General features: G+C 67.0%; 51 protein-coding genes. 24 read left to right on the plus strand and 27 right to left on the minus strand.

Annotated features, from left to right (window positions below):
- Positions 1 to 1,358: 1,358 nt before the first annotated feature.
- The 7 genes from tenA to V3328_RS00035 form a co-directional block, all read right to left on the minus strand.
- Complete coding sequence (tenA, locus tag V3328_RS00005; protein WP_340327578.1) at positions 1,359 to 2,033, minus strand: thiaminase II; 675 nt, start codon at positions 2,031 to 2,033, stop codon at positions 1,359 to 1,361.
- Positions 2,034 to 2,058: 25 nt separating this feature from the next.
- The gene (locus tag V3328_RS00010) at positions 2,059 to 2,475 is read right to left on the minus strand and encodes a F0F1 ATP synthase subunit epsilon (RefSeq protein WP_340327580.1); all 417 of its coding nucleotides are present in this window, start codon (positions 2,473 to 2,475) and stop codon (positions 2,059 to 2,061) included.
- Between the two features lie 27 nt (positions 2,476 to 2,502).
- On the minus strand, positions 2,503 to 3,948 hold the full coding sequence (atpD, locus tag V3328_RS00015; RefSeq protein WP_340327581.1) for a F0F1 ATP synthase subunit beta: 1,446 nt from the start codon (positions 3,946 to 3,948) through the stop codon (positions 2,503 to 2,505).
- Positions 3,949 to 3,975: 27 nt separating this feature from the next.
- Positions 3,976 to 4,860 (minus strand): F0F1 ATP synthase subunit gamma, encoded by an 885-nt coding sequence (locus tag V3328_RS00020; RefSeq protein WP_340327582.1) that lies wholly within the window; start codon positions 4,858 to 4,860, stop codon positions 3,976 to 3,978.
- Between the two features lie 37 nt (positions 4,861 to 4,897).
- Positions 4,898 to 6,430: a F0F1 ATP synthase subunit alpha gene (gene atpA / locus V3328_RS00025; RefSeq protein ID WP_340327583.1), complete on the minus strand. Its 1,533-nt coding sequence runs from the start codon at positions 6,428 to 6,430 to the stop codon at positions 4,898 to 4,900.
- Positions 6,430 to 6,990, minus strand: coding sequence for a F0F1 ATP synthase subunit delta (locus V3328_RS00030; RefSeq protein ID WP_340327584.1), 561 nt, complete (start codon positions 6,988 to 6,990; stop codon positions 6,430 to 6,432). Before V3328_RS00030 ends, atpA begins: the two co-directional genes overlap by 1 nt.
- 346 nt (positions 6,991 to 7,336) lie before the next feature.
- Positions 7,337 to 9,493, minus strand: coding sequence for a primosomal protein N' (locus tag V3328_RS00035; protein ID WP_340327585.1), 2,157 nt, complete (start codon positions 9,491 to 9,493; stop codon positions 7,337 to 7,339).
- Positions 9,494 to 9,722: 229 nt separating this feature from the next.
- Here V3328_RS00035 and fsa point away from each other — a divergent pair, with 229 nt between their 5' ends.
- From fsa to V3328_RS00075, 8 genes are all read left to right on the plus strand, one after another.
- Positions 9,723 to 10,376, plus strand: coding sequence for a fructose-6-phosphate aldolase (fsa, locus tag V3328_RS00040; protein ID WP_340327586.1), 654 nt, complete (start codon positions 9,723 to 9,725; stop codon positions 10,374 to 10,376).
- Positions 10,377 to 10,469: 93 nt separating this feature from the next.
- Complete coding sequence (locus V3328_RS00045) at positions 10,470 to 11,045, plus strand: DUF2239 family protein (protein ID WP_340327587.1); 576 nt, start codon at positions 10,470 to 10,472, stop codon at positions 11,043 to 11,045.
- Positions 11,046 to 11,055: 10 nt separating this feature from the next.
- On the plus strand, positions 11,056 to 11,355 hold the full coding sequence (locus V3328_RS00050; RefSeq protein WP_340327588.1) for an antibiotic biosynthesis monooxygenase family protein: 300 nt from the start codon (positions 11,056 to 11,058) through the stop codon (positions 11,353 to 11,355).
- 64 nt (positions 11,356 to 11,419) lie between these two features.
- Entirely contained in the window at positions 11,420 to 12,445 is a 1,026-nt protein-coding gene (locus V3328_RS00055) for a tyrosine recombinase XerC (protein ID WP_340327589.1), read from the plus strand.
- A gap of 132 nt (positions 12,446 to 12,577) precedes the next feature.
- A complete protein-coding gene (locus V3328_RS00060) occupies positions 12,578 to 12,748 on the plus strand; it encodes a hypothetical protein (protein WP_340327590.1) in 171 nt (56 codons plus the stop codon).
- 301 nt (positions 12,749 to 13,049) lie between these two features.
- Positions 13,050 to 13,883: a chorismate mutase gene (locus tag V3328_RS00065; protein WP_340327591.1), complete on the plus strand. Its 834-nt coding sequence runs from the start codon at positions 13,050 to 13,052 to the stop codon at positions 13,881 to 13,883.
- A 23-nt stretch (positions 13,884 to 13,906) separates the two neighbouring features.
- Positions 13,907 to 15,013 (plus strand): histidinol-phosphate transaminase, encoded by a 1,107-nt coding sequence (gene hisC, locus V3328_RS00070; RefSeq protein ID WP_340327592.1) that lies wholly within the window; start codon positions 13,907 to 13,909, stop codon positions 15,011 to 15,013.
- 11 nt (positions 15,014 to 15,024) lie between these two features.
- Positions 15,025 to 15,969, plus strand: coding sequence for a prephenate/arogenate dehydrogenase family protein (locus V3328_RS00075; protein WP_340327593.1), 945 nt, complete (start codon positions 15,025 to 15,027; stop codon positions 15,967 to 15,969).
- A 16-nt stretch (positions 15,970 to 15,985) separates the two neighbouring features.
- Here the strand turns inward: V3328_RS00075 and V3328_RS00080 are convergent, their stop codons facing one another.
- Complete coding sequence (locus V3328_RS00080; protein ID WP_340327594.1) at positions 15,986 to 17,545, minus strand: NAD(P)H-dependent oxidoreductase; 1,560 nt, start codon at positions 17,543 to 17,545, stop codon at positions 15,986 to 15,988.
- A 103-nt stretch (positions 17,546 to 17,648) separates the two neighbouring features.
- A complete protein-coding gene (locus V3328_RS00085) occupies positions 17,649 to 18,731 on the minus strand; it encodes a DUF2125 domain-containing protein (RefSeq protein WP_340327595.1) in 1,083 nt (360 codons plus the stop codon).
- 163 nt (positions 18,732 to 18,894) lie between these two features.
- On the opposite strand from V3328_RS00085, the gene V3328_RS00090 reads away from it, so the two are divergent.
- The gene (locus tag V3328_RS00090) at positions 18,895 to 19,440 is read left to right on the plus strand and encodes a gamma-glutamylcyclotransferase (protein WP_340327596.1); all 546 of its coding nucleotides are present in this window, start codon (positions 18,895 to 18,897) and stop codon (positions 19,438 to 19,440) included.
- A 5-nt stretch (positions 19,441 to 19,445) separates the two neighbouring features.
- Here the strand turns inward: V3328_RS00090 and V3328_RS00095 are convergent, their stop codons facing one another.
- Both V3328_RS00095 and V3328_RS00100 read right to left on the minus strand, forming a co-directional pair.
- Positions 19,446 to 19,904 carry a hypothetical protein gene (locus tag V3328_RS00095; protein WP_340327597.1) on the minus strand — a complete coding sequence of 153 codons (459 nt, stop codon included), beginning with the start codon at positions 19,902 to 19,904 and terminating at the stop codon, positions 19,446 to 19,448.
- 117 nt (positions 19,905 to 20,021) lie between these two features.
- A complete protein-coding gene (locus V3328_RS00100; protein ID WP_340327598.1) occupies positions 20,022 to 20,591 on the minus strand; it encodes a peroxidase-related enzyme in 570 nt (189 codons plus the stop codon).
- A gap of 133 nt (positions 20,592 to 20,724) precedes the next feature.
- Here V3328_RS00100 and V3328_RS00105 point away from each other — a divergent pair, with 133 nt between their 5' ends.
- Both V3328_RS00105 and V3328_RS00110 read left to right on the plus strand, forming a co-directional pair.
- A complete protein-coding gene (locus V3328_RS00105; protein WP_340327599.1) occupies positions 20,725 to 21,330 on the plus strand; it encodes a hypothetical protein in 606 nt (201 codons plus the stop codon).
- A 115-nt stretch (positions 21,331 to 21,445) separates the two neighbouring features.
- The gene (locus tag V3328_RS00110) at positions 21,446 to 26,299 is read left to right on the plus strand and encodes an NAD-glutamate dehydrogenase (RefSeq protein ID WP_340327600.1); all 4,854 of its coding nucleotides are present in this window, start codon (positions 21,446 to 21,448) and stop codon (positions 26,297 to 26,299) included.
- Between the two features lie 102 nt (positions 26,300 to 26,401).
- Here V3328_RS00110 and V3328_RS00115 read toward each other — a convergent pair whose 3' ends face one another.
- From V3328_RS00115 to V3328_RS00135, 5 genes are all read right to left on the minus strand, one after another.
- Positions 26,402 to 26,644 (minus strand): hypothetical protein, encoded by a 243-nt coding sequence (locus V3328_RS00115; RefSeq protein ID WP_340327601.1) that lies wholly within the window; start codon positions 26,642 to 26,644, stop codon positions 26,402 to 26,404.
- 236 nt (positions 26,645 to 26,880) lie between these two features.
- On the minus strand, positions 26,881 to 28,116 hold the full coding sequence (locus V3328_RS00120; RefSeq protein ID WP_340327602.1) for a CaiB/BaiF CoA transferase family protein: 1,236 nt from the start codon (positions 28,114 to 28,116) through the stop codon (positions 26,881 to 26,883).
- Between the two features lie 70 nt (positions 28,117 to 28,186).
- Positions 28,187 to 28,720, minus strand: a complete 534-nt coding sequence (locus V3328_RS00125) for an O-acetyl-ADP-ribose deacetylase (protein WP_340327603.1) — start codon at positions 28,718 to 28,720, stop codon at positions 28,187 to 28,189.
- A 50-nt stretch (positions 28,721 to 28,770) separates the two neighbouring features.
- A complete protein-coding gene (locus V3328_RS00130) occupies positions 28,771 to 30,000 on the minus strand; it encodes a patatin-like phospholipase family protein (protein ID WP_340327604.1) in 1,230 nt (409 codons plus the stop codon).
- A 6-nt stretch (positions 30,001 to 30,006) separates the two neighbouring features.
- The gene (locus V3328_RS00135; protein ID WP_340327605.1) at positions 30,007 to 30,810 is read right to left on the minus strand and encodes a 3-hydroxybutyrate dehydrogenase; all 804 of its coding nucleotides are present in this window, start codon (positions 30,808 to 30,810) and stop codon (positions 30,007 to 30,009) included.
- 184 nt (positions 30,811 to 30,994) lie between these two features.
- Between V3328_RS00135 and V3328_RS00140 the strand changes: the two genes are divergently transcribed.
- Positions 30,995 to 31,492, plus strand: coding sequence for a Fur family transcriptional regulator (locus tag V3328_RS00140; protein ID WP_340327606.1), 498 nt, complete (start codon positions 30,995 to 30,997; stop codon positions 31,490 to 31,492).
- A 29-nt stretch (positions 31,493 to 31,521) separates the two neighbouring features.
- Complete coding sequence (gene ispG, locus V3328_RS00145) at positions 31,522 to 32,817, plus strand: flavodoxin-dependent (E)-4-hydroxy-3-methylbut-2-enyl-diphosphate synthase (RefSeq protein ID WP_340327607.1); 1,296 nt, start codon at positions 31,522 to 31,524, stop codon at positions 32,815 to 32,817.
- 12 nt (positions 32,818 to 32,829) lie between these two features.
- Here the strand turns inward: ispG and V3328_RS00150 are convergent, their stop codons facing one another.
- The gene (locus V3328_RS00150) at positions 32,830 to 33,750 is read right to left on the minus strand and encodes a polyprenyl synthetase family protein (protein ID WP_340327608.1); all 921 of its coding nucleotides are present in this window, start codon (positions 33,748 to 33,750) and stop codon (positions 32,830 to 32,832) included.
- 163 nt (positions 33,751 to 33,913) lie between these two features.
- On the opposite strand from V3328_RS00150, the gene mtgA reads away from it, so the two are divergent.
- From mtgA to V3328_RS00175, 5 genes are all read left to right on the plus strand, one after another.
- The gene (gene mtgA, locus V3328_RS00155) at positions 33,914 to 34,657 is read left to right on the plus strand and encodes a monofunctional biosynthetic peptidoglycan transglycosylase (RefSeq protein ID WP_340327609.1); all 744 of its coding nucleotides are present in this window, start codon (positions 33,914 to 33,916) and stop codon (positions 34,655 to 34,657) included.
- A gap of 187 nt (positions 34,658 to 34,844) precedes the next feature.
- Positions 34,845 to 35,030, plus strand: a complete 186-nt coding sequence (gene rpmF, locus V3328_RS00160; RefSeq protein ID WP_340327610.1) for a 50S ribosomal protein L32 — start codon at positions 34,845 to 34,847, stop codon at positions 35,028 to 35,030.
- A gap of 171 nt (positions 35,031 to 35,201) precedes the next feature.
- On the plus strand, positions 35,202 to 35,606 hold the full coding sequence (locus tag V3328_RS00165; RefSeq protein WP_340327611.1) for a hypothetical protein: 405 nt from the start codon (positions 35,202 to 35,204) through the stop codon (positions 35,604 to 35,606).
- A 33-nt stretch (positions 35,607 to 35,639) separates the two neighbouring features.
- Positions 35,640 to 37,232 carry a gamma-glutamyltransferase family protein gene (locus V3328_RS00170; RefSeq protein WP_340327612.1) on the plus strand — a complete coding sequence of 531 codons (1,593 nt, stop codon included), beginning with the start codon at positions 35,640 to 35,642 and terminating at the stop codon, positions 37,230 to 37,232.
- A gap of 276 nt (positions 37,233 to 37,508) precedes the next feature.
- Positions 37,509 to 39,173: an EAL domain-containing protein gene (locus V3328_RS00175; protein WP_340327613.1), complete on the plus strand. Its 1,665-nt coding sequence runs from the start codon at positions 37,509 to 37,511 to the stop codon at positions 39,171 to 39,173.
- A 3-nt stretch (positions 39,174 to 39,176) separates the two neighbouring features.
- On the opposite strand, the gene phaR is transcribed toward V3328_RS00175, so the two are convergent.
- Entirely contained in the window at positions 39,177 to 39,761 is a 585-nt protein-coding gene (gene phaR / locus V3328_RS00180) for a polyhydroxyalkanoate synthesis repressor PhaR (protein WP_340327614.1), read from the minus strand.
- Positions 39,762 to 40,072: 311 nt separating this feature from the next.
- Here phaR and V3328_RS00185 point away from each other — a divergent pair, with 311 nt between their 5' ends.
- The 4 genes from V3328_RS00185 to V3328_RS00200 all read left to right on the plus strand — a co-directional run bounded on the left by V3328_RS00185 (position 40,073) and on the right by V3328_RS00200 (position 43,877).
- Positions 40,073 to 41,248, plus strand: coding sequence for an acetyl-CoA C-acetyltransferase (locus V3328_RS00185; RefSeq protein ID WP_340327615.1), 1,176 nt, complete (start codon positions 40,073 to 40,075; stop codon positions 41,246 to 41,248).
- 91 nt (positions 41,249 to 41,339) lie between these two features.
- Positions 41,340 to 42,062 (plus strand): beta-ketoacyl-ACP reductase, encoded by a 723-nt coding sequence (gene phbB, locus V3328_RS00190; protein ID WP_340327616.1) that lies wholly within the window; start codon positions 41,340 to 41,342, stop codon positions 42,060 to 42,062.
- An 82-nt stretch (positions 42,063 to 42,144) separates the two neighbouring features.
- On the plus strand, positions 42,145 to 43,068 hold the full coding sequence (gene yddG / locus V3328_RS00195; protein ID WP_340327617.1) for an aromatic amino acid exporter YddG: 924 nt from the start codon (positions 42,145 to 42,147) through the stop codon (positions 43,066 to 43,068).
- 143 nt (positions 43,069 to 43,211) lie between these two features.
- Positions 43,212 to 43,877 carry a carbonic anhydrase gene (locus V3328_RS00200; protein ID WP_340327618.1) on the plus strand — a complete coding sequence of 222 codons (666 nt, stop codon included), beginning with the start codon at positions 43,212 to 43,214 and terminating at the stop codon, positions 43,875 to 43,877.
- On the opposite strand, the gene V3328_RS00205 is transcribed toward V3328_RS00200, so the two are convergent.
- Together V3328_RS00205 and gloB are read right to left on the minus strand one after the other, a co-directional pair.
- Positions 43,874 to 44,326 (minus strand): cupin domain-containing protein, encoded by a 453-nt coding sequence (locus tag V3328_RS00205; protein WP_340327619.1) that lies wholly within the window; start codon positions 44,324 to 44,326, stop codon positions 43,874 to 43,876. The genes V3328_RS00200 and V3328_RS00205 overlap by 4 nt on opposite strands.
- An 11-nt stretch (positions 44,327 to 44,337) precedes the next feature.
- The gene (gene gloB / locus V3328_RS00210) at positions 44,338 to 45,108 is read right to left on the minus strand and encodes a hydroxyacylglutathione hydrolase (protein WP_340327620.1); all 771 of its coding nucleotides are present in this window, start codon (positions 45,106 to 45,108) and stop codon (positions 44,338 to 44,340) included.
- Positions 45,109 to 45,264: 156 nt separating this feature from the next.
- Here gloB and V3328_RS00215 point away from each other — a divergent pair, with 156 nt between their 5' ends.
- Together V3328_RS00215 and V3328_RS00220 are read left to right on the plus strand one after the other, a co-directional pair.
- Entirely contained in the window at positions 45,265 to 46,038 is a 774-nt protein-coding gene (locus tag V3328_RS00215) for a methyltransferase domain-containing protein (RefSeq protein WP_340327621.1), read from the plus strand.
- A gap of 122 nt (positions 46,039 to 46,160) precedes the next feature.
- Positions 46,161 to 47,129 (plus strand): DMT family transporter, encoded by a 969-nt coding sequence (locus V3328_RS00220; protein ID WP_340327622.1) that lies wholly within the window; start codon positions 46,161 to 46,163, stop codon positions 47,127 to 47,129.
- Between the two features lie 22 nt (positions 47,130 to 47,151).
- On the opposite strand, the gene lpdA is transcribed toward V3328_RS00220, so the two are convergent.
- The 7 genes from lpdA to mdh all read right to left on the minus strand — a co-directional run bounded on the left by lpdA (position 47,152) and on the right by mdh (position 56,749).
- Complete coding sequence (gene lpdA / locus V3328_RS00225; protein ID WP_340327623.1) at positions 47,152 to 48,555, minus strand: dihydrolipoyl dehydrogenase; 1,404 nt, start codon at positions 48,553 to 48,555, stop codon at positions 47,152 to 47,154.
- A 97-nt stretch (positions 48,556 to 48,652) separates the two neighbouring features.
- A complete protein-coding gene (locus V3328_RS00230) occupies positions 48,653 to 49,267 on the minus strand; it encodes a LysE family translocator (RefSeq protein WP_340327624.1) in 615 nt (204 codons plus the stop codon).
- Between the two features lie 19 nt (positions 49,268 to 49,286).
- Entirely contained in the window at positions 49,287 to 50,561 is a 1,275-nt protein-coding gene (gene odhB, locus V3328_RS00235; protein WP_340327625.1) for a 2-oxoglutarate dehydrogenase complex dihydrolipoyllysine-residue succinyltransferase, read from the minus strand.
- 41 nt (positions 50,562 to 50,602) lie between these two features.
- The gene (locus V3328_RS00240; RefSeq protein WP_340327626.1) at positions 50,603 to 53,554 is read right to left on the minus strand and encodes a 2-oxoglutarate dehydrogenase E1 component; all 2,952 of its coding nucleotides are present in this window, start codon (positions 53,552 to 53,554) and stop codon (positions 50,603 to 50,605) included.
- Positions 53,555 to 53,654: 100 nt separating this feature from the next.
- Positions 53,655 to 54,566: a succinate--CoA ligase subunit alpha gene (gene sucD, locus V3328_RS00245; protein ID WP_340327627.1), complete on the minus strand. Its 912-nt coding sequence runs from the start codon at positions 54,564 to 54,566 to the stop codon at positions 53,655 to 53,657.
- Positions 54,566 to 55,765, minus strand: coding sequence for an ADP-forming succinate--CoA ligase subunit beta (gene sucC / locus V3328_RS00250; protein WP_340327628.1), 1,200 nt, complete (start codon positions 55,763 to 55,765; stop codon positions 54,566 to 54,568). The genes sucD and sucC overlap by 1 nt, the downstream gene beginning before the upstream one ends.
- Positions 55,766 to 55,777: 12 nt before the next feature.
- Entirely contained in the window at positions 55,778 to 56,749 is a 972-nt protein-coding gene (gene mdh / locus V3328_RS00255) for a malate dehydrogenase (protein ID WP_340327629.1), read from the minus strand.
- Between the last annotated feature and the right edge of the window lie 89 nt (positions 56,750 to 56,838).

Below are 56,838 nucleotides of genomic sequence, written 5' to 3' on the forward strand. Positions count from 1 at the left end.
CCCTCACCCGCTCGCTGCGCTCGCGACCTCTCCCCGCCGGGGAGAGGTGGCCGCAGACGCTTTGCCAGGGTTACCGGCCAATATCGACGCGAGGCGGCGTGCTCATCCCGTCCGCCCGATGTTTTCGCAATGCGGCGTGCGCGCCCCGATGCCCCCCTCCCCTTGATGGGGAGGGGTCGGGGTGGGGTGGGGCGGCTTGCTCCGAGTCCGCGTGCCGGCGCCCGGTCGACGGCCACACACGCCCACCTCTCCCATGGGGAGAGGTGGCCGCAGATGCTTTGCCAGGACTACCGGGGCCCACTATCGCCGCGAGGCGCGGTGCTCATCCCGTTCGCGCGATGTTGTCGGAATGCGGTGTACGCGCCCCGATGCCCCCCTCCCCTTGATGGGGAGGGGTCGGGGGTGGGGTGGGGCGGCTTGCTCCGAGTCCGCGTGCCGACACCAGGTCGGCGGCCGCGCACGCCCGCCCCTCCCGCCGGGGAGAGGTGGCCGCAGACGCTTCTGCAATGGGGGAGGCAGCGATCGAGTCCGGCGGACGTGCTCCAGGCGGAATCCGCGGGCGGTGCCGCGACACCCGGTCGGTCGCCACACACGCCCACCTCTCCCATGGGGAGAGGTCGGCGCGAAGCGCCGGGTGAGGGGTAACAGCGTGAGCCGCATCCCCCGGCGCCCCCTCACCCGCTCGCTGCGCTCGCGACCTCTCCCCGCCGGGGAGAGGTGGCCGCAGACGCTTTGCCAGGGTTACCGGGGCCCACTATCGACGCGAGGCGGCGTGCTCATCCCGTCCGCCCGATGTTGTCGGAATGCGGCGTGCGCGCCCCGATGCCCCCATCCCCTTGATGGGGAGGGGTCGGGGGTGGGGTGGGGCGGCTTGCTCCGAGTCCGCGTGCCGACACCCATTCGGCGGCCAGGCACGCCCACCTCTCCCATGGGGAGAGGTCGGCATCGCAGATGCCGGGTGAGGGGCTCCGGGGCGGGCCGTATCCCCCGGCGTCCCCTCACCCGCTCGCTGCGCTCGCGACCTCTCCCCGCCGGGGAGAGGTGGACGCAGACGCTTCCGCAAAGGGGGAGGGAGCGATCGAGTCCGGCGGACGTGCTCCAGGCGGAATCCGCGGGCGGTGCCGCGACACCCGGTCGGTTGTCACGCACTCCACCTCTCCCATGGGGAGAGGTCGGCGCGAAGCGCCGGGTGAGGGGCTCCGGCGCAAGCTTTGGGCACCGATTGATGCGGAGAGGCCAAATCCTCCTCACCCGCTCACTGCGCTCGCGACCTCTTCCCGCAGGGGAGAGGGGGTCGCTGACGCCGTGCCTGAGCGGCCGGAAGGGATTGCAGACGTCGCGCCGGCAGCGTCCGCAACTCAGACCGGCCAGTCCTCCAGTTTGTACGCCGAATCCCAGAACATCCATTCGAGCTGGGTCGCCCGCGTGTAGGCGCGGTGCATCGCCTCGCGGGTCGCCGGATCGACGCCGGCCGCCGCCCGGTCGGTGGTGCGGATCGCCGCGGCCACCGAGGCGTGGAAGTCCTCGCCGGCATAGGTGTCGATCCAGGCCTGGTAGGGATTGTCGGGCGCGGCGCGGCCGTGGATGTCCTTGCCGACTTCCGCATAGACCCAGAAGCACGGCAGCAGCGCCGCCAGCACCACAGGGTAGGGCTCGGCATAGGCCGTCGCCATCAGGAAGCTGGTGTAGTGGTGGCAGGCCGGCGACAGCGGGATCTGCTCGAACACGTCGGTGGCGATGCCGAACTGGTCGAGATAGCCGCCGTGCAGGCTGCGCTCGACGACGATGGCGCCGTGGGCTGCCTCGGAGAACTGGATCAGCCCCTCCGCGTCGCCGGCCTTCGCCGCGGCCAGCGCCAGCGCCCGCGCGAACGCCATCAGGTAGTGTCCGTCCTGGACGATGTAGTGCTGGAAGCGGTCCCGGCTCAGCGTCCCCGCCGCCAGTTCCGCGTTGAACGGCAGCGTCCGGATCTTCTCGTAGAGAGCCGCGTTGCGGTCCCAGGCCTCGCCGCTGAACCCGCCTGCCGTCTGCATCTCGGACGTCGGACCCGGCCGCCGGTCAGGCGTGGCCGGCCGACCGCAGCGCGGCGAATACCTCGTTCAGCCGGGCAAGGTGCAGTTCGGCCTTCAGTCGGGTGACGTCGTCCTTGGCATCGGCGACGTCCTCCTCGGCGTTCTTGACCTCCTGGGCAAGCACCGCCTCGTCGATGTCCTCGAGCGGGATCGCCTGCTCGGCCAGCACGGTCAGCAGGTCCGGCCGCACCTCGGCGAAGCCGCCGCGCACGAACACGTGGCGGTCGGCGCCGCTCTCGCCGCGCACCATCAGGACGCCGGCCCTCAGCGTCGAGATCGCCGGCGCGTGGTTCGCCAGGACGCCGAAATCGCCCTCGGCGCCCGGCACGTCGACCTGCGTGACCTCCTCGGATATCAGCAGCCGCTCGGGCGAGACCAGCTCGAATTGGAAGGTGTCGGCCATGATGCCCCTAAGTCCCCGTTCGATCCCTTAGGCCGCTTCCGCCGCCAGGCGCTGCGCCTTCTCGACGGCGGCTTCGATCGTGCCGACCATGTAGAAGGCGGCTTCCGGCAGGTGGTCGTAGTCGCCGTCGCAGAGCGCCTTGAAGCCCTTGATCGTGTCGGCGAGGTCGACGAGCACGCCCGGCGAGCCGGTGAACACCTCGGCCACGAAGAACGGCTGCGACAGGAAGCGCTCGATCTTGCGGGCGCGCGCCACCACCAGCTTGTCCTCTTCCGAGAGCTCGTCCATGCCCAGGATCGCGATGATGTCCTGCAGCGACTTGTAGCGCTGCAGCACCTCCTGCACGCGGCGGGCGGTCTCGTAGTGCTCCTCGCCGATGATGTTCGGGTCGAGCATGCGCGAGGTGGAATCGAGCGGATCGACGGCCGGGTAGATGCCCTTTTCGGCGATCGACCGCGACAGCGTCGTGGTGGCGTCCAGATGGGCGAACGAGGTCGCCGGCGCCGGGTCGGTCAGGTCGTCGGCCGGCACGTAGATCGCCTGCACCGAGGTGATCGAGCCCTTGGTGGTGGTGGTGATGCGCTCCTGCAGGGCGCCCATGTCGGTGGACAGGGTCGGCTGGTAGCCCACCGCCGAGGGAATGCGGCCGAGCAGCGCCGACAGCTCCGAGCCGGCCTGCGTGAAGCGGAAGATGTTGTCGACGAAGAACAGCACGTCCTGGCCCTGGTCGCGGAAGTACTCGGCGACGGTGAGGCCCGACAGGGCGACGCGGGCGCGGGCGCCGGGCGGCTCGTTCATCTGGCCGTAGACCAGCGCGCACTTGGAGCCTTCGCCGCCGCCCTTCTTGTTCACGCCGGACTCGATCATCTCGTGATAGAGGTCGTTGCCCTCGCGGGTCCGCTCGCCGACGCCGGCGAACACCGAGTAGCCGCCGTGCGCCTTGGCGATGTTGTTGATCAGTTCCTGGATCAGCACCGTCTTGCCGACGCCGGCGCCGCCGAACAGGCCGATCTTGCCGCCCTTCGCATACGGGGCCAGGAGGTCGACGACCTTGATGCCCGTGACCAGGATCTCGGCTTCCGTCGACTGGTCGACGTATTCCGGCGCCGGGGCGTGGATCGGGCGGTGCTGCTTGGTCTTGATCGGGCCTTCCTCGTCGACCGGCTCGCCGATCACGTTCATGATGCGGCCGAGCGTCTCCTCGCCGACGGGAACCTCGATCGGCTCGCCGGTGTCGGTGACGTCCTGGCCGCGGGTCAGGCCCTCTGTGGCGTCCATGGCGACCGTGCGCACGGTGTTCTCGCCGAGGTGCTGCGCAACCTCGAGAACCAGCCGCGTGCCGTTGTTGTCGGTCTCCAGCGCGTTCAGGATTTCGGGGAGCTTGTCCTCGAAATGGACGTCGACGACGGCGCCCGTCACCTGGGTGATCTGGCCGACGTTCTTGTTCTTGGACGTGGCGGGTTTGCGTGCCATCGGATGTCTACCCTGTCTTCGCTATGGTCAGAGCGCCTCGGCGCCCGAGATGATTTCGATCAGTTCCTTGGTGATCTGCGCCTGACGCGTGCGGTTGTAGTCGAGCGTCAGCTTGTCGATCATTTCGCCGGCGTTGCGCGTGGCGTTGTCCATCGCGCTCATCCGCGCGCCCTGTTCGGAGGCGGCGTTCTCCAGCAGCGCGCGGAAGATCTGCACCATGATGTTGCGCGGCAGCAGGTCGGCGAGGATCTCGCCTTCCTCCGGCTCGAACTCGTAGGTCGCCAGCACGCCGGCGGCGATGTCTTCCTCGACCTCGGGAATGTGGGCGGGGATGAGCTGCTGGCCGGTCGGGACCTGGCTGATCACCGAGCGGAATTCCGAATAGAACAGCGTGCAGACGTCGAACTCGCCCGCGGCGAACAGGGCGAGGATGCGCTCGCCGATCGCCTGGGCGTTGACGAACCCGACCTGCTTGACGTCGCGCAGCGTGATCGTGTCGATGATCAGGCTGCCGTAGATGCGGCGCAGCTGGTCGTAGCCCTTGCGGCCGACGCAGAGGATCTTGACGGTCTTGCCGTCCGCCTGCAGCCGCGTCACCCGCTCGCGCACCAGGCGAACGATCTGCGAGTTGAAGCCGCCGCACAGGCCGCGCTCGGACGTGCACACCACCAGAAGGTGGACGTCGTCCCGGCCGGTGCCGACCATCAGCGGGGAGGCGTCCTCGGCGCCGCGCAGCGAGCCGGCGAGGCCGGCCAGCACCTGCTCCATGCGCTCGGCATAGGGCCGCGCCGCTTCCGCCGCGGTCTGCGCGCGACGCAGCTTCGCCGCGGCCACCATCTGCATGGCCTTGGTGATCTTCTGCGTCGCCTTGACCGAGGCGATGCGGTTCCTGAGGTCCTTGAGGCTCGCCATCTATTGCGGCTCCGGTAAGCGCGTCAGTCGGTGGCGATCAGGCCGCGAAGGCCTTGGAGAACTCGGACACGGTCTTCTCGAGGTCCTGCTCCGTCTTCTCGGAGATCGCCTTCTCCGTGCGGATAGACTCGAGAATCTCCGGCGCCTTGTCGCGGATGTGCCGCAGCAGGTCCTCCTCGAACTTGCGCACCGCGCTGACCGGGTGGTTGTCGAGGTAGCCGTTCACGCCGGCATAGATCACGACGACCTGCTCCTCGACCTTCAGCGGCGAGAACTGCGGCTGCTTCAGGAGCTCGGTGAGGCGGGCGCCGCGGTTGAGCAGGCGCTGCGTGGTGGCGTCGAGGTCGGAGCCGAACTGCGCGAAGGCCGCCATCTCGCGGTACTGCGCCAGCTCGCCCTTGATCTTGCCGGCGACCTGCTTCATCGCCTTGATCTGGGCCGAGGAGCCGACGCGGGAGACCGACAGGCCGACGTTCAGCGCCGGGCGGACGCCCTGGTAGAACAGGTCGGTTTCCAGGAAGATCTGGCCGTCGGTGATCGAGATCACGTTGGTCGGGATGTAGGCCGACACGTCGTTGGCCTGGGTCTCGATGACCGGCAGCGCCGTGAGCGAGCCCGAGCCGTTCTCCGCGTTCATCTTGGCGGCGCGCTCGAGCAGGCGCGAATGCAGGTAGAAGACGTCGCCCGGATAGGCCTCGCGTCCCGGCGGACGGCGCAGCAGCAGCGACATCTGGCGGTAGGCGACGGCCTGCTTGGACAGGTCGTCATAGGCGATCACGGCGTGCATGCCGTTGTCGCGGAAGTACTCGCCCATCGCGCAGCCGGAGAACGGCGCCAGGTACTGCATCGGCGCGGGGTCCGACGCGGTGGCCGCGATGACGATTGAGTAGTCGAGCGCGCCGCGCTCCTCGAGCACCTTGACGAACTGGGCGACGGTGGAGCGCTTCTGGCCGACGGCGACGTAGACGCAGTAGAGCTTCTCGCTCTCGCTGCCCGTCTCGTTGATCGGCTTCTGGTTCAGGAAGGTGTCGAGGATGATGGCGGTCTTGCCGGTCTGGCGGTCGCCGATGATCAGCTCGCGCTGGCCGCGGCCGATCGGGATCAGCGCGTCGACGGCCTTGAGGCCGGTCGCCATCGGCTCGTGCACCGACTGGCGCGGGATGATGCCCGGCGCCTTGACGTCGACGCGGCGCATTTCCTTGGACTTGATCGGGCCCTTGCCGTCGATCGGATTGCCCAGCGCGTCGACGACGCGGCCGAGCAGTTCCTTGCCGACGGGGACCTCGACGATGGCGCCGGTCCGCTTGACGGTGTCGCCTTCCTTGATCTCGCGGTCGGAGCCGAAGATCACGACGCCGACATTGTCGCTTTCCAGGTTCAGCGCCATGCCGCGGATGCCGTTCGGGAACTCGACCATCTCGCCGGCCTGGACCTTGTCCAGCCCGTAGACGCGCGCGATGCCGTCGCCCACCGACAGCACCTGGCCGACTTCGGTGACCTCGGCCTCCTTGCCGAAATTCTTGATCTGCTCCTTCAGGATCGAGGAGATTTCAGCGGCCCGAATGTCCATCAGCCGACCTCTTTCATAGCGATTTTGAGACTGTTGAGTTTGGTGCGAAGCGAGGTGTCGATCATGCGGCTGCCGACCCGGACGATCAGTCCGCCGAGCAGGCTCGCATCCACCTTCCTGTCGAGCTGCACCTCCTTGCCGAGCGAGGAGGTGAGCGCCGCGGTGAGGTCCTTGACCTCTTCGTCGCTGAGCTCGTGCGCCGAGGTGACGTGGGCGGAGACCTCGCCGCGGTGCCGGGCGACCAGCACGCGGTAGCCCTCGATCATGCCGGGCAGCGCGAACAGCCGGCGGTTCTTGGCCACCAGCCTGACGAAGTTCTCGGTGACGCCGGTGATGCCCGCCTTTTCCAGGATCGCGCCCATCGCGCGTTCCTGCTCCTCGGCGGAGAAGACCGGGCTGCGGAGCAGGCGCGTCAGGTCCTCGCTCTCGGCGATCATCCCGTCGAGCTGGTCGAGTTCGCCGGCGATCCGGTCGATCGCGCCTGCGTCCTCTGCCAGTTCGAACAGGGCCGTGGCGTAACGGCCCGCGACACCTGATACGATCGTGTCTTCTGCGCTCACGCGGCGTGCTCTCTGAATTCGGCCAGCCTGGCGGCGCCAACATGCCGCCACAGGCCGTAAGATGAAGCTCTCAAGCGGTCCAAGGGAGACCGTCCGCGGATCCGTCCGATCCTCGCCCCCCTGAAGCCGGCGTTTCGCTAGCACACTCACCCCACCCTTGCAACACGCCCCGGCACTCTTTGGGGGCAGCCTTTCGGACTATCCCGGGGTGACGCGACGGCCGCTGCTGTAAGGCCCCGCGCCGGGCGATTGTGCACTGCACAGCGATGGCGCGGCGACGGCAGGGTCTCGGCACACCGACGGCACGGCGACGACGCTGTCCTGGCACGGCCGTGACACCGCCGCGCTACAGGAAGCTGACCGGGTCGACGTCGACGGAGACACGCACGCCGCCGCGCGGTTTCGGTGCCGCGGCAAGCCATTGCCGGAGCCAGGACTGCAGCTCGAAGGCGCGCGAGGTCTGCACCAGGAACCGGTAGCGATGCCGCCCGCGCACCACCGCCAGCGGCGCTTCGGCGGGGCCCAGCACGCGCACCCCCTCGGCTGCCGGAACCACGCGGGCCAGCGCCCGGGAATGGCCGACCGCCTCCTGCTGGTTGCGGCCCGACACCACGATCGCCGCCAGCCGGCCGAACGGCGGCAGCCTCTGCCGCTCGCGCTGCTCCATCTCGCGCGCGTAGAAGGCCTCGCGGTCGCCCGAGACGATCGCCCGCATCACCGGATGGTCGGGATCGAAGGTCTGGATCAGCCCCCGGCCGCCGTCGCGATGCCGCCCCGCGCGGCCGGTAACCTGTTGAAGGAGCTGGAAGGTTCGCTCCGCGGCGCGCGGATCGGCGGTGGCCAGCCCGATATCGGCGTCGATCACCCCGACCAGCGCCAGGTGCGGGAAGTTGTGCCCCTTGGCGACCAGCTGCGTGCCGATGACGAGGTCGACCTCGCCGCGCTCGACCATGGCGAAGCGGTTCCTCAGCTCGGCGATCGAGCCGACCAGATCGCTCGACAGCATCAGGATGCGGGCGTCGGCAAAGGTCGCCGCCGCTTCCTCGGCGATTCGCTCCACCCCCGGCCCGCACGGCACGAGCGAGTCCTCCGCATCGCAGTTCGGGCACCTGTCCGGGCGGCGGATCGTATGGCCGCAGTGATGGCAGCAAAGCTCGCGCCGGAACCGGTGCTCGACCAGCCAGGCCGAGCAGTTCGGGCACTCGAACCGGAAACCGCAGCGCCGGCAGAGGGTCAAGGGCGCGTAGCCGCGCCGGTTCAGGAACAGGAGAGCCTGCTCGCCGCCGGCGATCGTCTCCTCCACCGCCTTGATCAGGACGGGGCTGAGGAAGCGTCCGCGTTCCGGTCCGTCGACGCGCATGTCGATCGCCTTGATGTCCGGCAGGCTGCCGCCGAAACGGTCGGGCAGGACGACATGGGCATAGCGCCCGCGCTCGGCATTGGCGCGGCTCTCGATCGACGGGGTCGCGGACGACAGCATGACCGGAAAGGCGCCGATCATGCCGCGCACCACGGCCATGTCGCGGGCCGAGTAGATGACGCCGTCCTCCTGCTTGTAGGCGGGGTCGTGCTCCTCGTCGACGACGATCAGGCCCGGTTCGGCAAAGGGCAGGAACAGGGCGGAGCGGGCGCCCGCGACAGCACGGATGTCGCCGTTTGCGACTCCCCGCCAGGTCCGTTCGCGCAGCCGCGACGTGATACCGGAATGCCATTCCGCCGGCCGGGCGCCGAAGCGTGCCTCGAACCGGTCGAGAAACTGGGTGGTCAGCGAGATTTCCGGGACCAGCACCAGGACCTGCCGGCCGCGGCCGAGCGCCTCGGCGACAGCCTCGAAATAGACCTCGGTCTTGCCGGCGCCGGTGACGCCCTCGATCAGGGTGACCGAGAAGGTGTCGGCCGCGACAGATTCGCGAAGTCTCGCCGCGGCCGCGGCCTGATCTAAGCTCAGCACCGGCGGGGCGAAGCCGGGATCGGGCGCCGGGACGACCGGCGCGGCGGGAAGCCAGACGATCTCGAGGGTGCCGGCGTCGACGAGGCCGTTGATGACCGACGTGCCGACGCCCGCGGCCTGCGCCAGCGCAGACCTGTTCCACGACAGGCCGTCGCCGACGACATCGAGAACCCGGGCACGCGCGGACGTCATTCGCTCGGGCGGCGGGCCGGCGAGCCGCACGGCCGATACCGGCCTTTCCGGCCCGAATGCCTCCGGCACCCGCAGCACCATGCGCAATACGGTGCCAGGCACGCTCAGCGTATAGTCGGCGATCCAGTCGACGAAACGCCGCATGTCTGCGCCGATCGCGCCGTCCAGCTTCGCCTCCACCGGCCGCAGCTTGTCCTGCGGCACGTCGTCGGGCTGGCCGTCCCAGACAACGCCGAGCATGTTGCGCGGCCCGAGCGGCACCACTACGACGTCGCCGGGGGCGAGCTCCATGCCGTCCGGGACCGAATAGGTGTAGGCGCGGTCGACGGCGACGGGCAGCAGGACGGAGACGGTGTTCATTGCGACAATCGCCGGCCTCGTGGTTCGAGACGTGCGGCTACGCCGCCCTCCTCACCATGAGGCCTTGGACGACTGGCAGGCCTCATCCTGAGGAGCGCCGAATGGCGCGTCTCGAAGGACGAGGCCAGCCGTTTGGGCCGGTATACTTCGAATCGGGGGACTGTCATTGCCGTCAAATTACGCTAAACAAGGCGCCCGTCAGCCGCCCGAGTAAATATTGGGGATAACAATGAAGTTCTTCGTCGACACCGCCGACATCAACGAGATCCGCTCGCTCGCCGAAACCGGCCTGCTCGACGGGGTCACGACCAACCCCTCGCTGGTTGCCAAGGCGGGCCGTCCGTTCCGCGAGATCGTCCGGGAGATCTGCGCGATCGTCGAGGGACCTGTGTCGGCGGAAGTCACCGCGACGGATGCCGACGGCATGGTTGCGGAAGGCCGCTCGCTCGCCGAGATCGCCGACAACGTGACGGTCAAGGTGCCGCTCACCATGGACGGGCTGAAGGCGTGCCGGTCGCTGACCCAGGCCGGCACCAAGGTCAATGTCACCCTGTGCTTCTCCGCCAATCAGGCGCTGCTGGCCGCCAAGGCCGGCGCCACGTTCATTTCGCCCTTCATCGGCCGGCTCGACGATATCGGCCTCGACGGGGTCGAGCTGATCCAGGAAATCCGCGCGATCTACGACAATTTCGGCTTCGACACGGAGGTGCTGGCCGCCTCGATCCGCACGGTCAATCACGTCAAGCTCTGCGCCCTTGCCGGCGCCGACGTGGCGACGATTCCGCCCGGCATCATCCGCCAGTTGGTCTCCCATCCCCTGACCGACAAGGGTCTCGAGGCATTCCTCGCCGACTGGCAGAAGACCGGGGACAAGATCCTCTGAGCGGCGGTCGTGCCCGGTTTTATCCGGGCATAATTGACAGATGTATTTTATCCGGGTAAATCCTCGCGGACCAGATCCGCAGGGAAGCCAGACATGACCGGCACGCGCACTTGCATCGCATTCGAGGGCACCCGTCGTATCGCCGCCGGGTCGCTTGCCGACGTCGCGCTGGCCGTCAAGCGGGCTGCCGACGGGAGCGGGACGGCCCCGGTCCTGGTTTTCGATGCCGATACCAGCCAGCCGATCGAAATCGACACCCGCGGCACGCTCGATGACGTTCGCAGCCGTCTCGTCGCCGAAGAAGAAGCCAACGCGGAGGCCGCCGCTCCGCGCAGGCCCGGGCGGCCGAAACTCGGTGTCGTCGGCCGCGAGGTGACGCTGCTGCCGCGGCACTGGGCCTGGCTCAATGGCCAGCCCGGTGGCGCTTCGGTGGCGCTTCGCAAACTCGTCGACAAGGCCCGCAAGGACAGCGATGGTCCGGAGCGAAAGCGCACGGCCCGCGAGGCATGCTATCGCTTCATGAGCGCCATGGCCGGCGACCTGCCGAATTTCGAGGAAGCCTCCCGCGCCCTGTTCGCGGGCGATCGCGACAGGTTCGACGAGATGGTCGATTTCTGGCCGGCGGATATCCGCGACCATGCCCACACCCTGGCGGATCCGGCGTTCTGAAGGTGGCGACATGATTCTCGAACACGCAGTCCTCAATATAAAGCCGGGCCTATCGGCGGCCTTCGAGGCCGCAATGGCCGAAGCGTTGCCGCTGATCTCGGCCAGCGAGGGGTTTCTGGGCATGGAGGTCCTGCCCTGCATCGAGACCGGCAACCGCTATCTGCTGCTGGTGAGGTGGACGAGCGTCGAGGCGCATGACCCGGGTTTCCGGGGCTCCGACCGCTACCCGCGCTGGCGCGCGCTGCTGCACCGGTTCTACGATCCGTCGCCCACGGTCGAACACTACGGAGCGCCGGTGGCGCGCGCGTGAAACGGCGGGTTAACCAACCCCGCCCAGTATCGGCGATGTGTTCCGCACGCGATAGTGAACCGCAATGCCCGCCGACATGCGCAAGACCCGCACCCCGTCCGTCCTCAGTGACGGCTCGGCCACGGTCGAACCGGTCGGCCCGCTGCTGGCCGCGCCGGACCTGCGCGCGGCGGCGGGCGACTGGCTGAGGCGGCTTGCCACCGAGCGTCGCCTGGCCGACCTGACCGTCGAAGCCTATGGCCGGGACCTGCGCCAGTTCCTGGCCTTCCTGCGCGACCATCTGGGCGGTCCCGCGACGATTGCCGACTTCACCGGCCAGAGCCCGGCCGACATCCGCGCCTACCTCGCCGCCCGGCGCGGCGAGGGACTGGCCGGGCCTTCGCTGTCCCGGGCGCTGGCGGCGATCAGGTCGTTTGCCCGCCATCTGGAGAGAACCGGTCATGCCGGCACCGCGGCGCTGACGGTGGTGCGCGGACCGAAGAAGCGCCACGCCCTGCCCAAGCCGCTGACGCCGGCGGCCGCGCTCAGGGTCGCCGACGCAGACGAAATTGATCCGGCCGGCGACGAGCCGTGGATCGCAGCGCGCGACGCGGCGGTGTTCTCGCTGCTCTACGGGTGCGGCCTGCGCATCTCCGAGGCGCTCGGCCTCACGCCCGCGGACCTGCCGAATCGCGAGGCAGGCGGCACGCAGACCCTGCGCATCACCGGCAAGGGCAACAAGACCCGCATCGTTCCGCTGCTGCCGGCAGTCGCCGATGCGATCGACGCTTACCGGACGAGCTGTCCCCATGCGCCCGAGCCCGACGGCGCGCTGTTCGTCGGCGCCCGCGGGGGACCGCTCAATCCTCGCATCATCCAGAGGCGGATGGCGAACCTGCGCGGTGCTCTCGGTCTCTCCGACAGTGCAACGCCGCACGCGCTGCGCCATTCCTTCGCCACGCATCTGCTGATGAACGGCGGCGACCTCCGCGCCATCCAGGAACTGCTCGGCCACGCCAGCCTGTCGACCACGCAGGTCTATACCGAAATCGACGAGCGTCGCCTGCTCGACGCCTATCTGGACGCTCACCCCCGCGCCCGTTCCGGCTGACCGGCCGCACGACATTCGCACATGCGGTAACGCGTTCGTGAGACGGCCCAGACTTGCCAAGAGGCCCGGGAGTGCTAGCCTTTCAGCTACGGCGCTTCATCCTGACGTCGTTCCAGAAAGGGGAGATTTCGCATGACCCGCAAGCTCCTCGCCGGTCTCGGCGCACTGGCCATGGTCGTCGCCTCCAGCTCCGCCTTCGCGGAGTGCTATTCGGGGCACACGGCATCCAAGTCCACGCCGGTCAAGACCGCGCAGATCAGTACCCCCGACCAGACCCCGGCCCCGCAAACCGCTCAGGAATAGCGGCTCGGGAGCGATTGCTCCGGAGCACGGGACCGCGGCACTGGCCGCACAAGATCCAGCCCGGGCTCCGGCCCGGGCTTTTTCATGTGCTCGCGGGCTGTCCGATCGTCGCCCCGCAGACGCTGGACTCCCGCACCGCCAGGGCCGGGCCACGGCCCTGAGGCGCCAATGTTTTCTTTGATTTCCCGAAGTCCCTCCCGTATGACTGCGCCCGGCCGGAAGGCCGTCGTCAGCTCCCGACAAACCGGTCTCCTCCGGTACAGGAACACCCGCAAAGCTCTCGCCCGGACCAGCATCCGCGATGACAGATCCCGCTACCCCACCCGTAGCCCCAGGTTCCGCCCCTGCGGCCAGCCTCGAGGCGCTGCGCGCCGACATCGACGCGGCAGACGAGCAGATGCACAAGCTGCTGATCCATCGCGGCCAGGTGATCGAACAGCTGATCGCGGCCAAGAAGGTAGGCGCCCGCAGCGCCGCGTTCCGGCCGGATCGCGAGGCCGACATGATGCGCCGCATCGCGGGCCGCCACTCCGGCCAGCTGCCGCTGTCGACCGTCGAGCATATCTGGCGGGAGATCATCGGGACCTTCACCCAGCTGCAGGCGCCGTTCAGCATCCACGCGGCGGGCTCCGGAACCGCGCGCATGCGCGACATGCTGCGGTTCTACTTCGGGTTCATGTCGAACCTGGTCGATGCTCCGTCGAGTCGCGCTGCCGTCGATGCGGTGGCGGCCTCCGGGGAGGATCTCGCCGTCGTCGCCTTCGACGATCCGCTGGAGGAACGATGGTGGGGTGGGTTGCCGGTTTCGGGCGATCACGCGACCGGGTCGATTGTGACCGGCGCCAAGGTGATCGCGGCGCTTCCCTTCCTTCCCCTCGACGAACGCCTCGATTTCCCGCGGGTCTTCGTCGTCGGCCCCGCCAACGTGAGCGGTCTGACGGACATCTACGCCTACGCCATCGAGACAGACACCGGGGCTGCTTCCGACCTTGCGGAATTGCCCGGCGCGATCGCCTCCCGGGGGCCGCGCAGCGCGATCCTCGTATCGCGACAGGCACCCGCGCAGTTCCACCAGGGCACGCCGGACGCGATCTGCCTCGGCAGCTTCGCCGAGCCGATGGGCTGGCCCGACTGAATCCTAGTCCGACGAGACAGACCATGAGCACACAGTCAGGCGGACCGCAGCCGCGCCGCACCATCCTCGACATCAAGGCCTACGTTCCAGGCTCGAGCGGCCATGCCCATGAGGGCAAGGTCTACAAGCTGTCGTCGAACGAGACGCCGCTGGGGCCCAGTCCCAAGGCGGTCGAGGCCTACAAGGCGGCCGCAGAGCATCTCGACCTCTACCCTGACGGCTCCGCCGGCGCCCTTCGGGAGGCCATCGGTGCGAAGTACGGCCTCGACCCCTCCCGCATCGTCTGCGGCGCAGGATCCGACGAACTCATCGGACTGTTGTGCACGGCCTATCTCGCGCCGGGCGACGAGGTCGTCTACAGCCAGCACGGCTTCCTCATGTACAAGCTGGCCACGCTGGCGGCGGGCGGCACGCCGATCGCCGCCCCGGAAACCGACCTCACCGCCGATGTCGATGCGCTGCTGGCCAAGGTCACCGACCGGACCCGGATCGTGTTCCTCGCGAACCCGAACAACCCGACCGGCACCTACCTGCCGTACGACCAGGTCCTGCGGCTGCATGCCGGCCTGTCCTCGAACGTGATCCTCGTGATCGATGCGGCCTACGCCGAGTATGTGAGGCGCAACGACTACAGTTCCGGCATCGAGTTGGTCGCCAACTCCAAGAACGTCGTGATGACGCGCACGTTCTCGAAGATCCACGGCCTTGCCGCCCTCAGGATCGGCTGGGCCTATTGCCCGGAGGCGGTCGCCGACATCCTCAACCGGGTGCGCGGTCCCTTCAATGTGAACGCACCGGCGATCATGGCCGGCGTCGCGGCAATCGGCGACGATGCGCTGGTCGACAGGGCGATTGCGCACAACGAGACCTGGCTGCCCTGGCTGAGCGCGGAACTGACCGCGATCGGCCTGCAAGTCACGCCGAGCGTCGGCAACTTCATCCTGATCGGCTTTCCCGATGCCGACGGAAAGCGGGCTGCCGACGCCGACGTCCATCTGCAGAGACGTGGCGTCTACCTTCGCCGTGTCGAGGCATACGGACTGCCCAATTGCCTGCGCATGACGATCGGCGGCAAGGAGGTGAACCGCCTCGTCGTCGACAGCCTTACCGAATTCATGGGCGCCGGCTGAGGCGAGGTGGCATGGCTGACAAGATCGTCGACCGGCTGGCGCTCATCGGCATCGGCCTGATCGGGTCCTCAATCGCGAGGGTCGTCCGCCGGGACGGCCTTGCCGGCCATGTCGCAGTGCAGACGCGCCGGCCGGAAACCCTCGAACGGGCAAGGTCGCTCGATCTCGGCGACAGCTACACGACGGATGCGGCCGATGCCGTGCGCGACGCCGATCTGGTCATCGTCTGCGTTCCGGTGGGCGCCTCCGGCGCGGTTGCCGAAGCGATCGCGCCGGCACTGAAGACGGGTGCCATCGTCTCCGACGTCGGCTCCACCAAGACCTCGGTGATCGCCCAGATGGCGCCGCATATTCCGCCGGGCGTCCGGCTCGTGCCGGCCCATCCGATCGCCGGCACGGAGCATTCGGGTCCCGACGCGGGATTTGCCGACCTGTTCCGGAACCGCTGGTGCCTGATCACGCCGCCGGAGGGCACCGACGAGACGGCCGTCGACCTGGTGACGCGCTTCTGGACCGCATGCGGCGCCAACACCGATATCATGACGCCGGACCACCATGACATGGTGCTGGCGATCACCAGCCACGTCCCGCACCTGATCGCCTACAACATCGTCGGCACGGCCGCCGAGCTCGAAGAGGTCACCAACTCGGAGGTGATGAAGTTCTCCGCCGGCGGATTCCGCGACTTCACGCGCATCGCCGCTTCGGATCCCACCATGTGGCGGGACGTGTTTCTCAACAACCGCGAAGCGGTGCTGGAGATGCTCGGCCGCTTCACCGAGGACCTGACCGCGCTTCAGCGCGCCATTCGCTGGGGCGACGGCGATGCGCTGTTCGACCTGTTCACCCGGACCCGCGCGATCCGGCGCGGCATCATCGAGTACGGACAGGAAACCGAGGCGCCCGATTTCGGACGCTCGCCCGGCGCCGGGAAGCCCGCGCAGAAGCCGGAGTAGGACCCGGACCGGCCCTTCAGCCCGACACCGTCCACAGCGGCACGACGCAGAACCACATCAGGTAGGTCAGCGCCACGATCATCGTGACGTCGATGCGACGCGCGTCAGCGGGCCGGCGCCATTGCCTGCGGCACTCGCGGGCCAGCACCAAACCGTGAACCGCGACCAGCACCGGCACGACCCAGCCGTAGGTCCCGGGCCGCACGAGCGCTTCTACGGCGACCATGGCGATCAGCGCCGCCAGCGCCAGTCCGGCCGAAACGGCGAAGGCTCCGCGGATGCCGAAGCGCACCGCGATCGTGCGCTTGCCGACCGCCATGTCGGCATCGCGGTCCGGAACGCCGGAAAGAATGATCGAGGGAAGGATCGACAGGAAAAGCGGCGCGCCCAGTATCCACGGCACCGGATCGCCGATCGCCCCGTTCTGGAAGAGATGACCGGCGAGTATTGCCAGGAAGCTGTGGGTGACGGCGACGTCCACCTCGCCAAGCGTGCGGTAGGACAGGCGCAGCGGCGGCATCGTGTAGCCCAGGGCCAGCAAGGCGCTCGCCGCAAAGAACAGGCCGAGTACGGCGGGCTGCGCCGCTGTCGCCGTCAGAACGATCGTGAGACCGATCGCCACCGTGAGCGCGAGACGCGCGCCGCGCAGCAATGATCCGGCGGTCAGGATCCCCCCTTGCAGGACGCGCGAGCCACCGTTGAACGGCCCCCAATTCTGGTTCCGGCTGTCGGATCCGGCGTCGAGCAGATCGTTCGAAAAGACCGTCGCAGCCTCGATCGCGAACAGGACGGCATATCCGAGCCAGAACCGGACGGGATCGATGCCGCCTCCCGCGGCGGCGGTCAACGCGCCGAGCCAGAACGCCAGGAAGGTCATGGGGTAGAACTGCAGCCGCAGGGCGGAAAGCCACGGCCGAACGTGCTGCCACAATCGCTGCAGCCGGCTCCTCGGCCCGTTCGCGAGCCGTCCGCCGAGCCGTTCCGCCTCGTCGATCCAGCGGATGCGCTGTTGCTCGGTCGAGCCCTTTACGGGTCCGAAGCGGGTGTGCCGCGTTACCGCGATCCCGCAGAAGCCGAGCGTTGCCGCCGCCATGGCATGGCGTCCCGGCGCGCGGTAGAGGAACGAATAGACCGGGCCGGGGGTGTCCATCGTCGTGATCAGTTCGGCGGTACGGCCATCGAGCAGGCCTTCAAAGCCGGTGCCGCCCGAAATGTCCTCGAATGCCCAGCCCGGAACGAGGATCCGGTCGAGGAACGCCTTCAGCAGGGCCGGATAGGTGCCCCACCAGGTAGGATAGACGAAGACGATGTGGTCGGCCCATTCGATGGCTGTCTTCGCCGCCACGAGATCCGCCTCGAGAACCTGGTCGCGCGGCGACGGCGTCGTCACGTCGCGGTCGAATCGCGTTCGGGCCAGTTCCAGTTCCCGGACCTCGCAGCCCGCCTTCCGGGCGCCGCGCGAATAGGCGTCCAGCATGGCGCCGCAAAGCGAGGCGCTGCCGCGCGGATGGGCGAGGATGAGCAGCACCCTCAGTGCGGGGGTTGCGACCGACACCTCACCTGTTCGCTGGTCCATCGGTCCTGATCCGGACTCCCTCGCTGCTCGCCGGGCCGCCGTGCCCAATGGGTCGGCGCGGAATCGAACTCCAATCCTGGAGTCTCAGCGCCATCCGGGAACGTCAGAACAGGCGCGGCAGTTCCGTGATCGGCATCGCGCCGAGATAGACGGTGCCCTCGCGGATTTCGATTTCTCCCGACAACGCCGTGCGCCCGTCTATCTGATCCGGTTTGCCGGTCAGCCTCAGGGCCAGTGCAATAATCGGCGCGAGCCCTCCGAACGCTCCGGCCGAGCCCGGCGTATTGATATCCGGCCCGGCGAGACTGACCGTCACTGTGCCTTCCGGCCGTCCTGCGCCGTCGGGAACGACGCGGCCGCTGGCACGGATCTCGCTGTCACCCTGCGCGGCGCTCAGCCGCTCGACCGCAACGCTGCCGCCGTTCTCGCGCCAGGCAGCGAGAAAGGCCTCGGGCTCGCGCGGCGGCGGATAGGGCATCGAATCAAATTGCCCGACGAAGGCGACGTCGACTGCCTCGGGCGCCGCGCGCCCGTCCAGCGTCACGACGAGGTCCTGAGCGCCGAACGCCACGTCGTAGTCGCGGCCGACGCCGGAGCGCGACTCGGTGTTGCGGCCGTGCAGATCGACATGCCGGGCGGAAACGGCTGCTCCGCCCGCAGGTCCCAGCGTTGCCGGATCCGGCGTCACGGTAAGCCCGGTGATCGCGAGGTCCACGCGCGCAACGCGTCCCTCCGGCGCGCGCAGCGAGCCCTGCAGCAACTGCCAGTCGGCGTTCACCGCCATCTCCGGGTTATTTCTCCGATCGCCGGACTCGAGGCGTATCGGCCCGTCGATCTCGAATATCACGTGGCTGATGTCCCAGACCTGAGCGACCGCGCGGAAATCCCTCGCCTCCACGCGGATGCGCGGGGCACTGTCGGCAATATCCAGAACTGGCGACTTGCAGGACACCTCGACGCGGAACGGATAGCCTCCGATACCGTGTCGGGAGCACTCATAGGTGCGGCCCTTCACAGCTTCCGATGCGAGCCATTCGGTCATCAGGGCGTCCGCCTTGCGGGTACCGAAATACCAGACCGCGCTCCAGCCTGCGATCGCCAGCACCACCAGCGACAGAACCGCCACCACGAATCGCGGTGGGCGGCCGAGGCGTTCCGGAGAAGGTGGATCAGACTGTGCGGTCATCTCGAACTCCGGATTTGCCGGCCGGCGGAGAGGGAGCGTGCATACGCCGGGGGAGGCCGGCCGAGGTCCCAGACATTGCCAATGGATCGGGGCGTTGGTAGGGCAGCGACTTGTCGCGGGACGGAACGGAACCCGCCGCGTGTGAGGAACGGGCAGTCAGAGTATGACGGACTTCTGGGTTTTCGGCTACGGCTCGCTGATGTGGCGGCCGGGGTTCTCTCATGTCGAGCGGGTCCCGGCGCGCCTGATCGGCCTGCATCGCGCCCTGTGCGTCTACAGCCACGTCCATCGCGGCACGCCCGAGCGGCCCGGTCTCGTACTCGGGCTCGATCGCGGGGGGGCCTGCCGGGGAGTCGCATTCAGGGTCGAACCAGATTTGCGAGACGAGGTGGTGGCGTATCTGCGCGCACGCGAGCAGGTCACGATGGTCTACCTGGAAGCGACGCGTCAGATCGAGATCCTGGACGGCACCCGGCGCACCGCACCCGCCCTGTGCTACGTGGTCGACCGGGAACACCCGCAATATGCAGGCAAGCTGTCGTTCGAGGATCAGATCCGCTACGTGCGGCAAGGCCAGGGCCAGTCCGGTGCAAATGCGGAGTACGTACTGGCGACGCTAGACCACATGGACGAAATCGGGGTTGTCGACAAGCGCCTGTCCGTGGTCGGCAGGGCGTTGCGGACGCCCGAAGGACTCCCGGCGTCCTGAACGATTCAGGCCGCGAGATCGCGGTGCCCGGCTGACGCGCCGGACTCGGCCGAAGCGCGCTTCGGAGCCGCGCCGAGGGCGCGGCGAAGATCGCGCAGAACCGCCGTGCGGGCCTCCGCCCCGACCGCCAGCAGGTGGACGTGGGCTTCCGTGGCTCCGGCGGCCTTGGCTGCCGCCAGACCCGCTTCGAACCGGCGGCCCACCGCCAGCCCGATCCAGACGGCCTCGCGGCGACCGTCTTCGTCGACGGCAGCAAGAATCACCGGCGCACCGGCAAAATCCGAGGCCATGTCTATGGGGAATCCGCGGGTGAGATAGCTCTTGCCGCTTCCGCCGGTCCAATACCGGAAATCGGCGGCGAACGGGATCCCGTCGAGCACGTGCGGCACGACAGGTCCGGATTCAGCGATTTTCACCGATGCGTTCATGAGAACAAAAATGGAACGTTCCATCTGATGCGTCAATCCCTATCACGGATATGGTTAACGCGCTTTGCCACGTCGTGTTCCCTACCAAGATTTAATTTCTTCGCTGTTTCCGGGCCCGATTCAAATTGACACAAATGTTTCAGCAGTTCCGTCTCAGCGGAACTGTCCGTGATACTCCGGGTTCGGCCGCATGTCGGTCGCGATCGCGACGCGATTCGTCATGTTGAAGAACGCGGTCACCGACGCGATGTCCCAGATGTCGCGGTCGCTGAACCCGGCCCCGCGCAAGGCTTCGCGATCGGCTTCGTCGACGACGGCGGGCGTTTCGCTGAGCTTCCAGGCAAAATCCAGCATCGCTCTGTGACGCGGCGACAGGTCGGCGGCGCGATAGTTCATCACCATCAGTTCCCCCAACTCCGGATCGCCGGAATATTGCCGCACCGCCGCACCATGGGCTGCGAGGCAGTAGAAGCAGTGGTTCACGCTGGACACGACCACCGCGATCATTTCGCGCTCGAGCTTTGAGAGCCCCGAGTCGGCGAGCATCAGGTCGTTGTACATGGTGGTAAAGGCGTCGAGCTTTTCGGGGTTGAAGGCATAGGCCTTCAGAACGTTCGGGATCATGCCGAGCTTCTCGACGCATTTTTCGAAGTATGCCTTCTGCCGATCGGTCAGTTCCCCTTCCTCGGCGATTTCCAATGCGGTGACGCGATCATCGGGCATTAATGTCCTCCGGTTTAGTTTCAGTATGCTGGCGGCGGGGCGTCGTTGCCACGCGGCGGCCGTTCGGAGCGGTCCCACCCGGGCTCCGGGTGAGCGCCCAATCTAGGGGTACTTCAACGCTTACGGAGAACAAATGCGAAATGACGTGCGTTTGGGGCTGGTGCGCTTTCTGGTCTGCGCCGCGGCCGTCATGTTGTTGACCGGGCCGGCGGCAGCCGAGTGGGGGAAGCCGAAGCCGTCGACCGAGGATTGGTCGTGGCTGGAAGGCACGGTCTGGTACGTTCCCACGTACAACCTTCCTGCAATCATGACGTCGCCTGACACGGAGGCCGTCATCCCGCTCAGGGATCAGACCGTCTATACCATCGACGGCTATGCGAACGGCTACTACTGGGGCATCGCACGGGCGCAGTTCCTCGGCCCGGACGATCCCAGGAAGGTGCCGCCCGACAGCGATCCGGCCTGCAACCGCATGGCCGCCTCCGTCACGCCGGAAGGGACACTCAACGTCTCCTTCGCGCCGATGGAGAGCTCCAGCGGTGAGCGGATCACCGGGGTCGGCACCATGCGGCGGCACCGCGGCAGCTGGGCGATGGAACTCCAGATGACGACCGGGGATACGGTCCAGGTAACCCACTGGGCCTACATGCGGGCCTGCCCGAAAAACAGGCCGTGCAAGCTGCCGGCAATCTCCGCGACGGCGCAGGAATTCGTGGAAGCCTGCCGGACAAGCCCCTGAGGCGTCTCGGCCGGTCCATATGGCGACGGTGTCTCGACACCGTCGCCATTCTGTCGAACACTCTGCCTAATAACTCCGCCGGTCGTGAAGCCGTGCGGGCAGAAGGGGAGACACAATGCTGCAGCGGGACAACGAGAACCGGCGCCAGCTCATCGACGAGGTGCTGAAGGAGTTGCCGGGCGGCTCCCGGGCCGCACAGTCGAGGGACTTTGCCGACTGCCTGTTTTCCCAAGCCGCCTACGAGGATCTTGCCGAGTACAGCCCGTCCGACCTCGCCGACCTGGCCAGGTCGGCCTGGGCGTTCGCGGCGACTCGCCAACCGGGCCAGCACAAGATCCGGGTCTTCGATCCTGACCCTGAAGACGCCTCCCCCGATTCCCGGCTGAACGACGTTACGGTTGTCGAAATAGTCAACGACAACATGCCGTTTCTGCTCGATTCGGCGATGTCGGAACTGCAGGACCGTGGCTACGAGGTGAAGCTGGTCCTGCACCCGATCGTCTACGTGCAGCGCGATTCGAAAGGCAAGCGCACCAGGTTCTTCGGGTTTGCCGCGCCGGAAGACGGCGCCGGCGTCGTGCGCGAAAGCCACATCCACATCCACATCACGCGCATCGACAGCGATCTCGCACGACGGGACACGGCAGCCGCGCTCGGACGCGTCGACGACGCCGTCCGCATCGTGGTGCAGGACTGGAAGCCGATGCGCGAGCGACTGGCCGCTGCAATCGACGGCTACCGGCGCAATCCCCCGCCGATCGCCGCCGACGAGATCGCCGAGGCGGTGCACTTCCTCGACTGGGTGGCCGACAACAACTTCACTTTCCTGGGTATGCGCGAATACGCCTTCGTCGGCGGCCTAAAGGAAGGCCGGCTGGAGAGGATCGAAACGAACCAGCAAGCCGGGCTGGGCATATTGCGCGATCCGGAGGTCATGGTGCTCAGGCGCGGCCGCGAATGGGTCACCTACACGCCGGAACTGCGCGACTTCCTGATGCAGCCGGTGCCGCTGATCGTCACCAAGGCCAACGTCAAGTCGCTGGTCCACCGCCGCGTCCATCTCGACTACATCGGCGTCAAGACCTTCGACGACCACGGCGATCTGACGGGCGAGCTGCGCGTCATCGGCCTGTTCACCTCGTCGGCCTACAACCGCGGCGTCCGCTCGATCCCCTACCTTCGCCACAAGGTGGAGCAGGTCATGCAGCGCACCGGGTTCGACCCGGAGAGCCACAACGGCAAGGCCGTGCTCAATGTGCTCGAGACGTTCCCGAGAGACGAGCTTTTCCAGATCGACATCGAGACGCTCTACGAATGGGTGATGTCGATCCTGCAACTCGGCGAGCGCCCGCGCATCCGGGTCCTGGCGCGCCCCGACAAGTTCGACAGGTTCGTTTCGGTGCTGGTCTACGTCCCGCGCGATCGCTTCAACACCGACGTGCGCCGGTCGATAGGCAAGCTCCTGGCCAGCTCCTACGGGGGCCGCGTATCGGCCTTCTATCCCTATTATCCGGAAGGCGCGCTGGCGCGGGTCCACTACATCATCGGGCGCTACGAGGGCGAGACTCCCACTCCCGACCAGTCCTATCTGGAATCGCGGATAGCCGAGCTCGTCCGCACCTGGTCCGACAATCTCAAGGAGGCGCTCGCCGACACCCACGACCTGATGCGCGCCAACGAATTGTTCGAGTGCTACAAGAACGCGTTCACCACCGCCTATCAGGCCGCCTACCCGGCCCGGGTCGTCGTTGGCGACATTGGCGTCATCGAGAGGCTGGTCGGCCAGCACACTCTCGAGATCGAGTTCCATCGCCCCGATGCCGACCGGCCGGAACGGCTCGGCCTGAAGCTGTTCCGGGTCGCCGAACCGGTGCCGCTGTCGGAACGCGTTCCGATTCTCGAGAACATGGGCTTCAAGGTCATCAACGAACGCACCTACCGGATCAGCCGTCCCGGGGAAGGCGGTACGACCCAGATCTGGCTGCACGACATGGTGCTGGAACGCGCCGACGGCGCCGCCATCGACCTCGATCGCCTCGCCGAGCCGCTCGGTGCCGCCTTCCGGGCGGTGATGACCGGCGAGGCGGAAAACGACGGCTACAACGCCCTCGTCGTCAAGGCAGGCCTGGAATGGCGCGACATCGCGGTGCTGCACGCCTATTCGCTCTACTTGCGGCAGATCCGCATTGCCTACAGTCAGGACTATCTGTGGCTGACGTTGCAGCGCCATCCCGACATCGCCGGGATGCTGGTCGAGCTGTTCCGCGTCCGGTTCATGCCGGAGGCGGTCGGCCGCGAATCCCGCGAGGCGTCAGAGCAGGCGGTCGTGGACCGGCTCGAATCTGCCCTGGAAGGCGTCCCGAGCCTCGACGAGGACCGGATCATCCGGCGATTCATCAATCTGATCCGATCGACGCTGCGCACCAACTTCTATCAGACCGATGTGCACGGCAAGCCGAAGGCGGCAATGGCATTCAAGCTCTCCAGCCGCGCCGTCGACGGCTTGCCGGATCCCAAGCCCTACGTCGAGATCTTCGTCTACAGCCCGCGGGTCGAGGGCGTGCACCTGAGGTTCGGCAAGATCGCCCGCGGCGGCCTGCGCTGGTCGGACCGGCCGCAGGACTTCCGCACCGAGGTGCTCGGGCTCGTCAAGGCCCAGCAGGTCAAGAACGCGGTCATCGTGCCCGTCGGCGCCAAGGGCGGGTTCGTGCCGAAGCACCAGCCCGCAGGCAGCCGGGAGGCGATCCTCGCCGAGGGGGTGGCCTGCTACAAGATCTTCATCAACAGCCTCCTCGACGTCACGGACAACCTGATCGACGGCAATGTCGTGCAGCCGGCTCTCACCGTCTGCCACGACGGTGACGATCCCTACCTGGTGGTTGCCGCCGACAAGGGCACCGCGACATTCTCCGACATCGCCAACGAGATATCGGAGTCCCGCGACTTCTGGCTCGGCGACGCTTTCGCCTCGGGCGGATCGGCCGGCTACGACCACAAGAAGATGGGCATCACCGCGCGTGGCGCCTGGGAAGCCGTCAAGCGCCACTTCCGCGAGAAGGACGTCGACATCCAGACCACGCCGTTCACGGTGGTCGGCGTCGGCGACATGTCGGGCGACGTGTTCGGCAACGGCATGCTGCTTTCGGAGCAGATCCGGCTGCTCGCCGCCTTCGATCACCGCGACATCTTCATCGACCCCGATCCTGATCCGGCGTCGAGCTACGCCGAGCGCCAGCGGATGTTCGCTCTGCCGCGGTCGAGCTGGCAGGATTACGACCGCGACCTGATCTCGGAGGGCGGCGGCGTCTTCTCGCGGCAGGAGAAGGCCATTCCATTGTCGCCGCAGATGCAGGACCTGCTCGAGATCCGGCGCAAGACGGCGACACCGATCGAGATCATGTCCGCCATCCTTAAGGCCGACGCCGATCTCATGTGGTTCGGCGGCATCGGCACCTACGTCCGGGCGACGACCGAAACCGACGATCAGGTCGGCGACAGGGCCAACGACGCCATCCGGATCACTGCGCCGCAGCTGCGCGTCAAGGTGGTCGGCGAGGGCGCCAACCTCGGGGTAACCCAGCTCGGCCGGATCGAGTACGCCGAGGCGGGCGGCCGCATCAACACCGACGCGATCGACAATTCCGCCGGCGTCAACTCCTCCGATCTCGAGGTCAACATCAAGGTGGCGCTGGGTCCGGTGGTCCGGTCCGGCCAGCTCAAGCTGCAGCAGCGCAACCGGCTGCTCGTCGAGATGACCGAGGAGGTCGCCGGCCTCGTCCTTCGCAACAATTACCTGCAGACGCTGGCGCTGTCGCTGAGCGAGCGGCGCGGCGCCGAAAGCCTCGGCTTCCAGCAGCGCTTCATGCGCGATCTGGAGGCCCGCGGCGACCTCGACCGGGAGGTCGAGCACTTGCCGGACGACGCCGAGATGCAGGCACGCGAAGCCCGCGGGCACCCGCTGAGCCGGCCGGAGCTTGCCGTGCTGCTCGCTTACGCAAAGCTCGACCTCTATGCGCGGCTCCTGAAGAGCACGGTGCCGGACGATCCGTATCTCGGTCGCGAACTGATGCGGTATTTTCCCGAACGCCTACAGAAGAAGTTCCCCGAGGCGATCGAGAATCACCGGCTGCGCCGCGAGATCATCTCGACGATGCTGGCGAACTCGATGATCAACCGCTGCGGGCCGACCATGATGGTGCGCCTCGGAGACGAGACCGGTGCCGAGGTGCCGGACATCGCGGCGGCCTTCGCGGCGGCGCGCAACGCCTTCGGGCTGACGGAAGTGAACGGCGAACTCGACGCGCTGGACAACAGGATTCCCGGCGCGCTGCAACTGGAACTCTATGGCGTCCTGCAAGACCTGCTGCTGAGGGCAACCGCGTGGTTCCTTCGCAACGTCGATCTCGATCAGGGCCTGGCAGACATCATCGGCCACTATCGCAAGGGCACCGCCAAGCTGATCGCCGACCTCGACAAGGTCGCGCCTGCCGATGCGATGGAGCGAATCGCGGAGCGGTGCGAGACGCTGGTTGCCGCGGGTCTGCCTGAGGATCTGGCCGCCCGCGCCGCCAGTACGCAGCTTCTCTCCCGGGCACCCGATATCGTTCTCGTGTCGGATCGCACCGGCAAGCCCCTCAGGGCGGTTGCCGAGACGTTCTATGCCTTCACATCACACTTCGAGATCGAGCAGATCACCGACGCGGCGCGCAACCTGGCGGTCAACGACTACTACGACCGGCTGGCGCTCAACCGGACCATCGACCTGATGACGGAAGCCCAGCGCAGGCTGGTCGCCGACGTGCTGGCAACCGGCAAGAAGGGCAAGCCCGCACTCGAGGCCTGGCTCGAGGCCCGCGGGCGCAGCGTCGAGCGGATGACGGCGGCGATCAGGGAGATCGAGCGCGGCCCGATGAGCCTTGCGCGGCTGTCGGTGGTCGCAAGCCTGTTCAACGACCTCGCGGGCACATAGGAACGTAGTCCCGGGATCTCGTTTGGCTCCGGGCGGAAGAGTTCAAGAAGTTACCGGGGCCGCCGGAAGCGAGCCTGCCTGCGGCGACCTTCTGAAGCGGCGTCAGGCGCGGGGGAGGGGGAATTCGGTGCTGCCGTAGATATCCCTGATCTCGGCGGCGCGAAAGCTGGAATCACCGGTTTCGATCCAGGCGAAATGCAGCTGGCCGGGAATCTCCTCGACGGCATATTTGACCGCTTCGGCGAGGGTCTCGAAGCGCCGGTACTTCAGGCCGCTGAAGCGGCCGGCGCGATGATTTCGGCTCGAATAGAGTTCGGCCGGGGTATCGAACTTGCCATGAGACATCTGGAGATCCGCAATGCGAGGAACACCAGACCAGCTGACCGCCCAGGCCGTATGGGCCTATTCAGGGCGATCAGGGAACGGGGAGGATCGCAGTACATCCGTGCTGATCCTTCATCGTTTTCTGCGGCGGTCATGAGCCGCGCTGAAAACACCGTCCAATCTGGCTGGATGACGAGTATGTGGTCACCGCTTCCGCCTATTTCAACCCCTGGTGCCGCACTTCACCCGGCGCGGCCTCAAACGATGCCGTCATCGCGCAACCTGGACCGTTCGGTCGCGTCTAGGCCGAGCACCTCGTCCAGCACCTCGTCGGTGTGCTCGCCGAGAACCGGCGGCGGGCGGCGATAGCTCGCCGGCGTTGCCGAAAACTTCAAGGGATTGCCGATCAGATCGACGCTGCCGGAGCCGGCCAGCGAGTGCGGCATCGAGATCTTCATGTCGCGGGCGGCGACCTGCGGCTCGGCGAAGGTGTCGGCGATGGTGTTGACCGGCCCGGCCGGCACGCCACGCACTTCGAGGCCCGCCAGTATTTCGGTGCGCGTCAGGACCCTGAGGCGATCGGCGATCATCGGAACCAGCGCCTCGCGGTTCCGGACCCGGGCACTGTTTGTGGCAAAGAGGGGATTCTCGGCGAGTTCCGGAGCCTGAAGGAAATCGCAGAACCGCCGATACTGGGCATCATTGCCGACGGCAATGATGACGTGGCCATCGGAGGTCTCGAAGACCTGGTAGGGCACGATATTGGCGTGGGCGTTGCCGCGCTGGACCGGCACCACGCCCGAGGTCAGATAGTTGACGCCCTCGTTGACCAGCCAGGCGACCTGGGTATCGACGAGGCCGATATCGATATGCTGGCCGCGCCCGGTGGCGTCGCGGTGGCGGAGTGCGGCAAGGATCGCGGTCGAGGCATACATGCCGCACATCACGTCGGCGATGGCGACGCCGACCTTGACCGGCTCGGTGCCGGGAACGCCGGTGATCGACATGATCCCGCCCATGCCCTGTGCCAGGTAATCGTACCCGGCGCGGCCGGAATTCGGGCCGGTCTGGCCGAAGCCGGTGATCGAGCAGTAGACGAGGCCGGGAAGGTTCGCGCTCAGATCGGAATAGCCGAGGCCGTACCTGGCAAGGCCGCCGACCTTGAAGTTCTCCACCAGCACGTCGCACTTCGCCGCGAGCCTGCGCACGAGTGCGGCGCCTTCCGGCCTGGCAATATCGACGGACAGCGACCGCTTGTTGCGGTTCGCCGACAGGTAGTAGCCGCTTTCCGTGGTGTCCGCACCGTCGGCATCCCTGACGTAAGGCGGTCCCCACTTGCGGGTGTCGTCGCCCTCGCCGCGCTTTTCCACCTTGATGACGTCGGCGCCGAGATCGCCGAGGAGCTGGGTGCAGGTCGGCCCGGCCAGGATGCGGGTGAGGTCGAGGATGCGGATGCCGGCGAGCGGTCCGGGATTGGCGGTTTCGTTTGTCATGGTCCCCGTACGCGGTGAGAAGTGGCGGCATCCTAACGGCTGCCGCGTGCGATGGAAGACGGGCGGGGTCTCAGCGGCGCGAAACGGGCAGTGACAGGGCCTCCGCGGCGTCCTCGTGACGGCGTGCCGAAATCTCGTCGAAACAGCACAGCACGACGCGATCGAAGGCGTCCGGTGAGGCGGCGACGGCATCGCGGACCGCCTGCACGGCGATCCGCGCGGCCCGGTCCGGGGGAAAGCCATAGATGCCGGTCGAGATCGCCGGGAAAGCGACGGACCGCAGGCCGTTTGCCTGCGCGAGCGCCAGCGACGCCCGGTAGCAGCTTTCCAGGGCGGCATCCTCGTGCTCGCCGCCTCCCCGCCAGACCGGGCCGACAGCGTGGATGACGTGGCGTGCGGGAAGGCGGTAGCCGCCGGTGATGCGCGCTTCCCCGGTCGGGCAGGACCCGATTGCCGAACAGGCCCCGGCCAGCTCCGGCCCGGCTGCCCGGTGGATCGCCCCGCAGACGCCGCCGCCTGGCTCCAGCGCCGGATTGGCCGCGTTGACGATCGCATCGACCTTCAGCGTGGTGATGTCGGCCACGACGATCTCGACAGATGTCATGAACGGCACTTCAGCACAGGAAATCGCGGAGGCAAATTCCCGTTTGCCTTTCAGTCGATCATCCGGCGCACGTCAGCAGTGGCCCTGGCGCCGATCTTCTCGTGATGCAACTCGTGGAAACGGGCAGCGGCGTCGCGTCCCGCATCGCGCAGATAGGTCAGGAATTCCCATTCCGCGTTGAACTTGCTGGATGCCGTCAGGTCGTTGAGGAACTCGCCGCCATCGACGACATGCACGCGGACGCTCCTGTACTTCTCCGGGGGCAGCACGCCGTCCTCGACCAGCCGGTCGACGAAGGCGATGGCGCGCAGTTCCTTCAGGAGCGAGGAGTTGAAGGTGATCTCGTTCATCCGGTTGAGGATGTCGCGCGCCGTCTTCGGCGTTTCGAACCGCTCGATGGGGTTGATCTGGATGAGCACCAGATCCTGCGTGCCGGTCTCGTAGAAGAACGGCCAAAGCGCCGGATTACCGGAATATCCGCCGTCCCAATAGGGCACGCCGTCGATCTCGACGGCCTGGAACATCAGCGGCAGGCAGGCCGAGGCCATCACGTGGTCGGCGGTGATGTCGCGGTTGCGGAAGACCTTCACCTTGCCGGTGCGCACGTTTGTCGCCGACAGGAACAGCCGGATCGTGTCGCATCGCCGGACAGCATCGAAGTCGATGATCCCCTCGATCAGTTCCTTCAGGGGATTGAGGTTCAGCGGGTTGAATTCATAAGGAGAGACGAACCGGCTGATCACGTCGACCATGACGAAGCCGGGCGACCAGTCGAGACTCCAGTTGCCCCACATCCGGTCGATCAGGGTGCGCTGCACGGGCGAGGTGCGGGCGGCGCGGCTCACCGCCTTCCAGTACTGCGCGAGCACCTCGCGGGCGCCGTCCGGACCGCCCATCTCGTAGCCGGAGACCAGTGCGACGGCGTTCATGGCACCGGCACTGGTGCCGCTGATCGCGTCGATCTCGACCGGCGCGTTCTCGAGCACCCAGTCCAACACGCCCCAGGTGAAGGCGCCGTGGGCGCCGCCGCCCTGCAAAGCGAAATTGACGCGGCGCGATGCATTCGAGCCGGCAGAGCCCGCCTTGTCCCTCCCCGAATCGTCGATGTAGACGGGCGCCTCTTCGCCCGGTCCGGTACGCACGCGACCCTTGCCGGTGATCATCTTTTCCGCGGGCGTATCGGCGGCGGCGACCTCCGGCGTCGCCGGGTCGGCGGACCGGCGGGGCTTGGCCGCCTTCCTTGCGGTGGTCTTGCCGGACTTGCCCCTGGAAGCGGCCATGGCGGATTACTCCGCCGTCCAGCCGCCGTCGATCGACTGCAGCGAGCCGGTGATCGAGGCGGCGGTGGGCGTGGTGAGGAACAGCGCCAGATTGGCGACCTGTTCGACGGTGACGAATTCCTTGGTCGGCTGGGCGGCCAGCAGCACGTCCTTCTTGACCTGTTCCTCGGTCATGCCGCGCGCCTTGGCGGTGTCGGGGATCTGCTTCTCGACCAGCGGCGTCCACACGTAGCCCGGGCATATGGCGTTGACGGTGATGCCGTGCTCGGCGGTCTCCAGCGCCACCACTTTGGTGAGACCGGCGAGCCCGTGCTTGGCGGCCACGTATGCCGCCTTGTCCGGCGAGGCTACCAGCGCGTGGGCGGACGCCGTCGAGATGATCCGGCCCCAGCCGCGCTTCTTCATCCCGGGCACGACGGCGCGCATGCCAAGGAAGGCCGCCGACAGGTTGATCGCCAGGATGGCGTTCCACTTCTCGATCGGGAACTCCTCGATCGGGGCGACATACTGGATGCCGGCATTGTTGACGAGGATGTCGACGGAGCCGAATTCCTTCTCGGCATCGGCGACCATTGCGGCGATATCGTCCGCCTTGGTCATGTCGGCCGCCGAGTAGCGGACCTCGACGCCGTTCTTGTTCGCCATCTCGGCGCGGACGGCCTCGATCTCCGCGGCGTCGCCAAAGCCGTTGATGGTGACGTTGGCGCCGGCGGCGGCGAAGGTGTCGGCGATGGCATGACCGATGCCCGAGGTCGATCCGGTGACGATGGCGGACTTGCCCTTTAGGGACAGCTGACTCTGAAGGGACATGCGGCGATCCTTTTCTGGTGGCCGAGGGTTCCGTTCCGTCCTGTCTATCGCATATTGCAACGCAGCAAAATCCGCTAGCTTCGGCTTTCGCTTCATTGTTATGAGGAGGCGACTATATTGTAGGCATCCGAACCCGCGCGACAGCGCCCTCGATCACATGCGGCCAGGCTGCTGGCCAGGTAAAATGGCAGATTTCCCGAACCCCGAACACGACCACGACGTGTGCACCGATCGCGTGGTGCGCGTCGCGCACGCCATCTGCCGGCGCAGGGGCGTGCGGCTGACCAGCCAGCGCGAGAGGGTGCTGGACGTGCTCGCGCAGAGCCACCGGCCGATGGGGGCCTACGAGATCCTCGACACCATGGCCGACGGCGGCAAGCGGCCCGCGCCGATCACCGTCTACCGGGCACTGGACTTCCTCGTACAGCAGGGGCTCGTGCACCGCATCGAGAGCCGCAACGCCTTCGTCGCCTGCATGGCCGGCGAGGCGGCACACGATACGGTGGTGTTCCTGATCTGCCGCGAGTGCGGCAATGTCGGCGAGGCGATCGCCGAGGGTGTCGGGGCGGAAATCGATCGTGTCGCGACGGCCAGCGGCTTCGCACCGGATCTGACCGTGGTCGAGATCGACGGGCTGTGCGGCCATTGCGCCGCGTCGCAGCGCCGACCTTCCGTACAGTAGTTCCGCCGGAACAAGGGACTCACCAGCCGATGAGCGAACAGCCGATGAACGAGCACAGCGGACCGGCACCGCGACAAGGCACAGTCGGGGTGGCGGTCGGCAAGCCCGGCCTCGGCGGGGTGGTGGTCGGCGGCGACGCGCCGGTCGTGGTCCAGTCGATGACAAACACCGACACTGCCGACATCGAGGCGACGGTCGCGCAGGTCGCAGCCCTTGCCCGTGCCGGCTCCGAGATCGTCCGCATCACGGTCGACCGCGACGAGGCGGCCGCCGCGGTGCCGCATATCCGCGACCGCCTGGTGCTGCGGGGCGTCAACGTGCCGCTGGTCGGCGACTTCCACTATATCGGCCACAAGCTGCTGCGCGAGCATCCCGCCTGCGCGGAGGCGCTCGACAAGTACCGGATCAATCCTGGCAATGTCGGGTTCCGCGAAAAGCGCGACCTGCAGTTCGGCGCCATGATCGAGGCCGCACTCGAGTATGACAAGCCGGTGCGGATCGGCGTCAACTGGGGCTCGCTCGACCAGGAGCTGCTGACCCGCCTGATGGACGAGAACGCCGCCGCGCCGGCGCCGATGTCGGCGCGCGCGGTGATGCACGAGGCGATCGTCCAGTCCGCCCTGCTGTCGGCGGAGCGGGCCGAACAGATCGGCATGGGTCGCGACCGGATCATCCTGTCGGCGAAGGTCAGTCAGGTTCAGGACCTCATCGCCGTCTACCGGATGCTTTCTCGGCGCGGGGCCTATGCGTTGCATCTCGGCCTGACGGAGGCCGGCATGGGCTCGAAGGGCATCGTCGCGTCGACGGCAGGGATGGCGGTGCTGCTGCAGGAGGGCATCGGCGACACGATCCGCGTCTCGCTGACGCCGGAACCCGGCGGCGACCGCACGACGGAGGTCCAGGTTGCCCAGGAAATGCTGCAGGCGATGGGGCTGCGCACCTTCGTGCCGGTGGTGACTGCCTGTCCGGGCTGCGGGCGGACAACCTCGACGGTCTTCCAGGAACTGGCCAGCGACATCCAGGACTTCATCCGCGTCGAAATGCCGGTTTGGCGGGAGAAGTATCCCGGCGTCGAGACGATGAACGTCGCGGTGATGGGCTGCATCGTCAACGGACCGGGCGAATCCAAGCACGCCGATATCGGCATTTCGCTGCCGGGCACCGGCGAGACCCCGGCGGCGCCGGTGTTCATCGACGGCAAGAAGGCACTGACGCTTCGCGGTCCCGCCATCGCCGCGGACTTCAAGGCCCTCGTCATCGATTACATCGAACGCCGTTTCGGCGAGGCGCCGGACGGCGTCAGGAGCGCCGACGCCGCAGAATAGGGGAGTGGCCAGCTACTTCCGCCGCGCCGCGGCGAATCGCGCGGCCGCGCCGAGCAGCGCAGCTCTTTCGCCGTATACCTCCAGTGCCGCATGCGCCTCGGCGACGGCTCCGGCCAACCGATCGCGGGCGGCCTCGATACCGATCACCGCCGGCAGCGTCGCCTTTCCCGCCGCCCGGTCCTTGCCGGCAGCCTTGCCGAGCTCGGAGGCGTCCGCTTCCTCGTCGAGCAGGTCGTCAGCAATCTGGAAGGCGCGGCCGAGCGCGGCGCCGTAGCGGGCCATGCGGTCGCGATCCTCGCTGCCGGCGCGCGCAAGGATCGGCCCGGCGACGGCGGCAAACTGGAACAGGGCTCCGGTCTTCATGTCCTGCAGCGCCGTGACATCCTGCTCCGACAGCCGCAACGGCCGGCCAGACGCCGTGAAGCGGCCCTCGGCTGCGAGATCGCGCATCTGGCCTCCGGCCATGCCCGTGCGTCCGCCCGCGCGCGCGAGCTCGAGTGCGAGCCCGGCGCGCACCTCCCCGTCGCCATGCGTGCGGGGATCGGCGACGATCTCGAAGGCCAGCGTCAGCAGGCTGTCGCCCGCGAGGATCGCGGTCGCCTCGTCGAAGGCGCGGTGGACGGTTGGCTGCCCGCGGCGAAGGTCGTCGTCGTCCATCGCGGGCAGGTCGTCGTGGACGAGGCTGTAGCAGTGCAGAAGTTCGAGTGCGCAGGCGGTCCGCATCGCGGCTTCCTCCGGCACGCCGAACAGGTCGGCCGCGGCGATCACGACGAACGGGCGCAGGCGCTTGCCGCCGCCGAGCACGGCGTGGCACATCGCCTCCTGCAAACGACCGGCTTCGCATTCGCCGGACCCGCTCCGGCCAAGCAGCGCCGCCAGCGCCGGCTCGATCCGCCCGGCCGTCTCCGCCAACTGCAATTCGAATTCCTGCACGACTTTACCCCCGATCGGGACCGCTTGCGGACAGGCGTCACCCCGGTCTTCAGGAACGGTCCTTCTGTCGCGGAGGAATCTGGACGAGGCCGCGCGCCCTGACAACCGCAACGACGTTGCGGCATGCATTGCGACGAAACGGCGCTGACGCTATTGCGTAGCGATGGCACCCAGTACCGCCTCCGGCGGCAAGACATCCGGACAGAAGCAAGGCGACAGGCGCGCGCGAAAACGTTCGCTCGCCGGACGCCTGTTTCGCATCCTCGTCGCCGTGGTGGTCGTGCTGGTCGCACTGCCGGTCGTCCTGGTGCCGCTCTATGCCGTCGTGCCCCCGCCGGTCTCGACGCTCGAACTCTGGCAGAGGGTGACGGGCGTGGCGGTGGAGCGCGACTGGGTTCCGCTGGAGGAGATCGCGCCGAACCTCGCCTACGCGGTGATCATGGGCGAGGACGGTCGGTTCTGCGAGCACGGCGGCGTGGACTGGGGGGCGGTCAAGGAAGTGATTGAAACCGATGCCTCGCGCGGCGCCAGCACCATCACCATGCAGGTCGCCAAGAACCTGTTCCTGTGGCCCTCGCGCAGCTACGTCCGCAAGGCGCTGGAGGTGCCGCTGGCATATTACCAGACGGCGGTGTGGACGAAGCGGCGTACGATCGAGATCTACCTCAATATCGTCGAGTGGGGACCCGGCATCTTCGGCGCCGAGGCCGCCGCACGGTACTGGTTCGATACGTCCGCGGCGAAGCTGACGCTGCAGCAGGCGGCGCGGCTTGCGGCGATCCTGCCCAATCCCCACCTGCGCAATGCGTCCCGGCCAGGTCCGCAGACAAGCCGCTACGCGCAGATCATCGAGGGCCGCACCCGGCAGGCCGGCGCCTATGTCCAGTGCATCCGGTCGGCCGGCTGACTCGATGGGGCTGTGACACCCGGCAACAGCGGGCTTCCGTTCCGACCGAAGTGGCGCTATAAGCCTCCCGAATTCCGCTACACAGCCGCGGTTGCCGAAGGGCGCATTCGCGCCCCGGATCGTCAGTGGAGCGAATGCGTCACCAGACGACCGGCGAAGCGCGGCAGTCAGTTTCAGGAGAAAGACGATGGCAGTACCGAAGAGAAAGACCACGCCGATGAAGCGCGGGCACCGGCGTTCCGCCGATGCGCTGAAGGCTCCGACCTACGTCGAGGACAAGGATTCCGGCGAACTGCGCCGTCCGCACCACATCGACCTGAAGTCGGGCATGTATCGCGGACGCAAGGTGCTGGAGCCCAAGGAGGCCGAGTAGCCTCGGTTGCCCGGGACGCTCCGGAGGGCGTGAACGCCCGCCAAGGATTGTCGTGAAAATGACGGGGTCGGCCTTGTGCCGGCCTCTTTTGCGTTGGGAAGGCTTTGCACGCCGCCGCCGGGGCTGCAAGATCGGCTTCAGGACGGTGCGATTCGAACAGGAGGAATCCGGATGTACGGCGTACCGCTGATGATCTTGCCGCTGATCGGCTACAATGTCCTGGTCTTCCTGTTCGGCGGCGTCGACTGGCAGGGCCCCGTCTTCAGCGCGCAGATGATGTCGGGGTCGACGTTCTCGCTGAGCGCCGGCGACGTGTTCATCCTGGTGTCGCTGCTCATTCTGTTCATCGAGGTGCTCAAGGCGACCTATACCGGCGCGGGGTCGATCGTGGACCACCTGTTGTCGACCCTCGTCTTCGTCGGTTGCGTCGTCGAGTTTCTGATCGTCGCGCAAGCCGCGACATCGACCTTCTTCCTGATGACGGCGATCGCCTTCGTCGACGTCGTGGCCGGCTTCTCGATCACGATTCGCGGTGCCCGGCGCGACTTTACCGTCGGGCCGCAGAACGGCGGCTGAGACTGGACCAACCAACCGGAACGACGCCTCTCCATGATCCGCGACTTCCAGATGCCCGGCCGCTCGGCGGTCTATGCGACCGGCGGCCTTGTCGCCGCCTCCCATCCGCTGGCCGCCTCGGCGGCGCTCGACGTGTTGCGGCACGGCGGCAACGCCGTCGACGCAGCGATCACCGCAGCGGCCGTCCTGCCGGTCGCCGAACCGCAGATGACCTCGCTCGGTGGCGACTGCTTCGCCATCGTCGCCGAACCGGACGGAACCCTGCACGGACTAAACGGCTCGGGCCGGTCGCCGGCCGCGTTGACTCCGGAGCGGGTTGCGGAGGCCGGCCTGGACGAGATGACGGCCGAGCATGGATACTCGGTCACGGTGCCCGGCGCAGTCGATGCGTGGTCCCGGCTGATGGACCGGTTCGGCACGATCGGCCTCGACCGGGCCCTGGCGCCGGCAATCGACCTTGCCGAGCGCGGCGTGCCGGTCGCTCCGCGCGTTGCGCTGGACTGGGCTGGCGAGGTCGACAGGCTGAAGGCCGACGCGGGGGCCCGACGACACTACCTGCGGAAGGACGGCTCGGTGCCCTCGGTCGGCGACGTGATGGCCTATCCCGCCCTCGCCGCGACGATGCGGGCAATCGCCGCGGACGGGCCCTCCGCCTTCTACGGAGGCGCGATCGCCGAGGATCTCGTAGCAGCGATTGCAAGCCACGGCGGCTGCATGACGCCCGATGACCTGACGGCCGTCGAGGCGTCCTGGGTCGACCCGCTGCTGTCGGGCTACCGCGACATCTCGGTGGGAGAATTGCCGCCGAGCGGGCAGGGGATCATCGCGCTGATGATGCTGGCAATCCTGGACCGGTTTCCGCTTTCCGGCCTCGATCCTGCCGGCCCCGAGCGCCTGCACCTGGAGATCGAGGCGGCGCGGCTTGCCTACGCCAGCCGTGACCGTTTCCTGTGCGATCCGGCCAGCGCAGAGTTCCCGGCCGGGATGTTGCTGGAGCCGGCCCATATCGACGCGCTTGCGGCGCGGATAGACCCGCAGCGGCGAATGGCCGATCCCGGCAACATCGATCCGCGCGACGCCACCGACACGGTCTACCTGTGCGTCGTCGACGGCAACGGTATGGCGGTGTCGTTCATCAACTCACTGTTCTACTCGTTCGGTTCGGCGATCGCCGGCACGAAGAGCGGCGTGCTGCTGCAGAATCGCGGAACCGGCTTCGTCACGACGCCGGGCCACCCGAACCGGGTCGGGCCGCGGAAGCGGCCGATGCACACGCTGATTCCGGGCCTCTTGGCGCGGGACGGCCTCCCGACCGCCGTCTTCGGGGTTATGGGCGGCCAGTATCAGGCCTGCGGCCACGCCCACGTGGTCAGCAATCTCGTCGATTTCGGCATGGATCCCCAGGCTGCGATCGATGCGCCGCGCGTCTTCATAGAAGGGCCTCTCACGATGCTGGAGCACGGGATCGCGGAGGCAACGGCGGCGGGACTTGCCGAACGCGGCCATCAGGTCGCGCGACGGCAGATGCCGATCGGCGGCGGCCAGATGATCTATATCGACCGCGACCGCGGCGTATTGATCGGCGGGTCTGATCCGCGCAAGGACGGCTGTGCGATCGGCTATTAGCGACGTCTGCGGCCCCGCTCTGGCGCCCGCATCTTGTCCGGAGTGTCGGGAGATCCGAGCGGTGGCCGGTCGTTAACCACGAACCGGATCCTACGACTATAGTAGCTATAGTACGTTGGCTTTTCTTTAAGGTGAGACACTATAGCATTCGCCAGCTATTCCGCTGCAACGGAGCAGCCGAAGTACCGGGGCTGGAAGGGTATTCTATTGGCCGGATCCGTTCGCGCAGGCGAACCAAGCGAGCCGTGGCGACCTGACGTCACGCGAGTGGCGAGGGTGCTGGACGTACTCGCGGCGGCCGGTGTCGTCGTCTACGACTGGAATATCCTGTCCGACGAATTGAGCTGGGGCGGGGCCGCGGAAGAGATCCTGAAGGTTCCCGCTGAGACCCTTTCGACAGGCGGCGGGTTTGCAGCACAGGTGGACGGGAACGGTCCACCTGGCCGCAGCGAGGTGATCCTGAAGGACGGCTCCTCCGATGACGGGAAAGGGGTCGGGTATCACCTTGAATACCGTCTCGTCGCAGGATCGCCGGACAAGCCCGCGCTCTGGGTCGAAGACTGCGGACGCTGGTACGCGGGACCCGAAGGCCGCCCTGCACGGGCGCACGGGCTGATGCGCGCGATCACGGAGCGCCGGGCCCGCGACGAGCGCCTGATACAGCAAAGCGAGTCCGATGACCTGACCGGCGGTCTGAACCGTGTCCGGCTTATCGAGGAACTCGGAACGGCGATAAAGTCGTCGATCAGATATCGGACCAGCATGGCCTTCGCGGTCGTCGCGGTCGACGAACTCGCCGTGCTCAACAATGCGTACGGATTCGATATCGCCGACGACGTCATCGCCGAAGTTTCGGCGCGTATCGGTGCGGAAATGCGCGCGGGCGATTCGATTGGCCGGCTTGCGGGCAACAGGGTCGGTATCGTCCTGGGCCGTTGCACGGAAGGGGATCTGAGAACCGCTTCGCGCCGCTTCGTACGTACCGTTTCGGCGACCCCGATCGTTACCCGGTCTGGACCGGTCGCGGTCACGATATCGGTGGGTGGCGTCGTCCTGCCACGGCACGGCCGCAACAAGGATGAAGCGCTGACGAACGCCCAGGAGGCTCTCCACATGGCACGCGGGCGCGGCATCGCCGGGATTGCCGTGTATGGACCATCCACGGCGGGCGCGGCCGCGCGGACGGGCAAGGCGGCAAGCACCTCCCGGGTCGTGGCGGCACTCAGGAACGGTCGCACTTCGCTGGCGTTTCAGCCGGTCGTATCGTCCCGCGACAGCGGTATCTGCTTCCACGAGGCGCTGAGCAGGCTCACTCTCGACGACGGCACGCAGCTCACGGCATCGGACTTCATCGGTACGGCGGAGCGGCTGGGCATTGTCCGCCTGGTCGACTTCAGCTCGCTCGATCTCGCAGTCACCGAACTGATCGCCAATCCCGACCTGTCGCTGTCGGTCAACGTTTCGGCCTCCAGCGTCCTGGCAGGCTCGTGGCTGACACGGATCACCAAGCTCCTTCGCGACCGCTCGAGCGTGTGCCGCCGGCTGATCGTCGAGATCACCGAGACAGTGGCGATCCACGACCTCGACAGGGCCATCGCATTCGTGCAGGCGGTGCGCGGGCTCGGCTGCCGCGTCGCCATCGACGACTTCGGCACCGGCCATACCTCCTTCCGGAATCTGCGCGGTCTTGGCGTGGATATCGTCAAGATCGACGGTACCTTCGTCGAGCGCATTTCCGAAAACGAAGACGACCGCTACTTCGTTACGACGCTGGTGTCGCTGGCCCGACGGATCGGTCTGGTGACCGTGGCGGAGCGCGTCGCCAACGAGCAGCAAGCGCAGATCCTCAGGGATCTCGGCGTCGACTACCTTCAGGGGAACCTGTTCGGCGCGCCCATTGCCTCGCCGCGAGGAAGTGCACGCCAGTCGAAGAAGCGGTGACGCTCAGCGCTTGCGCGAGATCCTGTCGAGACGCTCCTGCACGTCGGTAAGTTGCTTCTTGAGCGATTCGAGCTCCGGATCGGCGTCGGCCTGTTTCTGCTCTGGCGCGGCACGGCCGGACGTCTGCTCTCCGGTATCGCCGGCAAACGGCGAGAACATGCGGAAGGCTTTCTCGAACATCTGCATGTTGCGGCGAACCTGGTCCTCCATCGCGCCGATAGCGGTCGCACCGATGGTCTTCGCCATCTGCTCGCGGAACTTCTCCTGGTCGCGGGTCAGGGAACTCATCGAGAAGTCGAGGTAGCTCGGCACCAGGTTCTGCATGCTGTCGCCGTAGAAGCGGATGAGCTGACGCAGGAAGTTGATCGGCAGCAAGTTCGGGCCCCGGTTCTCCTGGTCGAAGATGATCTGGGTCAGGACCGAGCGCGTTATGTCGTCTCCGCTCTTGGCATCGATGACGACGAAATCGTCTTCGGCCTTCACCATCTCCGCGAGATCGTCGAGCGTCACATACGTGCTGGTGCCCGTATTGTAGAGACGCCGGTTCGCATATTTCTTGATTACGGTGGGCTTCTTGTCGCTCGTCATATTGTGCAATGCCGAATGTAACGGCTCCCCCCAGTATCAGCCCTCAGGGACCTGACCTCTTCAACGATAGGGAGTTTTGATCCCTACGGCCACCGTTTTTCGGCGTTGCGGCGGGAGCTGAATTGACTCGCCGCAATGCAATGCAGCAAACAAGGTGCGATGCGGCACTCGGATCGTCGCCAACTCGCCATATATGGCATACAACCGGGTGCACCCGACTCGGGGCCGACAGGGTCGCGTGCCCGCCAGGGGGCCGCGAACGCCCGGAAAATCAACACCGGCGGCTTGCCGGAACAGGAGGTTTTGAACCCATGAGCTCCGAAATCGTCATCGCCAGTGCCGCCCGCACGCCGGTCGGTTCGTTCAACGGCTCGCTGTCCAGCGTGCCGGCTTCCTATCTCGGCACCGTGGCCATCCAGGCGGCGCTGGAGCGCGCCGGCGTGGCGCCCGAGGATGTCGGCGAAGTCATCATGGGCCAGATCCTGACGGCCGCTGCCGGACAGAATCCGGCCCGCCAGGCCTCGATCGGCGCCGGCATTCCCGTCGAGACGCCGGCCTGGGGCATGAACCAGCTGTGCGGCTCCGGCCTGCGGGCGGTCGCGCTGGGCATGCAGCAGATCGCAGACGGCTCGGCCGCCATCGTCGTCGCGGGCGGACAGGAGTCGATGAGCCAGGCGCCGCACGCCGGCCACCTGCGCAACGGCGTTAAGATGGGCGACTACAAGATGATCGACACGATGATCAAGGACGGCCTGTGGGACGCCTTCAACGGCTACCACATGGGCAACACCGCCGAGAACGTCGCCAAGCAGTGGCAGATCACCCGCGACCAGCAGGACAGCTTCGCGGTCGCCTCGCAGAACAAGGCCGAGGCCGCCAGGAAGGCCGGCAGGTTCCAGGACGAGATCGTTCCCGTCACCATCAAGGGCCGCAAGGGCGACACGGTCGTCGACCAGGACGAATACATCCGCGAGGGCGTGACGCTCGACTCGATCTCCGGTCTGCGCCCCGCCTTCGACAAGGAGGGCACTGTCACGGCGGGCAACGCCAGCGGCATAAACGACGGCGCCGCCGCGGTGGTGCTGATGACCGCCGAAGAGGCGAAGAAGCGCGGCATCACGCCGATGGCGCGGATGGTCTCGTGGGCGAGCGTCGGCGTCGATCCGGCTATCATGGGCTCCGGCCCGATCCCGGCCAGCCGCAAGGCGCTCGAGAAAGCCGGCTGGAAGGTCGACGAACTCGATCTCGTCGAGGCCAACGAGGCATTCGCCGCGCAGGCCTGCGCCGTCAACAAGGACCTCGGCTGGAACCCGGAGATCGTCAACGTCAACGGCGGCGCCATCGCCATCGGCCATCCGATCGGCGCCTCCGGCGCCCGCGTCCTCAACACGCTGCTGTTCGAGATGCAGAAGCGCGACGCCAAGAAGGGCCTCGCCACCCTGTGCATCGGCGGCGGCATGGGCATCGCCATGTGCGTCGAGCGGTGATTGGCGGAACCGCAGGCAAGACGGACTTGAACGACAGCGCGCGGGGTTTGGCAGGTCCCGCGCAACGCACTGCACCAGGGAGGGAATCGACGTGGCTCGAGTTGCACTGGTTACCGGGGGAACGCGCGGCATCGGCGCATCGATCAGCAAGTGCCTGAAGGACGCCGGCTACAGCGTCGCGGCGAACTACGCCGGCAACGACGAGGTGGCGGCCAAGTTCAGCGAGGAGACCGGCATCCCGGTCTACAAGTGGGACGTGTCCGACTATGACGCGTGCGCGGAGGGGATCGCCAAAGTCGAGGCCGATCTCGGCCCGGTCGAGGTGCTCGTCAACAACGCCGGCATCACCCGCGACACAATGTTCCACAAGATGACCGTCGAGCAGTGGAAGGCGGTGATCGACACCAATCTCGGGTCGTTGTTCAACATGTGCCGCCCGGTCATCGAAGGCATGCGCGAGCGCGGCTTCGGGCGCATCATCAACATCTCGTCCATCAATGGCCAGAAGGGTCAGAAGGGGCAGACCAACTATTCCGCCGCGAAGGCCGGCGACATCGGCTTCACCAAGGCGCTGGCGCAGGAGAACGCTCGCAAGGGCATCACGGTGAACGCGATATGCCCCGGCTACATCGGGACCGACATGGTGCGCGCGGTGCCGGAGAAGGTGCTGGACAGCATCGTCGCCGGGATTCCCGTCGCCCGACTCGGCGAGCCGGAGGAGATCGGCCGCTGCGTCGTCTTCCTGGCAGCCGACGAGTCCGGCTACATCACCGGCTCGACGCTGACGGCGAACGGCGGCCAGTACATGTGCTGACAGCCCGCGCACCGGACTGCGGTCCGGGCACGGCCAAACAATCCGTTGCGCCGGCGGCGCCGCTGTGGCAAGCGGCGCGGCCATGACCCCACCCCTCCTCACGCCAGCCGGCCGCAGGACGCGGTTGCGCGCCACGCTGATCGGCTTCACGGCCGTCCTGATGTGGGCGCTACTGGCGCTGTTCACAGCCGCCAGCGGCGAGGTGCCACCGTTCCAGCTGGCGGCCATGTGCTTCCTGGTCGGCGGCCTGATCGGGGCGACGCGCTGGGCGGTCGTTCCCACCGCGCGTGCGAGCCTGCGTCAGCCGGCGTCGGTGTGGGCGCTGGGCGTCGGCGGCCTGTTCGGCTACCACTTCTTCTATTTCACGGCGCTCCGGAACGCGCCGGCGGTCGAAGCGGGGCTGATCGCCTACCTGTGGCCGCTGCTGATCGTGCTCTTCTCGGCCCTGCTGCCCGGCGAAAAGCTGAAGCCCCACCACGTCATCGGCGGCCTGCTCGGGCTCGCCGGCGCGGCGCTGATCGTCACCGGCGGCCGCGGCTTCGTGTTCCGGGACGCATACGCGCTCGGTTATGCCGCGGCGTTCGCCTGCGCCGTCATCTGGTCGAGCTACTCGGTGCTGTCGAGGCGGTTCAGCGCCGTGCCGACCGACGTCGTCACCGGGTTCTGCCTGATTACCGCGCTGCTGTCGGCCGTGGCGCACGTGGCGCTGGAGACGACCGTTTGGCCGCAGACCACGACCGAATGGCTGGCGGTTCTGGCGCTCGGCCTGATGCCGGTCGGGGCGGCATTCTACGTCTGGGACTACGGCGTCAAGCACGGCGACATCCAGGTGCTCGGCGCCACCTCCTACGCGGCGCCGCTGCTGTCGACCATCGTGCTGATCCTTGCCGGCTATGCCGAGGCGACCTGGGTGGTCGCCGCCGCCTGCGTGCTGATCACCGGAGGCGCCGCGTTCGCCGCCAGGGACATGCTGAGCCCGCAAAAAAGGATTGACGCGGCTCAGTAACCAAGCGGGAATAAAAAGGGGTCGCGACGGCAGACTTCAAGTAGAGTGATCCCGCAAAGAATAAACCCGAGATCATGAGGCAACAGAACATGTGCGACACTTGCAGCGATCCCTCACACACGGGCTTTTCACGGCGAGGATTCGTGTTTGGGGCTGCAGCGCTCGGCGCCGCGGCGGGACTGGCGTCGATGGGCATGCGACCCGCCTTCGCCCAGCAGAACGCGATCTCGCCTGACGACGCGCTCAAACGGATCATGGACGGGAATGCGCGCTACGTCGCCAACACGCCGAACGCGCAGGACTTCGCCGCCGGCCGGGCCGCACGCGCCCAGGGCCAGCACCCGGTCGCGGGCATCCTGAGCTGCGCGGATTCGCGCGTGGCACCGGAGATCGTGTTCGACGAGGGTCTGGGGGACCTGTTCGTCGTGCGCGTCGCCGGCAACACGGTGAACACCGACGGGCTCGCCAGCATGGAGTTCGGGCACGCCGTCCTCGGCATGCCGCTGATCATGGTGCTCGGCCACACCAGCTGCGGCGCCATCGACGGAGCGATCGGCGTGGTCAGGGACGGCACCGTCCTGCCCGGTCACCTGCCGCAGCTCGTCGAGTCGATCAAGCCGGCCGTGGTCACCGCCAAGGAGAAGAGCCCCGACGACCTGCTGCTCGAAGCCACCAAGCAGAACGTCCTGAACTCGGTGGAGTCGCTGTCGACCGGCAGCCAGATCCTCTCGGACGCCATTGCCGGGGGCAAGCTGAAGATCGTCGGCGCGATGTACGAGCTGTCCTCCGGCAAGGTGACGATGCTCTAGCCGGCCCCCGGCTTCCAGTCCTCCGGCTTCCAGTCCTCCGGGGCGAGTTCGAAACCCTCGAACTCGAACCCCGGGGCGACGGTGCACCCGATCAGCGTCCAGTCGCCGAGGCTTTCGGCCGCCTGCCAGGCGTGCCGCGGCACCACCGCCTGCGGGCAGTCTCCGGCCAGGAGATCATTGCCCAGGCGGCGGGTGGTGGTGCTGCTCGCGTCTTCGCTGATGTACAGCGCCAGAGGGGCGCCGGCGTACCAGTGCCACATCTCGCTGGCGTCGACGCGGTGCCAGTGGCTGAAGTCGCCCCTGCGCAGCAGAAAGTAGATGCCGGTCGAATGGGCCCGGCCGCCGTCCTGCGGCGTGTCACGGTACGTTTCGACGAAGAAGCCGCCCTCCGGGTGAGGCTTCATGCCCAGGATCTCGATGATCCTCTCGGGCGTCAGCGGTGCCGTCATCGCGCGATCCCTCAGAACCGGTCCTTGCGGCCGCGGATCTCCGCGAAGACGTCGGCGGCGGAAGCGTTGGGCATGCCGACTGCCATCTTCACCTCGTCGCGGTCGGCCCGCAGGAAGGGGTTGGACTGGAGTTCCGCGCCGATCGACGAGGGGATCGTCGGCTCGCCGTTCGCCCGCTTGCGGTCGATCTCGCCGGCCCTGGCCTGCAGGTGGATGTTGTCGGGCTCGATCGTCAACGCAAACTTCGCGTTCGCCTGGGTGTATTCATGGCCGCAGTAGAGAAGCGTCTCGCGCGGCAGGCGGCCGAGCTTTTCCAGCGAAGTCCACATCTCCTCCATGGAGCCCTCGAACACCCGCCCGCAGCCGAGCGCGAACAGGGTGTCGCCGGCGAACACGACGCTAGGCTCCGGAAACCACCACGAAATGTGGCCACTGGTGTGGCCGGGCGTGTCGAAGATCTTCGCCTCGAAACGGCCGAACGCGTAGGTGTCGCCTTCTCCCAGCGATTCGTCGATGCCGGGTATCTTGTCGGCCTCGGCGCGCGGGCCGACGACGGTGCAGCCGTATTTGGCCTTCAGCCCGGCAATGCCCTGCGTATGGTCTGCGTGGTGATGGGTGACGAGAATATGGGTCAGCGTCCAGCCGTTCTCCTGGAGCGCCGTCTCGACCGCCTCCTCCTCCGGCGCATCGATCGAGGCGGTCAGGTTCGACTGCGAGTCGTGGATCAGGACGCCGTAATTGTCACTGAGGCAGGGAAACAACCGGATCTCGAGGCCTTGCATGACGATCCTCCTGGCTTTGCGCCCGCGCCGCGACAGACAGAGGGCGAATGGGGGCTTATCGACTGGTTCCAGGTTACCTATCATTCCCGGGTGCCAGCGGCCACCTGCGATGTGGCGGCCGGGCCGTGAGCTGATCAAACCGGAACGGACCGGGCGATGTTCGTCGATGTTGTCGATCTGAGGGGCTTTTACGGCTCAGGCCTCGGCCAGGTGGCCCGGCGTCTTCTGGTGCGCCGGCTGCGCGGCCTGTGGCCGGATCTCTCCGACATGTCGGTCGTCGGTCTGGGCTATGCCGGCCCCTATCTCGGGATATTCCGCGAAGAGGCCGAACGCACGCTCGCCTTCATGCCGGCCGCTCAGGGGGTCGTGAACTGGCCGAGCGATGGGCCATCGGCGGCGACGCTGGTGGGCGAAGCCAATCTGCCGCTCGGCGATGGCACGGTGGATCGCCTGCTTCTGGTGCATTGCCTGGAGATGTCCGAGCAGCCGCGCGAACTGCTGCGCGAGTGCTGGCGGGTACTGGCGCCCGGCGGCCGGCTGGCCGTCATCGTTCCGAACCGGCGCGGCCTGTGGGCACGCTTCGAGCATACGCCGTTCGGCCACGGTCGGCCGTTCAGCCGCTCGCAGCTCGTGCGGCTGCTGCGCGACGCGCTGTTCACCCCGAACGCCTGGGGCGAGGCGCTGTGGGTTCCGCCGTTTCGCGGGCGATTCATGATCCGCTCGGCGGCCGCTTGGGAGCGCGTGGGCACGGTGATCAAGGCGATGCCGCCCGGCATGCTCTTCGTCGAAGCCACCAAGCAGCTCTATTCGGCAATCCCGGCGAAGGAAGCCAGGCGCTCGCGCGTGCTGGTGCCCTCGCTTGCCGGCGAGCCGGTGCCGAGCCGGCGCGTCCAGCGGATGTCGGTCCGCAACGACGCCCGTACCGGATAGGACGGTATGGGAGGTCTGCGTCGGTCGGGCTGGCTCGCTTGCCGGCGGCGTGCTACCGCGCTTGCATGACCTCCACTTCGCCCGGCAGAGATCGGCCCGAGGCTGACAGGAGCGCCGTACCGGTGGCGCCGGCCGCGCCCGAGGTGCCGGTCGTCTTGAAGCAGGACCCGGGATCGGCCGGCGGCCCCGGAAACCTGGCACTCGGCTACACGTTCGCGGTGCTCGGGGCCCTGACGTTCTCCTCCAAGGCGATCTTCATCAAGCTGGCCTACGCCGAGGGCATGGGGGTGGAACCGCTGCTGGCGCTGCGCATGATGCTGGCGCTCCCGGTCTACCTGGCGATCGGCGCGTTGTCGCTGCACGACCGGCGCAGGCGCGGAGAAGGGCTGCCGGCGGCCGGCCTGCTCATCAAGGCCGTCGTGGTCGGCGCGCTCGGCTACTGGGTGGCGATGTATCTCGACTTCGCCGGCCTCAGCCTCATCCCGGCGCAGTTCAACGTGCTGATCCTGATGACATATCCGCTATTCGTGGTGATCTTCGGCGCTCTCATCTTCCGGTTTCCCGTCCAGATCCGCGCCGTCATCGCCTTCGCGGTCGCCTATATCGGCATCGGGGTGATCTTTTCCGGCCGCCTCGGCTCGGCCGACGGCAAGATGATCCTGGGCGCCGCTTTCGTGCTCGCCGCCGCGGTGACCTTCGCGCTCTACATGCTGTTCGCCAAGGAGGTGATCGGCCGGATGGGCGCGCGGCTGTTCACCTGCGTGACGATGGTCGCGGTCTCGATCCTGGCGATCGGGCAGTTCCTGATCGTCGATCCGATCTCGGCACTATCGATCACGCGGGAGGCGTGGATCTACACGATCCTGCTGGCCGTGGTCTCGACGATATTTCCGACGTTCCTGATCAACGCCGCCCTGCAGCAGATCACCGCGCAGGCCAACTCGACCATCGGCATGCTGGCGCCGGTCGCCTCCATCCTGCTCGCCTTCCTCGTCCTGGGCGAGATGCTGAGCGTGCGCGACATGATCGGAGCGGCGCTGGTGATCGGCGGGGTCGGCTGGTTCACCCTGGGCGGCCGGCGCTCCCTGTGAGCGGAAGACCCCGTTTCCCAGATCAGATGTGAATCGAGCGCTTCTCGACTCCCAGCGCGGCCTCGCGGACGGCTTCCGACAGGGTCGGGTGCGCATGGCAGGTGCGGGCGAGATCCTCCGACGAGCCGCCGAACTCGATCAGCACGGTCAGCTCGGCGATCAGTTCGCCGGCGACCGGCCCCACGATATGGGCGCCGAGGACGCGGTCGGTCTTCTTGTCGGCTAGGATCTTCACGAAGCCGTCGGTCTTGTTCATGGCGCGCGCCCGGCCGTTGGCCGAGAACGGGAACTTGCCGACGTTGTACTCGATGCCGGCCTCCTTCAGCTCCTCCTCGGTCCTGCCAACCGAGGCGACTTCCGGGCTGGTGTACACCACCGAGGGGATCGCATCGTAGTTCACGTGACCCGCCTGGCCGGCGATGATTTCGGCGACCGCCATGCCCTCGTCCTCGCCCTTGTGAGCGAGCATCGGACCCTTGACCACGTCGCCGACGGCGTAGATCCCGTCGACATTGGTCTTGTAGCGGGCGTCGATGTTGACGCGGCCGCGCTCGTCGAGCTCGACGCCGGCCTCCTTCAGGCCGAGGGCCTCGGTATAGGCGACCCGGCCGATGGCGACGAGCACCACGTCGGCCTCCAGCTCCTCGGCGTCGCCGCCCTTGGCCGGCTCGACGGAGACCTTCAGCATCTTGCCGGAGGAATCGATCGAGGTGACCTTCGAGCCGAGCTTGAAGTCGAAGCCCTGCTTCTTGAGGATGCGCTGGAACTGCTTTGCGACCTCACCGTCCATGCCGGGCAGGATGCGGTCGAGGTATTCCACGACGGTGACCTGCGAGCCGAGCCGCGCCCAGACCGAGCCGAGCTCGAGGCCGATGACGCCGGCACCGACCACCAGCAGCTTTTCCGGCACCTTGGAGAGATCGAGCGCCCCGGTCGAACTGACGATGCGCTTCTCGTCGATCTCGATGCCCTTGAGGCGGGCAACGTCGGAGCCGGTGGCGATGACGATGTTCTTCGTCTCCAGCGTCTGCGCATCGCCCTCCTCGGGCGTCACCTCGACCTTGCCCGGTGCCACGACCCGCGCGGTGCCCTGGATGCCGTCGATCTTGTTCTTCTTAAACAAGAAGGCGACACCGTCGACGTTCGACTTAACCGTCGAGTCCTTGTGGCCCATCATTGCCTTCAGATCGAGCTTGGGGGCATTCACCTTGACGCCGAGGGCTTCCAGCCCGTGACCGGCCTCCTCGAACATCTCCGAGGCATAGAGCAGGGCCTTGGAGGGAATGCAGCCGATGTTGAGGCAGGTGCCGCCGTAGGTCGCGCGCTTCTCGACGCAGGCGACCTTCATGCCGAGCTGCGCCGCGCGGATCGCGCAGACGTAGCCGGCCGGTCCGGAACCGATGACGACGAGGTCGTAGGATGCCATTTCGCTGCCTCTCAATCTCGATGTGACCCGCGGCGCGGCCTGTTCAAGGTCTGCGCTCCACCGGACGGGTACGATTGCGGTAGGCGCCTGCCTAGCATCACCTGCCGGCGAAGGCGAGCCTCAGTCCGAAACCGGCGAATGCGGCGGCGACCGTGCGGCGCATCCAGGTCATTGCCCTGGCGCTCTTCAGGATCTTCTCGCCGATCAGGGCGGCGAAGGCGCCGTAGCCGACGAAAACCACGAATGTCATCGCCATGAAGACGCCGCCGAGCGTCAGCATCTGGGCGGTCGGCGAGCCGGCGTCGACACTGATGAACTGCGGCAGGAAGGCGAGGAAGAAGACCGAGAGCTTGGGGTTCAACACGTTGATCAGGCAGCCGGTGCGCGCGATGGCAAGGTAGCTGCGCGGTACCGCCGGCCTGTCGCCGATCTTCAGCGGGCCGCTTTCGCGCAACGTCTGCCAGGCGAGATAGAGCAGATAGGCGACGCCGGCGAACTTCAGCGCCTGGAACAGCAGCGCGCTGGTGTGCAGGATCGCCGACAGGCCGAGGACGGAGGCCAGCACCGCCGGCACGATGCCGAGCGTGCAGCCGAACGCCGCAGCGATGCTCTCCCTGCGGCCCGCGGTCAGTCCGGTCGCCACCGTGTAGACGACGCCGGTGCCGGGGATCAGCACGACGATCAGCGCGGTGACGAGGAATTCGGGAGACACTGTCGCGCTCCGGTGGCTGCTAGAGATCCAGCACCAGCCTCTGCGGGTCCTCGATCGATTCCTTGACGCGCACCAGGAAGGTGACGGCTTCCTTGCCGTCGACGATGCGGTGGTCGTAGGAGAGTGCCAGGTACATCATCGGGCGGATCACCACCTGGCCGTTGCGGGCGACCGGGCGCTCCTCGATGCGGTGCATGCCCAGGATGCCGGGCTGCGGAGCATTGAGGATCGGCGTCGACAGGAGGGAGCCGTAGACGCCGCCGTTGGAGATGGTGAAGGTGCCGCCCTGCATGTCCTCGATGCCGAGCTTGCCGTCGCGGGCGCGCTTGCCGAAGTCGTTGATGGTCTTCTCGATGCCGGCCAGGCCCATCTGGTCGGCGTCGCGCACGACCGGCACGACGAGGCCCTTGTCGGTGCCGACGGCGACCCCGATGTGGTAGTAGTTCTTGTAGACGATGTCGGTCCCGTCGATTTCGGCGTTGACCGCCGGAACCTCCTTCAGCGCCTGAATCACCGCCTTGACGAAGAAGCCCATGAAGCCGAGGCGGACCCCGTGCTTCTTCTCGAACAGCTCCTTGTATTCCTTCCTCAGGTCCATCACCGCGCCCATGTCGACGTCGTTGAACGTCGTCAGCATCGCGGCCGTGTCCTGGGCGTCCTTCAGGCGGCGGGCGATGGTCTGGCGCAGCCGGGTCATGCGCACCCGCTCCTCGCGAGAGGCATCGTCCGGCGCCGACGGCGCGCGCACCGCGGCGGGCTTGTCCTGGCTCGGCGTCACCGGGGCGGTGATGCCGCTTTCCAGCGCCTTGAGCACGTCCTCCTTCAACACCTGTCCGCGCTTGCCGGAGCCTTGGACCTGATCGGCCGAAATGCCCTTCTCGGCCAGCATCTTGCCGGCGGCAGGGGAGGGCGGCATGTCCGATCCCTTGCCATCCGTTGACGGCCCGGCCTCGGCCCTGGGAGCATCCTCGGATTTGGCCGGCTCCTCGGCCTTCGGCGCCTCGGCGGGCTTTTCTTCCGCCTTGGGCGCATCGGCCTTTGCCGCGGAGGCGCCCTCACCTGCGCTGAACTGGGCCAGCAGCGCGCCGACCTCCACGGTCTCGCCTTCCTCCACCAGGATCTCCGACAACGTGCCGGCGGACGGAGCGGGCACCTCGACGGTCACCTTGTCGGTTTCCAGTTCTACGAGCGGCTCGTCCTGAGCGACCGAATCGCCAGCCTTCTTGAACCATTGCCCGACCGTCGCCTCGGTGACGGATTCGCCAAGGGTCGGTACGCGGATTTCGGTCGCCATATGAGGTCCTCGAAGGTTGGCGTTTACTCTGACTGTCGCAGTTACTCGCTGAACGCCTCGTCGAGGAAGGCCTCGAGCTGGGCGAGGTGCTTGGACATCAGCCCGGTCGCCGTGGCGGCCGCCGCCGGGCGGCCGACATAGCGGGGCCGGCGATGCCTGGCCTCGATCTGGTTCAGCGCCCATTCCAGATAGGGCTCGATGAAGCCCCAGGAACCCATGTTGCGCGGCTCCTCCTGGCTCCAGACCATCTCGGCATTCTTGAAGCGGCCGAGTTCGGAGACCAGCGCCTTGGCGGGAACGGGATAGAGCTGTTCGAGACGCAGCAGGTAGACATCGTCGATGCCGCGCTTTTCGCGTTCCTCGTACAGATCGTAGTAGACCTTGCCAGAGCACATGACGACGCGGCGGATCTTGTCGTCGCTGACGAGCCTGGTCTCAGAGTCCTTGTTGGTCTCCGCATCGTCCCAGAGCAGGCGGTGGAAGCAGGAGTCGTCGGCCATCTCCGACAGCTTCGATACCGCGCGCTTGTGGCGCAGCAGCGACTTCGGTGTCATCAGGATGAGCGGCTTGCGGAAGTCGCGCTTCATCTGCCGGCGCAGGATATGGAAGTAGTTGGCCGGCGTGGTGCAGTTGGCGACCTGCATGTTGTCTTCCGCGCACATCTGCAGGAAGCGCTCGAGCCTGGCCGAGGAATGCTCCGGACCCTGGCCCTCGTAGCCGTGCGGCAAGAGCAGCACCAGACCCGACATGCGCAGCCACTTGCGCTCGCCCGCCGAGATGAACTGGTCGATGATCACCTGGGCGCCGTTGGCGAAGTCGCCGAACTGGGCCTCCCAGATCGTCAGCGCGTTCGGCTCGGCCAGCGAATAGCCGTACTCGAAGCCGAGCACGGCTTCCTCCGACAGCATCGAGTTGACGACCTCGTAACGCGCCTGATCGTCCGACAGGTTGTCGAGCGGGATGTAGCGCTCCTCGGTCTGCTGGTCGTAGAGAACCGTGTGGCGCTGGGAGAAGGTGCCGCGCTCGACGTCCTGACCGGACAGGCGGACGGGATTGCCGTCGATGCACAGGCTGCCGAAGGCGAGCGATTCCGCCGTCGCCCAGTCGATGCCGTCGCCGGTCTCCATCATGGTACGCCGATTGTCGAGGAAACGCTTGACGGTGCGGTGAACGTTGAAGCCCTCCGGCACCTCGGTCAGCTTGATGCCGATCTCGCGCAGCTTCTCCAGCTCGACGCCGGTATGGCCGCGGCGGGGACCTTCCTCCTCGGCGACCTTGAAGCCGGACCAGCGGCCGTCCAGCCAGTCAGCCTTGTTCGGCTTGTAGCTGGCGCCGGCCTCGAACTCGGCCTCGAGCCTGGCGCGCCAGTCGGCCTTCAGCTTGTCGATCTCCTCGGCCGTGACCAGGCCCTCGGCGATCAGCTTGTCGGAATATATCTGCAGGGTCGTGGGGTGCGACCGGATCGTCCGGTACATGAGCGGCTGGGTGAACGCCGGCTCGTCGCCCTCGTTGTGGCCAAACCGGCGGTAGCAGAACATGTCGATGACCACCGGCTTGTGGAAGCGCTGGCGGAATTCGGTCGCCACCTTTGCCGCGAACACCACCGCTTCGGGATCGTCACCGTTCACATGCAGGATCGGCGCCTCGATCATCTTGGCGACATCGGAGGGATAGGGCGAGGACCGCGAGAAGCGGGGGTTCGTCGTGAAGCCGATCTGGTTGTTGACGATGAAATGGACCGTGCCGCCGATCCGATGGCCCTTCAGGCCGGACAGGCCGAAGCACTCGGCGACGACGCCCTGACCGGCGAACGCCGCGTCGCCGTGGATCAGCAACGGCATGACCATCGAGCGGTCGGTATCGTTCAACTGGTCCTGCTTGGCGCGCGCCTTGCCCATCACGACGGGGTCGACGATTTCCAGGTGCGAGGGGTTCGCCGTCAGCGACAGATGGACCTGGTTGTCGTCGAAGACGCGATCCGAAGACGCACCGAGATGGTACTTCACGTCACCCGAGCCCTCGACCTCGTCGGGAGAGGCCGAGCCGCCCTTGAACTCGTTGAAGATGGCGCGGTGCGGCTTGCCCATCACCTGGGCGAGCACGTTGAGGCGGCCGCGGTGAGCCATGCCGATGATGATGTCGCGGACGCCGAGGTGGCCGCCGCGCTTGATGATCTGCTCCAGCGCCGGAACCATCGCCTCGGCGCCGTCAAGCCCGAAGCGCTTGGTGCCGGTATACTTGACGTCCAGGAACTTCTCGAAGCCGTCCGCCTCGACGAGCTTGTTGAGGATCGCTCGCTTGCCTTCCGGCGTGAAGGTGACTTCCTTGTCTGGCCCCTCGATGCGCTCCTGGATCCAGCCCTTCTCGGCGGGATCGGAGATGTGCATGAACTCGACGCCGACGGTCTGGCAGTAAGTCCTGCGCAGGATCTCCAGCATCTGCGGGATCGTCGCGAACTCCAGGCCGAGCACGTGGTCGATGAAGATCTGGCGATCGTAGTCGGCCTCGGAGAAGCCGTAGCTCTCCGGCTCGAGCTCGGGATGACTGGCCGGCGGGGTGAGGCCGAGCGGATCGAGATTGGCGGCGAGGTGTCCGCGCATCCGGTAGGCGCGGATCATCATCAATGCGCGGACCGAGTCGCGGGTCGCCCGCATCACCGCGTCGTCGTCGAGCTCGACTCCCTTGCCCTGAGCCTTGGCACGGATCCGGTTGCCGATATCCGCTTCCAGGGGCATCCAGTTCGTGTCGAGCGCGCTGACCAGTTCGCCGTTCATCGGCACGGGCCAGTCGCTTCGCTCCCACGAGGGGCCGCGGGCCTCGGCGATCACAGTTTCGCGATCGTCCTTCAATGCCTCGAAGAAAGTGCGCCAGCCGGCATCCACGGTTTCGGGATTTTCCTGGTAGCGCGCGTACTGATCCTCGATCCACCCCGCATTGGCGCCGTACAGGAACGACGTCAGTGCGAAGGCTTCGTTTGCCTCTTGCTTCGCCATTATGATCCGGGGGGCGGGGGAGCCCCTCCTCTCTATTTGCCGCAAACGCGGCTGTTCACGACCGCTCAGCGATCAGAAGCTAACACTTGTTCCAAAAAGGTTAGCCTTTCAACACCTCAGTGAGTGTTTTGCCAAGACGCGCCGGGGACGGCGAGACGCGAATGCCGGCGGATTCCATCGCCGCGATCTTGTCTTCCGCACCGCCCTTGCCGCCGGAGATCACCGCACCGGCGTGGCCCATCGTGCGCCCGGGCGGAGCGGTGCGGCCCGCAATGAAGCCGACCATGGGCTTGCTGCGACCGGCCTTCGCCTCGTCCTTCAGGAACTGGGCCGCGTCCTCCTCCGAGGATCCGCCGATCTCGCCGATCATGACGATCGATTGGGTGGCGTCATCGGCGAGGAACATCTCCAGGATGTCGATGAAATCGGTGCCCTTGACGGGGTCGCCGCCGATTCCGACCGCGGTGGTCTGGCCGAGGTTCTCCATGGTCGTCTGGTAGACGGCCTCGTAGGTGAGCGTACCCGACCGCGACACGACGCCGACGGAGCCCTTGCGGAAGATCGATCCAGGCATGATGCCGATCTTGCATTCATCCGGGGTCAGCACGCCTGGGCAGTTCGGGCCGATCAGCCGCGAGCCGGACTTGTCGAGTTTGGCCTTGGCCCTGACCATGTCGATCACCGGGATCCCTTCCGTGATGCAGATGATCAGCGGAACCTCGGCGTCGATCGCCTCCTCGATCGCCGCGCCGGCGCCGGCCGGCGGCACGTAGATCACCGACGCATTGGCGCCGGTCGCCTCCTTCGCCTCGGCCACGGTGGCGAAGATCGGCAGCGACTTGTCCGCGCCGTCGACGCTGCCGACCCAGGTCTCGCCGCCCTTCTTGGGATGGACGCCGGCAACCATCTGCGTGCCGTGATAGGCGAGCGCCTGCTCGGTGTGGAAGGTGCCCGTCTTGCCGGTCAGGCCCTGGACGATGACCTTGGTGTTCCTATCGACCAGGATCGACATCAACGAGCTCCCTTCACGGCGTTCACGATCTTCTGGGCGGCATCGTCGAGATCGTCGGCCGACGTCACGTCGAGGCCGCTTTCGTTCAGTATCTTCTTGCCCTCGGCAACCTTGGTTCCTTCGAGGCGAACCACCAGCGGAACCTTCAGGCCGACCTCCCTGACCGCGGCGACGACGCCCTCGGCGATCGTGTCGCAGCGCATGATGCCGCCGAAGATGTTGACGAGGATGCCCTTCACGCTCGGATCGGCGGTGATGATCTTGAAGGCGGCCGTCACCTTTTCCTTCGATGCGCCGCCGCCGACGTCGAGGAAGTTCGCCGGTTCCTCGCCATACAGCTTGATGATGTCCATCGTCGCCATGGCGAGGCCGGCGCCGTTGACCATGCAGCCGATCGTGCCGTCGAGCGCGATGTAGGCGAGGTCGTATTTCGACGCCTCGATTTCCTTCTCGTCCTCCTCCGTCTCGTCGCGCAGCTCGACGATCTCGGGATGACGGAACAGGGCATTGTTGTCGAAGGACACCTTGGCGTCGAGAACCCGGATATGGCCGTCGTCGGTGACGATCAGCGGGTTGATCTCGAGGAGGCTCATGTCCTTCTCGGTGAAGGCCTTGTAGAGGGTTCCGGCAAGTTCCGTCATCTCGTCGCGCGCCGGACCGGAGAGCTTCAGGGACTCGGCGAGCCTGCCCGCGTCGGCCTCCGTGACCCCGCCATCGGGATCGATCGGCAGGGTGAGGATCTTCTCCGGCGTCTCGGCGGCCACCGTCTCGATGTCCATGCCGCCTTCCGTCGAGGCGACGAAGGCGACGCGGCCGACGGTGCGGTCGACGAGCAGCGAGAGATAGAGCTCGCGGTCGATGTCGGAGCCATCCTCGATGTAGAGCCGGTTGACCTGCTTGCCGGCCTGGCCGGTCTGCTTGGTCACCAGCGTCGCGCCGAGCATCTCGCGTGCGTTGGCGACCACCTCCTCGACGCTCCTGGAGAGCCGTACGCCGCCTGCGGAGTCCTCGCCGAGTTCCTTGAAGCGGCCCTTGCCGCGTCCGCCGGCATGGATCTGCGACTTGACCACCCAGAGCGGGCCGCCGAGTTCCCTGGCCGCCTTTTCCGCCTCGTCGGCGGAAAACACGGCGATGCCGCGGGACACGGGCGCCCCGAATTCCTTCAGGAGGCCCTTAGCCTGGTATTCGTGAATGTTCATCGCAGATTGCTACTACTTGCTCTTGCCGAGGTCGGGGGCGATCTTCTTGCAGGCGTCGACAAGGCCGGCGACCGCCTCGACCGACTTGTCGAAGGCGCTCTTCTCGGAGCGGTTGAGCTCGATCTCGACCACCCGCTCGACGCCCTTGGCGCCGATCACCACCGGGACGCCGACATAGAGATCCTTGACGCCGTACTCGCCCTTCAGATGGGCGGCGCATGGCAGGACGCGCTTCTGGTCCTTCAGATAGGCTTCCGCCATCGAGATGGCCGACGCCGCCGGGGCGTAGAATGCCGAACCGGTCTTCAGCAGACCGACGATCTCGGCACCGCCGTCGCGGGTGCGCTGGATGATCTCGTCGAGCCGCTTCTTGGTGGTCCAGTTCATCTTGATCAGGTCGGGCAGCGGTATGCCGGCGACCGTCGAATAGCGCGGCAGCGGCACCATCGTGTCGCCGTGGCCGCCGAGCACGAAGGTGGTGACGTCCTTGATGGAGACGTCGAATTCCTCGGCGAGGAAGTGCTGGAAGCGCGAGGAGTCGAGCACGCCGGCCATGCCGACCACCATGTGCTTGGGAAGGCCCGAAGCCTTCTGCAGCGCCCAGACCATCGCGTCGAGCGGGTTGGTGATGCAGATGACGAAGGCGTCGGGAGCGTACTTCTTGATCCCGGTGCCGACCTGTTCCATCACCTTGAGATTGATCTCGAGGAGGTCGTCGCGGCTCATGCCCGGCTTGCGCGGCACGCCCGCCGTGACGATGACCACGTCGGCACCCTTGATCGCCGCATAGGATTGCGTGCCGGCGAACTTGGCGTCGAATCCGTCGACGGCAGAGGATTGGGCGATGTCGAGGCCCTTGCCCTGAGGTACCCCTTCGGCGATGTCGAAGAGAACGACGTCACCGAGTTCCTTGAGGCCGGCGAGATGGGCGAGCGTGCCGCCGATCTGACCGGCACCGATCAAAGCGATCTTGTGTCGCGCCATTGAATCTCATGTCCCCGAGTTGGTCATTTGTGCGGGTGCTGGGTCAGCCGCGATGTCACTAGCCCGAATGTCCGAGGTGTTCAAGTAAG

Origin of the sequence: Microbaculum marinum, assembly GCF_037855135.1 — a bacterium.
Lineage (GTDB): Bacteria > Pseudomonadota > Alphaproteobacteria > Rhizobiales > Tepidamorphaceae > Microbaculum > Microbaculum marinum.

What these genes read in the sequence shown, in the direction of transcription:
- hisC (WP_340327592.1), top strand. Translation starts at nt 13,907, where the DNA reads ATGAGCACACAGTCAGGCGGACCGCAGCCGCGCCGCACCATCCTCGAC.
- V3328_RS00035 (WP_340327585.1), bottom strand. Translation starts at nt 9,493, where the DNA reads ATGAACACCGTCTCCGTCCTGCTGCCCGTCGCCGTCGACCGCGCCTAC.
- V3328_RS00215 (WP_340327621.1), top strand. Translation starts at nt 45,265, where the DNA reads ATGTTCGTCGATGTTGTCGATCTGAGGGGCTTTTACGGCTCAGGCCTC.
- V3328_RS00010 (WP_340327580.1), bottom strand. Translation starts at nt 2,475, where the DNA reads ATGGCCGACACCTTCCAATTCGAGCTGGTCTCGCCCGAGCGGCTGCTG.
- tenA (WP_340327578.1), bottom strand. Translation starts at nt 2,033, where the DNA reads ATGCAGACGGCAGGCGGGTTCAGCGGCGAGGCCTGGGACCGCAACGCG.
- V3328_RS00060 (WP_340327590.1), top strand. Translation starts at nt 12,578, where the DNA reads ATGACCCGCAAGCTCCTCGCCGGTCTCGGCGCACTGGCCATGGTCGTC.
- V3328_RS00050 (WP_340327588.1), top strand. Translation starts at nt 11,056, where the DNA reads ATGATTCTCGAACACGCAGTCCTCAATATAAAGCCGGGCCTATCGGCG.
- V3328_RS00045 (WP_340327587.1), top strand. Translation starts at nt 10,470, where the DNA reads ATGACCGGCACGCGCACTTGCATCGCATTCGAGGGCACCCGTCGTATC.
- fsa (WP_340327586.1), top strand. Translation starts at nt 9,723, where the DNA reads ATGAAGTTCTTCGTCGACACCGCCGACATCAACGAGATCCGCTCGCTC.
- V3328_RS00240 (WP_340327626.1), bottom strand. Translation starts at nt 53,554, where the DNA reads ATGGCGAAGCAAGAGGCAAACGAAGCCTTCGCACTGACGTCGTTCCTG.
- V3328_RS00170 (WP_340327612.1), top strand. Translation starts at nt 35,640, where the DNA reads ATGATCCGCGACTTCCAGATGCCCGGCCGCTCGGCGGTCTATGCGACC.
- gloB (WP_340327620.1), bottom strand. Translation starts at nt 45,108, where the DNA reads ATGCAAGGCCTCGAGATCCGGTTGTTTCCCTGCCTCAGTGACAATTAC.
- V3328_RS00085 (WP_340327595.1), bottom strand. Translation starts at nt 18,731, where the DNA reads ATGACCGCACAGTCTGATCCACCTTCTCCGGAACGCCTCGGCCGCCCA.
- V3328_RS00065 (WP_340327591.1), top strand. Translation starts at nt 13,050, where the DNA reads ATGACAGATCCCGCTACCCCACCCGTAGCCCCAGGTTCCGCCCCTGCG.
- V3328_RS00130 (WP_340327604.1), bottom strand. Translation starts at nt 30,000, where the DNA reads ATGGCCGCTTCCAGGGGCAAGTCCGGCAAGACCACCGCAAGGAAGGCG.
- V3328_RS00165 (WP_340327611.1), top strand. Translation starts at nt 35,202, where the DNA reads ATGTACGGCGTACCGCTGATGATCTTGCCGCTGATCGGCTACAATGTC.
- V3328_RS00080 (WP_340327594.1), bottom strand. Translation starts at nt 17,545, where the DNA reads ATGGACCAGCGAACAGGTGAGGTGTCGGTCGCAACCCCCGCACTGAGG.
- mdh (WP_340327629.1), bottom strand. Translation starts at nt 56,749, where the DNA reads ATGGCGCGACACAAGATCGCTTTGATCGGTGCCGGTCAGATCGGCGGC.
- V3328_RS00125 (WP_340327603.1), bottom strand. Translation starts at nt 28,720, where the DNA reads ATGACATCTGTCGAGATCGTCGTGGCCGACATCACCACGCTGAAGGTC.
- sucD (WP_340327627.1), bottom strand. Translation starts at nt 54,566, where the DNA reads ATGTCGATCCTGGTCGATAGGAACACCAAGGTCATCGTCCAGGGCCTG.
- mtgA (WP_340327609.1), top strand. Translation starts at nt 33,914, where the DNA reads ATGGCACCCAGTACCGCCTCCGGCGGCAAGACATCCGGACAGAAGCAA.
- sucC (WP_340327628.1), bottom strand. Translation starts at nt 55,765, where the DNA reads ATGAACATTCACGAATACCAGGCTAAGGGCCTCCTGAAGGAATTCGGG.
- V3328_RS00055 (WP_340327589.1), top strand. Translation starts at nt 11,420, where the DNA reads ATGCCCGCCGACATGCGCAAGACCCGCACCCCGTCCGTCCTCAGTGAC.
- V3328_RS00135 (WP_340327605.1), bottom strand. Translation starts at nt 30,810, where the DNA reads ATGTCCCTTCAGAGTCAGCTGTCCCTAAAGGGCAAGTCCGCCATCGTC.
- ispG (WP_340327607.1), top strand. Translation starts at nt 31,522, where the DNA reads ATGAGCGAACAGCCGATGAACGAGCACAGCGGACCGGCACCGCGACAA.
- V3328_RS00205 (WP_340327619.1), bottom strand. Translation starts at nt 44,326, where the DNA reads ATGACGGCACCGCTGACGCCCGAGAGGATCATCGAGATCCTGGGCATG.
- phaR (WP_340327614.1), bottom strand. Translation starts at nt 39,761, where the DNA reads ATGACGAGCGACAAGAAGCCCACCGTAATCAAGAAATATGCGAACCGG.
- V3328_RS00140 (WP_340327606.1), top strand. Translation starts at nt 30,995, where the DNA reads ATGGCAGATTTCCCGAACCCCGAACACGACCACGACGTGTGCACCGAT.
- rpmF (WP_340327610.1), top strand. Translation starts at nt 34,845, where the DNA reads ATGGCAGTACCGAAGAGAAAGACCACGCCGATGAAGCGCGGGCACCGG.
- V3328_RS00115 (WP_340327601.1), bottom strand. Translation starts at nt 26,644, where the DNA reads ATGTCTCATGGCAAGTTCGATACCCCGGCCGAACTCTATTCGAGCCGA.
- V3328_RS00090 (WP_340327596.1), top strand. Translation starts at nt 18,895, where the DNA reads ATGACGGACTTCTGGGTTTTCGGCTACGGCTCGCTGATGTGGCGGCCG.
- V3328_RS00075 (WP_340327593.1), top strand. Translation starts at nt 15,025, where the DNA reads ATGGCTGACAAGATCGTCGACCGGCTGGCGCTCATCGGCATCGGCCTG.
- V3328_RS00120 (WP_340327602.1), bottom strand. Translation starts at nt 28,116, where the DNA reads ATGACAAACGAAACCGCCAATCCCGGACCGCTCGCCGGCATCCGCATC.
- atpD (WP_340327581.1), bottom strand. Translation starts at nt 3,948, where the DNA reads ATGGCACGCAAACCCGCCACGTCCAAGAACAAGAACGTCGGCCAGATC.
- lpdA (WP_340327623.1), bottom strand. Translation starts at nt 48,555, where the DNA reads ATGGCATCCTACGACCTCGTCGTCATCGGTTCCGGACCGGCCGGCTAC.
- V3328_RS00110 (WP_340327600.1), top strand. Translation starts at nt 21,446, where the DNA reads ATGCTGCAGCGGGACAACGAGAACCGGCGCCAGCTCATCGACGAGGTG.
- atpA (WP_340327583.1), bottom strand. Translation starts at nt 6,430, where the DNA reads ATGGACATTCGGGCCGCTGAAATCTCCTCGATCCTGAAGGAGCAGATC.
- V3328_RS00185 (WP_340327615.1), top strand. Translation starts at nt 40,073, where the DNA reads ATGAGCTCCGAAATCGTCATCGCCAGTGCCGCCCGCACGCCGGTCGGT.
- V3328_RS00100 (WP_340327598.1), bottom strand. Translation starts at nt 20,591, where the DNA reads ATGCCCGATGATCGCGTCACCGCATTGGAAATCGCCGAGGAAGGGGAA.
- yddG (WP_340327617.1), top strand. Translation starts at nt 42,145, where the DNA reads ATGACCCCACCCCTCCTCACGCCAGCCGGCCGCAGGACGCGGTTGCGC.
- V3328_RS00020 (WP_340327582.1), bottom strand. Translation starts at nt 4,860, where the DNA reads ATGGCGAGCCTCAAGGACCTCAGGAACCGCATCGCCTCGGTCAAGGCG.
- V3328_RS00105 (WP_340327599.1), top strand. Translation starts at nt 20,725, where the DNA reads ATGCGAAATGACGTGCGTTTGGGGCTGGTGCGCTTTCTGGTCTGCGCC.
- odhB (WP_340327625.1), bottom strand. Translation starts at nt 50,561, where the DNA reads ATGGCGACCGAAATCCGCGTACCGACCCTTGGCGAATCCGTCACCGAG.